Genomic DNA, 54,612 nt, shown 5'->3' with positions numbered 1-54,612 from the left:
TATGATCGACGGGCAGGCGGCCAGTACAATCAATGCGAAGCTGCGGACAATGTAGCCCGATGGCGCCCGCGAGGCTCCATGGTGAATCGCGCACGTAGCGCGGTGGGCAATGCGATCGCATCACGGTCAGACTCCGGCACGGAGCGAGGTCGGCGATGCACGTCGTGAGTCACGAAACCCTGTTCGCGGCTCGGCACATCGAACCAATCCCGACGGGCAAATGAATCGCGCATGTCTTCGAGACCGCTTCGCCAGTGCTCCTGCATCGTGTCGACGCTGAACTCGTAATCCTTGTAATGCCCCTCATAAGGCCTGTTTTTATAGATGAGGTGCACCACATTGATCGCGCTGCCATCGGCCGCTTCTTCAGCGAGACGAAAGAGCGGATCGGTCCTGCGCAGTTCGGCCGGCACGTGCGGGAGCAACTCCTTAATGAAACGCGCATGACGATCGGCGAGCATGCCGGTAATTGCCCGCGTCCGGCTCGAGTATTGGATGTCTTTGGCGCGCTCGGACACGTCGAAGAAATTCCCCGGCGCATTGCCGCATGCACTCCACAGGTCGACCTGAAACACCAGCGTGTCCTTGTGGTCCGCATCGCTCAGTACCTCGGTCAGCGGCGTGTTCGAGACCGGGCCACCGTCCCAGTAGTACTCGCCGTCGATCTCGACCGCCGGAAAACCCGGCGGTAACGCCCCCGACGCCATGAAATGCTCGGGTGCCAGGTGCATTTTCGTGTTGTCGAAGTACACCAGGTTGCCGGTCCGCACGTTCACCGCGCCCACTGAAACGCGGATGTCGCCATCGTTGATCCGAGCGAAATCGGCAAACTTCAGCAGCGTTTCCTTCAACTCGGCCGTGTTGTAGTAGCTGACCACGTTGGCGTTTTGCTTGCCGGATCCTGCCATCGGCAACGGCACGCGCGGCGAGAAAAACCCCGGTTGGCCTTCGGTCACGGCGCGCCCGGCGGCCCACAAATTGGCCCACTTGCGCGCCAGACCATGCATGCCGAACACGGGCGGCATCCACGCACCCAGACCACCGACCCAATCGAGTGGATGGCAAATCGAATTCCAGAAATCGCGCAAGGCTTGCACGCGGTTCTCCGGCGCATTGCCCGCGATGATGGCGGTGTTAAGCGCGCCAATCGAGACGCCGGAGATCCAGTTCGGTTGCACTCCGACCTCGGCCAGGCCTTCGTAGACCCCGGCCTGAGGACCGCGCGCGCGCGGTGGGCGGGTAGCGCAGTCCTGGCCATAAAGAAGAAGGACCCACGGCTTTTTACCGTGGGTCTTTGTGTTCTTTCCGGCACTACGGACCGGATACGGGCCAATCAACGACGCCCTCGAAATGGGAGCCTGGCGCGGCCTGCCTATTTCATTCATTGCGCCAGCACGCGCTTGAGTTTCTCCAGATATTGCGTCCAACGACGCTGCGCTACCCGTGTTGGAGTGAGCAATACAGGTCCGGGAGGCAAAGCGCAATTTCCAGGGGTGGTTAGGGCGCCCCCGCATCCGACGGCGCATGCAAAGGGAAGAAGCGTGAGAACGGCGTAGCTCCTGGATGGGGCACGTCCCAACGCATTCTTGACTCCCTGCAGCCACAATCGCCGCGAATGTACAGCAGGCTAAAACGATTGTGGTATGGATCTGGAATCTCATGTCCTAGCCCCCATTCAGTTGCGTCGGATTCCTCATCAATTGTGAGAAGCCCGAAACGACGCGGCCACGACATGTGACGAGTCGACGTTGCCGGACCAGAGTGTGTCGAACTGCTCCTGCACGGAAGCGACCATCGCGGGTACCGGATGCAGGAGCCGAACCAGACGTGGACGCCAGCCGAACAAAGGATCCTGTGGCGCGGGCGAAGGCAATCGCACGACTACGGCCCAAAGCGCATTCTGTGCCGAGACCATCGCACAGAGCGTGGTGAGCAAATGGGTCAGCGCGGCATCGCCTTCGCCTGCGGAGAACTCGGCCAGCCGATCCCAGAGTGCAAAGACGCCATCATGGAGCGCTGGATTGGCGGAATCCGCGAATGGATGCATGTCGTCCCCGGGAAGAATGGGCGGATCCCCGATCTTCGGCGATCCTGGCATCGCCTGACAAGGGCCTTCGTGCGGAAGGCCTGTCGAGGGGGCGCGGCGTTTGTCAGCAGGCGCGCGGCATCCTTGCGCTCAGATGCCCTGTCGAGGGGAGCGGAATGCTTAGAGCCGGGCACCGCCCGTCGCGTCGATCACCTGCCCCGTCGTCCAGCGTGCCTCATTCGATGCGAGGAAGGTGACGACGTCAGCCACATCGACAGGCTGGCCCACTCGTGAAAACACCGACATGGCCTCTGCGCCAGCACGTGCCTCCGGTACGTTGATCCACGCCGCATTCATGTCGGTCTCCGTCACACCCGGCATGACCGCATTCACCGTGATGCCGCGAGCGCCGAACTCAGGGGCCAGCGCCAGCGTCAGCGTTTCAATGGCACCTTTCGATGCGGCGTAGGCGGGATGCGTTGGAGCCGCGACACGCGTAAAGCCCGTCGAAACGTTGATAATTCGTCCATTGTCGCGGATGTGATCTGCAATAGCCTGAATCAGGAAGAATGGTGCCTTGAAGTTGATCGTCAGGACCTCGTCGAATACGGACTCACTCGTCTGAGACAGGGGGATGGCCGGTGCCACGCCAGCATTGTTGACGAGAATGTCCAGCCGCGGCTCGCCCGTGGCGGCGATCGCAGCTGCCTTGAACTGTTCCCAGAGACTGTCCGTTGCTTCCTTCCCGCGACTCAGGTCCGCTTTGATAGCGACGGCTTTCGATCCGAGAGCTTCGATTTCGCGGATGGTGGCGTTAGCCGCATCCTGATTGGCGCCGTAGTGCACGCCGACGAGCGCAGCCCCTTCTCTCGCAAAGGCCAGTGCTACAGCACGGCCGATGCCACGCGAGCCTCCAGTAATAAGGGCCACCTTGTTTGAAAGTTTTGCAGACATCGACCACTCCTTTCATGACTGAATTAGTAGTGATCGCTATAATATTAAGGTCAAAAGACCCTTGTCAACGAATTTTATAGGAATCGATATAAAAATGAGCGAACCCGCCCGGAAACGTGGCAGGCCGAGGTTGCTGGACCGCGACGTGGGACTCGATGTCGCCGCGCGGCTGTTCTGGGAGCGTGGATACGAGGGCACCTCGATCGCCGATCTGACCGAGGCCATGGGCATCCCGCCGCCGTCCCTCTACGCAACGTACGGCTCGAAGGAGGACCTTTACAGACAGGCGCTCGACCGTGTCAGCGAGCGCGAAAACAAGGCAGCGCTGGAAGCGCTAGGCGGAAAGCTGCCGGCGCGCGATGCGATAGCGTTCTATCTGCACGACGCTGCGGAACGCTTTACCGACCCGGGAAGGCCGCGCGGCTGCATGGTTTCGACTGCCGTTCTCCAACATGCCGAAAAGAGCGAGTCTGTCGCCCAGCTGGTCTCCGCGCGACGGGAGCTTGGGCTGCAGACCCTCAAGGCACGCTTCGACCGTGCCGTCGCCGAGGGCGAGCTTGCCCCGGATACCGACACCGAAGCGCTCGCACGCTTTTATGGCGCAGTGGTGCAAGGCATGTCGGCGCAAGCCTGTGATGGGGCATGCAGGGATACACTGAAGCGGCTGGCTGATATTGCGATGTCTGCATGGCCTTCGCGTGCAGTTCATCGCCAGAACGCGGTTTCGTGAGAGAACCCGCTTTCACCAAACACGATCCAGCGCACTTATCGGTGTGCCATTCGTGATTTCCTTTGCCGTCTTCCCACGCTCGACCCGGACGATTGCCGGTAGCCACACACTATTCTTCGCGGCCGTCACTTCCGCGAGAATCGATACCGCGATTTCGGGCGGCGTACGGCTGCCGATATAGATACCGGTCGGACCGCGTAACCGTGCAAGTTGTGCGTCGCTCAGATCGAATTCTCTAAGCCGCTCTCGCCGCACAGCGTTATTGCGTCGCGAGCCAAGCGCACCGACATAAAACGCGGGTGTCTTCAGCGCTTCCATCAGTGCGAGATCATCGAGTTTAGGATCGTGCGTGAGTGTAATGATTGCACTGCGTTCGTCGAGTTTCATATCCAGGACGGTATCGTCGGGCATTGTGCGCACGAGCGTCGTGCCGGGCACATCCCATGTGTGCACGTACTCTTCGCGTGGGTCGCACACCACCACCTGATAGTCGAGCCCTGTCGCAACCTGGCATAAGTAGCGCGATAGCTGTCCCGCGCCAATAACGAGCATACGGTAACGGGGCCCGTGAATCGTCGTCAGACGTGTCTCGTTGAAGTACACACCTTCAGTCGTCCTCACTGGCCCAAGTGTGACTGCACCCGTTGTCATGTCTAGCGTGCGCGCCACCAGTTCGCCGCGACTGAGCGCTTCGTGCAGGGCCGGAATACCGCTTTGCCGGGTAATCGGCTCAAGCACGAGTTGCATCGTGCCGCCGCAAGGCAACCCGAACCGACGCGCCTCCTCGGCGCTAATGCCATATTTGACCACTTCCGGCGTCCTTTGCGCGACGCCGTATCGACGCACACGGTCGATGAGATCATCTTCGATGCAGCCGCCCGAAATGGAGCCCACCACGTAACCGTCGTCGCGCAGGACAAGCATCGCCCCCTCCGGGCGAGGCGCCGAGCCCCAAGTCTTCACCACCGTCACGAGCAGCATTCGGTGGCCTGCATCAAGCCAGCGCATCGTAGCTTCCAGCACCTCGAAATCGACACTGTTCATGCTCACATTCTCCTTCGGTACGCAGTCAAGCCCCGTCATGCACATGCACCTACTGACTGCCGAACGGCGTCTTGACCGTCAGCCTGTTGGTCACGGACCTCACGCCAGGAACGCCTTGCGCGATCTCCGTCATCTCACCGATTTGTGAGGCATCAACCACCGTCCCGTCGAGCGTCACCGCGCCGCGCTTCACCACCACGCTGATGGTGCCCGCGTTGATCTCCTTGTGCCGCGCGATCGCCGCGTAGACCTTGCGGCGCAGCGCAAAATTGTCCTTCCGGCTACTCGTCTGCGTCATGCTGCCGGAGGCTTCGGTCGCTGTGCCTTTCGACACGGTGTGCACTTCGCTCTCGCTGGCCTGCGCCCAGACGTGAATGGAGGTTGATCCAACCAGTAACCCGACAGCGATTACCAGTGCTCTGCTTGTCTTCATTGAATGCTCCGCTCAGCCACGGTGGGATCAGAAGGTGTGCCGCATGCCTATCATCGCGGCGGTGCTAGAGGTGCCCTCAGGAACCGGCGCGGCATAGGCGATTGTCTGGCTCATCTTGCCCCGGTTATTGACATGGCCAACCTGCACGTAGGCGATGGTGGCCCTGGACAAGCTGTATTCAGCACCCACCGCGTATAAATCCGATTGACTGGATGCCACGTTGCGATCCTTCAGGTAATAGAAGCCCGAGGTGACCTTAAGAGCAGAAGTGAACCTGTAGCCGAGCCCTCCGGAAATCATCTCGATGTTGCCCTGACCGCTGTTCGCCGGATCCTTGCCGATGCTGTATGACGTCGATACTGACAAGTCGTGGAACGTGTACATCGCGCCGACATAGTAAAAGCGATTGTTATCGCGCCCCGTGGACGGTGCCGTGATGATCGCGCCGGTCGCTGTCGTCGTGAAGGGATTGCTGTCGTGGCCGTTGTAGTAAGCAGCCGAGAGGTTCAGGCCGTAGTTCGAATACCTGAGCACTGCCGACTCGCGCGTGCCACCCTGGAATTGACCGGCGACGCCACCCGGCGCATATTCGAGTCCCAGCGATATGCCGTGAAACTTCGGCGACTGGTAAACAATCGCGTTGGAGTCGTACAGCGCACCGATCGCTCCGTTTGTACTGGTGCCCTGCCAGCCTGCGGCCTGATTCATGCCAAGCCATGCGGTGAGGATACTGCCGAAGAATTGCGCACCCCGTACGTCGGTGTCGGCCATCGCAAATATCATTGGCACAAACTGACGGCCCGCGTCGAGCGAGCCGAAAGGACCAGAGATGCCTAACGTCGCTTGCTGGTTGAAGATTGCGCTGGAGCCCGGTGTGTCGGACAGCCCGAACTTCCCGCTGGTACTGGTGAATGCTCCCTGGAGCCTGAAGTTGACCTTGTAACCACCGCCAATGTCTTCAACGCCCTTGAGCCCCCAGAAACTGGTGAAAATCCCTGCGTCCTTGAGTTCGTACGCGTGCCCGAGATTCACCTTCGACTGGAAATTCGGCGCATTCGCGCTTTGATACAGCAATCCCGTGTCGACGGCGCCATACAGCGTCACCGACGATTGCGCGTGTGCCGCGACCGTCCACGCAGAGAGCGTCGAGGCAACGATCACTTTCGATTTCATGTTGTCTCCAATGTCATATTTTTTGGCGGATGCGTGCCACGCTTCGAACTTCCGCGTCGTCTTTTCAGCCAGTTTCCGGCCCAAAAAATACAGCGGCCAATCCCATTCCGAAAACGGTTGCGAGAGTGATTCCCACCACACGGAAGCCCAGACTTTCCGACGCAAACGACACGACCAACGGTCCAAGCGCGGTAAAGAGACGTGCCATATTCCAGGCGAAGCCTTGTCCTGTGGCGCGAACATGGAGCGGAAAAAGCTCAGTCAGGTACAGAGCGACGATCCCAAATCCGCCCATTGCGAAAAACCCGAATCCAAGCATCGCGAAATAAAACGTCCCCAGTGTTTTCGCCCCTCCAAAAAGGGCAACGACTGCAATCCAGGCGCCAGCGCAAAACACCGCGTAGACGATCCGTCTGGAAACACGCGGTATCAGACTGACGAGGAGCAGAATCGAGGCGTATCCAAGTACCGCGCCGGCGTTGGTCGCCATGAAAGCGATGCCCGTCTGTCTCGTGAATTCCGCGTTGCCGGCGGATGGAAAGAACTCTCTCAGCAATGTGGGAAAGAGGATGGAGGCGCCCCAGCCACCAATCATCATTGCCGAGGCAATGAGCGTTCCAACTATGGTTCGACGGCGCAACTGGCTTCCAAATATCTCCGATATCGAGCCCATTTTCGGACCCGCATGACGCATTGCGGCCGCACGTGACTGCTCCCAACGCGCCGATTCCGGGGTGATGAACCGTAGGCCAAGGCTCGCGACTGCCGGTGCGGCCCCCACGCCAAGCACCCAACGCCATCCAGCGCCTGAAAGCAGGATCGCAAGCGCGGAGGCCGCAACCAGCCCTGCCACATTGGCAACCTGCATCACCTGAATGGCCTTCGCCCTGTGTTTTTCCGGCCAGGTCTCCACGACTAGCGCGGCGCCGGCGGCCCACTCTCCTCCGATGCCAAAGCCCGCCAGCATCTGAAACACAAGGAGCTGATGCCAGTCCCGCGCGAAGGCACCGGCGGCCGTGAATACCGAGTAGATCAACATCGTGCCGAGCATCACTCGGGCTCGCCCAAACCGGTCTGCCACGATACCGAACAGAATCCCGCCGATGCCCCAGCAAAGCAGCTTCGCGCCGACAATGAACCCTCCGATCCGCATGACGCTGCCCTGTGAAGCCCCGAGCAGGTCGTGAAGGGCCGGAACCATGATCATGGTGAACAGGTAGAGATCCATCGCGTCGAACATCCACCCCACAAACGCGGACGCAAGCACAATCCAGGCGGCCTTGCCCACGACAGAAACACTGACGTTGCTCCCGTGGTCCGTCGACTCAAAAGGAGTCGATTTCGTTTCCATCTTCCCGTCTCCTGATTTGTACTACTTACGATTTGACAAACACTTTCCATCAATTCGATGGCATCGCGTGTCGGGCATGACAAGGCTCAGTAGAAGCTGCTGCCGTTTGCCGACCTGACCAAACTGAACAGAAACCTCAACGAAGAGAGCTATGACGAACGCGGTCTGGCAAACCACTGCCTGCACTTCGAAACCATCGTTTTCCACAACAAACCAAGCACGGAAATCTCGTTCGTTGAGCCCGCAGCGTTGTCACGGCGCGTTGCCGCGACGGGTTCTCTTTCTCCAGTGGATGTTGAAGCGAACGCGTCTGTGTCGACCAAGGGCACCCCTGTTTCAGCCTGCCGGTCCGCAAGTTTCTCCAGCAAATTAGCCGCGAATTGACGGACCATCTGTTCCGAAACGGCGTTGATGATTCCAACTCCGCGGCCATACTGCGCCACCTGCCCCGCCATCTGCACGCTGGTGCGAACGTCAACCTGAGTGCCGGCGGCTTCACTGAGGCGCGCTAGAGAGAACGTGGTCACCGTATTGGCCGATCCCCGGTTTTTGGTCTCCTGCCATGTAGCTTCGACGCTCGCCGTATACGCGTCTGCCACCGGGGCGCTCAATTTGACGGTACCGGCGAATTCCATCGCGATTGGACCCAGCTTGACGCGAATCAGCCCCTTGTACGAATCTTTGCCGAGTGTGTCCGTGAGCGTCGCACCGGGAAAGCAGGACACCACCAGCGGGACGTCGAGTAGTGCGTTCCAGGCGTTCTCGATAGTCGAGTCGACTGCAAAGCGATTTACGATTTCCATACTTCCCCACCTTCATCCGTGTATTTCTCGAACAGGTCTAATAAAACTTCCGCGTACGCGTCGGGCGTATCAACACATGCGAGGTGCGCGGCAGCGCCCAGCGTTCGCTCCTTCGCGCCCGGGATTCCCTGTGCCAACTTCGCCGATACGGCTCTGGGTATGCTCATGTCGAGTTCGGCGTTCAACACGAGCGTCGGCACCTCGATGTTGCGCAAAAGACCGGACACGTCATCCGTGGAAATGGCGCGCAATATTTCCAGGTAATCCGTTGAAGCCATCGCCGCAATCTGCTGGGCAAGTCGCTCCCGCTTCGGATACGCGGTGTTCCTGTGGAGGGTCTGCTCCACGTACATGCGCGCAAAGAGATGCATAGGCAGTTTTTTCAACATCCCTTCGGCTGCGGCGAGCCGCTTTTCCATCGCGGGTCCTGAAACGCCTGCGTAAGCGCTCGACAAGACCATGACAGCAACGCGTCGACCCAACTTCGCGGCAACGCGTACCGCAGTCAGTCCCCCCATCGAGATGCCCACCAGGCCAAAACAATCGAGACCAATGGCCTCCGCCACTGCGACGACGTCGTTGGCGACTGCGTCCGCATTCCACACGCTTCGCTTCGTCGAGTCGCCGTGACCTCGGGCATCTATCGCCACGACTCTATATTTCGCGGTGAGTGCGGGCAGAATATCGTCCCACAGCGCGCTCGATGTGCCGAGACTATGGAGCAAAACGACCGCAGGCCCGCTACCGATGTCGATATAGGCAATGCGCTCGCCGTCGACGCTCAGAAACCGCTTGTCGTGGGACGGCACGAACGGCGCTGTCACGTCGAGGCGAGCCGCAATCGATTCCGCCAGAACGTCGGCGGCAAGCGTGGCAAGCTTGGGCGAATGCGGACCGGCCGATTCGCGCAGGAAGGTCTTGACTCCACGTAATGCCTGCGGAGCCCGGCTGTTCATGAAAGCAATGAACTCGTCCTGCGCCTTGTCCAGTTCCCAGGGAGCGACTATGTCGCCGATAAGCCCATACTCCAGAGCGGTCGTCGCGTCGATGGGCCGGCCCGTCAAAACCAGACGCGAAATCGCCTTCACATGGACACGCGCGACGAGCACGGACATCAGCAGTGCGGGCGCAAACTGCTTCTCCAGTTCGTTGGCTTCGAACTGGCTACGCACGTCGGCGACTGCATAGTCGCACGCTGCAACGATTGCGCAACCCATACCTGAAGCGAGCCCTTTGACGAAACAGGCAACCGGTACCGCACTCGAACGGATTGCCTCATAGAGTGCGAGAATGGGCGCCGCCCCCCGTTCCTTGATTGCGGGGCGGGGATCTTCCATTGGGGAAAGTGCCGGCGGTGGCGATGCGGCCCGGCCTGTGCAGAAGTTCTCGCCCTCCCCGGACAACACGATTGCCACGGTGCTCTCGGGAGGATCGCTGATCACCTCGGTGAGCGCTCGCATCATTGCGTCATCCAGCTCGTTCCTGCCGTCAGCGCTGTTCAGGGCGATATGCAGAACATGACCCTTCATCTTCAGCAGAAGCTTTTCATGCATTCCGATCTCCACGTTCATCGCGATTTCACGCCGGGTGATGGCATGCCCGGTACAAACTGCCGAACGACTCCCTGGTTCTGAAGTGTCCTCAGTTCTTCGATACCCAGGCCGATGTACTCTCCAAGCACGTCGTTCGTATGCTCCCCCAGATGGGGTGGGTAACTCGCACCGACAGGCCCCGAGGTATCAAGCTTGATTGGGTTGCCGGGCACGCGCACATGTGATCCCGCTCGACTGCGAAGCTCGACGAGCATGTCTCTGTGCGCGACCTGAGAGGCGTTCAGTGCTTTATCCACCGTCTTGACCAGAGCGGCCGGAATCGAGGCCGAATTCAGCGAATCGAGCCAACTCTGCGCTGGTTCGGACCGGAAGCGCGCCTCCAGTGTTTCCCATAGCGCCACCTTGTTTGCCAGGCGTTCGGCCGGATCCTTGAATCTCGGGTCGTGGACGAGGTGTGGCAAACCGACTGCCTTGCACAGGTCCGCCCACATACGTTCGGTGTTGGCGGTCACGACCAGTGAAACGCCGTCGCCACATTCGAACGCGCGGTAAGTCGGTATCGAATCGTGGCCTCGTCCCTGTGGTTCCGGCACTTCGCCCGACAGCAGGTAATAGGCGCCTTGATAACAAAGCATCGCGATTTGCGCATCGAGCATCGATACATCAACGAACCGTCCTTCGCCGGTAGTTTGGCGCTCGACCAGCGCAGCCAGTATGCCCATTACGCCATACATGCCGGCCGCAAGGTCGCCGATCGGAATGCCAGCGCGAACGGGCGCCCGCCCGGGCTCTCCGGTCAGACTCATGCCCCCCGACATCGCCTGCACGATCATGTCGTAAGCGGGAAGATCCCTGTCCGGGCCGGTCTGTCCGAAGCCGCTGATACTGCAATAGACGAGTCGCGGATTGCGCTCGCGAAGCTCCGCTTGACCGAGTCCGAGCCGTTCCATTACACCCGGGCGATTGTTTTCTACAAGGACATCTGAATGCGCCGCCAGCTCCCGAACGAGTTCCGCTCCCCTCTCCGTCTTGAGGTCAATGACAACACTCTTCTTGTTGCGATTGACCGCGAGATAGTAGGCGCTGTCCCCCTCTACGAAATGGGGAGGCACGCCGCGTGAAAGTTCGCCCGCCGGCGGCTCGATCTTGATGATCTCAGCACCGAGGTCACCGAGGATTTGCGTTCCAAAAGGTCCCGACAGGAACTGCGTGAGGTCCAGAACCCTCACACCGCTCAGCGGACCAGTTTTTCCAGAGTCCATTTCGTTATCCTGCAAGTTCTTCGTTCGAGGTGTGTCGGGGGGCGACGTCGCTGTAGGCGCCGGCGGCATGCAGACGATCAAAGATCATTTCAGGCAGCACGGGGGTTTCGTCAAAACGGATAGACCAATGGCTCAGCGCATCCTCAATGGCACTGACGATCGCCGCGGATGCAGGAATCGTCCCGCTCTCCCCGGCGCCTTTGACGCCAAGAGGGTTGTTCGGCGAGGGGGAAACGAGATGCGCCATCGCGATGCGGGATGGCATGTCGAGCGCGCCTGGCAGCAGAAACTCGGCGAAATTCGTCGCGAGCGGCTGGGCATTCTCGTCGTAGGCGTGGCGCTCGAGCAGCGTATTGCCGATCCCATGGGAAATCGCGCCAATCACTTGCCCCTCGACGAGCATCGGATTGATCACGTTCCCGCAATCGTGCGCAACGCCATAACACAGGACCTTCACGTAGCCAGTCCCGATATCCACCTCGACTTCCGCGAACGCCGTTCCGTTGGCGTAGACACTGGCTTTCGGGGAGAAATAATGCGTGACGGTCATGCCTGCATCCAGCCCGTCAGGAAGCGTGAACCCAGGTATCCCATAAGACATTTGAGCGATTTTCCCGAGCGGCAACGCCCTTTCTGGCTGACCTCGCACGCGTACGACGCCACGCGCGATCTCGATCTGATCCAGCGGAACGCGAAGGGCGTTCGCAGCCAGCGCCCTGATTTTTCCGGCGAGCTTGCCGCATGCGATATGAACGGCATTTCCGGCGTTGACGGTGATCCGGCTCGCGAATGTCCCGATGCCCATTGCAAGCTTGGCCGTATCGCCGACGACTACCGTTATGGCATCCATCCCGACACCGAGCTGATCGGCCGCTATCTGGGCAAAGATGGTTTTCATTCCTTGCCCCTGCGCGCCGGCGCCACCGACGTCCAGATGTATGCGTCCGTCGTTTTGCAGCGTGACTTCCGCCCCTTCATAAGGACCGAGACCGCAACCTTCGACGTAGTTGGCAAAGCCGATCCCGAGATACCGTTGCTGCGTGCGCGCGTCCTCCTGACGGGCGCGAAACGCGTCCAGACCGGCAAGCTCGACCGCCTTTTCCTGAGTCTCCGGATAGTCTCCGGAGTCATACACCATCTGCGAACCGTCGCGGAATATCAGGCCGGTTTTGTACGGCAGCTGTTCCGGCTGCACGAAATTGCGGCGTCGAATTTCCAGGCGGGTGAGGCCGATCTGGTCGGCTGCCGCATCGAGCATCCGCTCCATCGCGAATACCGCTTTAGGCCGTCCCGCGCCACGCACCGGCGTGGTCGGCACCATGTTCGTGCACGCGACTTTCAGCTTCACGTCGAATGCCGGGACGACATACGGACCCAGCGACGAGGTCACCGCGATGATCGGCACGACAATGCCCCACGGCACGTACGCACCGTTATCGTGGACCACGGAGCCGCGCACGCCGAGGATCTTTCCGTCCTTGTCGAGCGCCATCTCGAGATCCCACAGTTGATCGCGCTCCTGGGTAATGCACAGGAAGTGCTCGCGCCGATCTTCGGTCCACTTGACCGGCACACCTAGCCTGAGTGCCGCGGAGGCCACGACGAACTCTTCCGGATAGGCGATACCCTTGGGACCGAACGCCCCTCCGACGTCCGGCATGATGACGCGGATCTTCGCTTCGTCGTAGCGGAGCGCTTGCGCGAGAAGACGTCTTTCGAGGTGCGGCGCCTGGCCTGAATTCCAGACGGTCAGGTCCCCGGTGCCGCCATCGAGCCGCGCGAGGGTCGCGCGGCACTCCATCGGGTGCGCAGTTCCACGATGATGGAATGTCTCGCGCTTGACCACGTGCGCTGCGCTCGCAAAAGCCGAGTCGACTTCGCCGAACGCAAACGGCATGTCGAGCAGGACGTTTGTCGGAACGTCACTGTGAGCCCGCGGCGCATCCGGGTCGAATATCTTCCTGATGTCGCCGGCAACAGGCAGTACCTCGTAATCGATCTGCACCAGGTTAGCGGCGTCTTCCGCGATGTACCGGCTTTCGGCAAGGACAACTGCAACCGCCTCGCCGACGTAGCACACCTCGTCCGCAGCCAGCGGCGACCACATGCGCGGCTCATTGAGCATGTGAGTGGGGGCGAGGACAGGCAACGGCCGCCGAAGCGCTTCATCCAGGTCGGCGGATGTCCAGACATGCTGTACGCCCGGTACAGCCTTTGCTGCTTGCGTATCGACGTGCCTGATGCGGGCGTGCGCGTGCGACGATCGCACGAAACAGCAATGCAACGTTCCAGCAAGGTGGATATCGTCGACGAATTGCCCCTCGCCCTTGAGCAGCGCGGGGTCTTCCGTACGCTTGACCGGCTTGCCGACATATCGCGCGCCTACGGCCGAATCTCGGGGGGGATCGCTGTTTTTTGAGTGTGCGATAACCAGTCCGAAAACGGGATCAGGCTCGCCGCGCATTCGGGCGGCCGCGAGCAGCGCCGCTTCGACAATGGCCTGATAGCCTGTGCAGCGACAGATGTTCCCGCTGATCGCATCGCGGACTTCCGCCTCGGACGGGTCGGGGTTGGCCTCCAGAAACTCCGTGAGCGTGGTCAACATGCCTGGGGTGCAGTATCCGCACTGCAACGCATGGCGATCCTGAAACGCCTGCTGCAGGATGCCGAGCGAGCCGTCAGTATTCGTCAGCCCCTCTACGGTTGTGACCTTCCGCCCGTCGACCTGACCACAAAGCAGAAGGCATGAGCGCATGGACCGTCCATCCACCAGTACCGTGCATGCCCCGCAAACACCATGCTCACAGCCATAATGCGTGCCTGTCTTGCCGAGCTCGTGACGAAGAAAATCGCCGAGCGTCACTCTGGGGTCGATGTCGCAGGTCATTGCCTGTCCGTTCAGTCCGAAGGCAATCCTTCGCTGTTCTACGAATTCGATTCTCTGATCCATGATTCCCTCAGCTTGCGTTCAATGCGCGAGCGAACGCGCGCCCAAGCGCACGCTCGGTCACGGTGCACGCGAGGCGTTTCCGATATGCGCCACTGGCACTCGTGTCGCCAATGGCATCAATCCAGCTTGCTCTGCTGGCTGCTACCTTTGCGAGACCGTCGCTGGGCTGCAGCCCCTGGAGGACGTCGTCAAGCTGCAGACGACAAGGTTTGCCGCCCATCCCGCACAGGACGACATCAGCACGGCCGATAGCGCGATTTGCGTCGACGGACACCATGGCCGCGGCGCCGACGATTGCGAAGTCCCCATGCCTGCGCGCGAATTCCTCGAACGCATATCCGTGCGGCTCGTTCCAGATGCGAAGGCGAATTTGCGTCACCATTTCGTCCGATTCGATCGAAGTCGTCATGAAGCCGCACGCGAACTCATGAAATGGGATACGCCGCTCTCCGCGGGGTCCCACAGCGACGATGGTCGCATTGAAGATTTCGGCGAGTGCGGGCTGCTCCGAGGCCGGGTCGAGGTTGCAAACGCTTCCGACAAAAGTGCCCCGATTTCGCGTCTGAATATGGCCGACCAATCGATACGCCTCGACCATCAGCGGTGCGTATTGATGAATCAGAGGAGAGTGCTCGATATCCCGCTGGCGAACCAGTGCGCCGATGCAGACCTCGCCGCCTTCCAACGCTATCTCGTTGAGGCCGGGTATCGCGTTCAAGTCGATCAGATGGTCCACATACGCGTAACGCATGGCCAGCATCGGCATCAGCGTCTGCCCGCCAGCGATGAGGCGTGCGTTGTCCAGCGTGGCAAGCAGCTCGACAGCACGCGCCACGCTTTCCGGGCGGTGCCAGGTAAAGGGTGCTGATTTCACTTCTCACCTTCCAAGAATGTGTATTGCGCAGGCACCGTGATCGAAGCCGTAGGTACCTCCGCCGGTGATGTGCGCCAGCCCGATTCGCGGACCGCGCGACTTGTCTTTCGCTACCTGCCGTGCGCCGCAGCGACCCTGCAACTGACGGGTTATTTCGACGATCTGCGCGATTCCTGACGCGCCAAGCGGATGGCCCCTGCAGAGCAGACCGCCGGACGGGTTGAACGGAATCCGCCCGTTCAGCGACGTTTGACCTTCTCTGATCAAACCCGCCCCCTCTCCGTGGCGGGCAAAACCCAGTGCTTCGTAGTACAGCAATTCGGCAATGGTGAAGGCGTCGTGACACTCGACGAGATCGATGTCGGAAGGGCCGATGCCGCAGGATTCGTAGGTTTCGTTCGCACAACGCATCGTGACCTCGGGAGTCGTCATATCCCTGCCTCCCTGCATGTAACGGCCCGACGTCAGATGGGACGCAAGAATCGTCACGGCGCCTTGCCGATTCGCAATGGCAAGGCCGGAGGCCGCAAGTACCACCGCCGATGCGCCGTCGCCCAGCGGGCAGCACTGATGCAACGTCAGCGGCGAGGCCACCTGTCGGCTGCCGAGCACCTCATCCACCGAAATGGTGCTGCGGATCTGTGCATAGGGGTTGAGCGCACCATTCGCCCTGGCCTTGACCGCGATCTGCGCGAGATCGCGAGGCGATAAATCGAATTCGTGCATGTATCGCTGTGCGCGCATTGCGTACAGCGCCGGCATCGTCAATCCGTTCGCCGCCTCGACATCCTCATCGCCCAGGTCAAGCGGGCCGCCCCCGAGACGAGTCAATTGCTCTGCTCCGACCACGACGGCACAATCCACCGCCCCCGCGGCAATCGCGAGCCAGGCGTGCCGAAATGCGCTCGCTGACGACGAGCAGGCATTTTCGAAATTCGCCGCTTCGATGCCGGTCAGCCCCGTCTCCCGTGCGATACGTTGGGCGGCCAATGGACCACCGGATACCGTTCCGCAATACATGGCGCCGATGCGCGATCGATCGATTCCAGCTTCGTCAAGTGCTTCGATGACCGCTGGCGCGGCGAGTTGTGGAAGACTCACTTCCGGGAAACGCCCAAAGCGAACCATGCCTGTGCCAACGACGCTCACGCTCCTCAAACCGTTCGTCACGCTCATGAACTTGCCTGCCCGGAAACTTCGCCGGGCGCGGCAAAGAAGTAGATGAACTGGCTCGCTCGTTTGTTTGCTGGTTTCACTCGCAATTCGAGTTGCTGCCCCGTCTGGACAGCGCCAACCTCCATTTCGATGCGCCCGAAAACCCTCAGGCCGTCACTAAAGTCCACATAACCGACGGTATAGGGCGTGTCGACGCCCCTTGGTCCCATATGCACCACGCTGTGGCAGTAGAGGGTGCCGATTGCCGGCAACGGCAACGCAACGAAGTCACGACCGCCGCAGTGCGGGCACACGGTGAGTACCGGATAGATTGGCGCTTCGCAACCGGAGCACTTCGCCCCGAGTAATGACCAGCCCTTCCCGCCTCTAACAACCGAGGCTGTGCCTAATCGTCTGAAACCGTTCACGCTGGCTCCCATTTCTGTTTGAGCTTCATGGTGTAGTGTGTATTACACTATAGTATTAAGCGGCAGCGAGAAAGGTAGGGAAAACCCGGCACTGCCGATGCGTCCGATTCCGAAAGACGTTCCGCAGTCTCGCTTGCTGGCGATTTTTGCCAACGGGGGGCAGAATGCCTTCCAGACCGATAGTTTTGGAGCTCGTGAGTGGAAATAGCGAAGGCAGGAAGAAAGAAGCCCATCTCGCGGGGAGAGGCTTCCTCGAAGGACGGCGTAGAGGGATATCAGCAGCGCGTTAGCAGGGAAAAGCGCGCGCTGATCCTGGAGGTTGCGATCGCAACGTTCCTGGAAAGCGGATACGACGCGGCCACGATGGATTCCATTGGCGATCGCGCGACAGTGTCATACGCGACCCTGTACAAACATTTTCCCAGCAAGGAAACGCTATTCGTCGAAGCGGTGGACCATTTGATCCATCAGCTATTCTCAAGCTGGAAAGATCACGTCGTGCCCGACGATGTCGAACCCGGCCTGCGCGAAATTGGACGCGCATTCTGCGAACTCGTTTCGGATCCGCGTTTGATTTCCGCGATGCGCCTGATCATTGGGCAAGTGCGAAACTTTCCCGCCGTGGGCGCCCGCTTTCAACTTGCTAAGCATTTATTCAGCGATATTACGGACGCCTGGTTGCAAAGGCGCGTTGACGAAGGCGAGATGCGTGTTGCCGACGTACAGCTCGCACGCGCAGAGTTCATTGGCATGCTGGGCGAAACCGTTTTTTATCCTCGCCTGATGCAAACCGATTACGCCCTATCCGACGATCACGTAGAACGCATCGTCGAGAGCGCCGTTTGCACTTTCCTGGCGCGATATCGCGTGCAATGAATCGCATCGCAGCGATCGCGCCGCGTCCCTCCCGCTGCGGGGTCTACCAGACAACAATCGCAGCCGCAACTGCGACGAGATCGACATGAGCGACTCCAATGACATTCGCTTCCTGCTGACCATACAGGAAGCGGGCAGCCTCATTGCGGCAGCGAGAAAGCTTGGGCTTTCGCCGCCAGCGGTCACGCAGCGGTTGCAGCAGATCGAAAGAAAACTCGATCTCCGTCTCGTCGACCGCACCGCTCGCCGCTTACGGTTCACGGAAGAGGGAATGCTGCTGTGTCAACGCGGCGCGCGCCTGGTGACACAGTTCGACACGCTGTTCGAGGATTTGCGCGCACGCCGCGGCGGGCTCGTCGGCACCGTGAGGGTTCGCGCGCCACTAGGTTTCGGGCGGCGCTATCTCGCTTCCGTCGTATCCGGCTTCCAGCAAGGCAACCCCGACGTCGACATCGAGTTGACGCTCACCGATCAACCATTGATTGAGTCGGCCGACCGCTATGACATCGTGGTTCACATCGGCGAGCTGCCTGCGTCCAATATGATCGGCTACGCGATTGCGCCGAATGCACGTTTCGTGTGTGCATCCCCCGCGTTTCTGAAGCGCTTTCCGAAGCCGGAAACCCCTGACGACCTGGCGCAACTGCCATGTATCGTGCTGCGAGAGAACAACGAAGATGCATCGCTCTGGCGGTTCCGCAAGGGCCGCACGGCGCGCAGCATCCGCGTGTCGTCGAAGTTGAGCTGTAACGATGGCGAGGTGATACGCCAATGGGCGTGTGAGGGCCGCGGCGTCATTCTCCGCTCGGAATGGGACGTTGCCGGCGATATCGCGAAGGGAAACCTCGTGCGACTGCTCCCTGCATGGAAGACGCACGACGCCGATGTGATCGCGCTCACCAACAATCGCGCCGGCTTGCCCACCCGCACCCGGCAATTCATGCAATATCTGCAGGCACAGTTTCGGCCACAGCCGCCGTGGCGAAGCCAGACGACGCCTCGAAAGACATTCAATCTTTCTGAATGATTGATTTCGTCTGACTGAATTCCCGGCGCCTGGTCGACCTCTATACTTGATGCCATGAACGAACCGCATGGAGGCCTCGCTCATGAGCAATCCATCTGTACCGACCGGCTATCCGAAGGCGGTCCTCTTCGATCTCCTGACTGCACTGCTCGACTCGTGGACGCTCTGGAACCGTTGCGCAGGCTCGGAACAGGCGGGGCGTGCGTGGCGCGCCGAGTATTTGCGTCTAACCTACGGGTGCGGGCGCTATGTCGCTTACGAACAGCTGGTAAAGGAATCCGCGGCGCACGTGGGCTTGCCCGAATCCGCCGCACTCGCGCTTGAGGCAGACTGGCTTCAGCTGACCCCGTGGAGCGGTGCTGTCGAGGCGTTGCAACAACTTCAATCGCATTGCCAGATCGCCATCGTAACCAACTGCTCGATACGACTTGGCCGCCAGGCGGCAGGAATCATTCCCGTCAAATGGGATGCGGTGATCACCGCCGAAGAAGCCGGAACCTACAAACCCGACCCGACGCCCTATCGCCTGGCGCTCGACGTGCTCGGCGTGACGCCTTCGGAGGCCGTCTTCGTCGCCGGATCGAGCTACGACATGTTCGGCACCGCCTCGGTCGGCTTGCGGACTTATTGGCACAACAGGGTTGCCCTGCCATTGGTAGAAGGTGCGCCGCCTCCTGAAATCGAGGCGCCGACACTGGAAGCACTTGTGCCCTGGTGTAGCCGGTTTGACGCTTCGACGCACAACAACCTGCCCGTCTGAAATCATGAAACTTGATGAACTCGATACCCCTGCGGCGCTGGTCGATATCCCGCGGATGAACAGGAATATTGCGCGCATGCAGTCGCGCATGAACGCGCTCGGCGTGAGGTTTCGCCCGCACGTGAAAACGACCAAATGTCTGGAGGTCGTGCGGGCGCAATTGGCGGCCGGCGCGAACGGCATCACGGTATCGACGCTGAAAGAAGCGGAAGCGTTCTTTGCGGCTGGCGTGACCGATATTCTCTATGCGGTCAGTATCGCGCCGTCGAAGCTGCCAAGAGCGATGGCGCTCAGACAACGGGGCTGCGATCTGAAGCTGGTGGTGGATAACACGCGCGCAGCGGTGGAGGTTGCGAAGTTTTGCGCCGGACGGCAGGAAGCCTTCGAAGTCTGGATCGAGGTGGATACAGATGGGCATCGCTCAGGGATCGCACCGGAGCAGGATGCGTTGCTGGAGGTCGGGCGCATCCTGCACGACAGCGGCGTCAAGCTTGGCGGCGTGATGACGCACGCGGGATCCAGCTACGAGCTTCACACGCCTGACGCGCTGTCTGCGCTCGCCGAGCAGGAACGCTCGGGCTGTGTTCGCGCAGCGCTACGGCTGCGTGACGCGGGCCTCCCTTGTGACGCGGTGAGCGTCGGTTCGACACCCACCGCGTTGTCCGCCGGGAAACTCGATGGCGTATCCGAGGTGCGCGCGGGTGTTTACGTCTTTTTTGATCTCGTGATGCGCAACATCGGCGTATGCTCAGCCGATGACATCGCTTTGAGCGTGCTCACGACGGTCATCGGCCATCAGCCGGAAAAAGACTGGGTGATTGTGGACGCAGGCTGGATGGCGATGAGCCGCGACCGCGGGACGTCGCGGCAGACGGAAGATTTCGGATATGGTCTGCCCTGCAGCCTCGATGGCACGCCTTTGACCGACTGGGTTTTGAGCGGCGCAAACCAGGAGCACGGCATTCTGTCGCCCGCTCATGAGATTCAGCAAACAACGAGCCTGGCGACACGCTTTCCGATCGGAACGAAGCTGCGTATCCTGCCCAATCATGCCTGCGCGACGGGTACGCAGTTCCCGGAGTATCACGCGCTATCCGCAGATGGCGATACAACCGTATGGAGCCGCTTTCATGGCTGGTAACGAATCGGGCACGCGATTGCCGCGCACGGAAAACCCGGTGAACCTGCGTCCCCCGGGGGGCCACTATAGTCACGTGGCGATCGCAAACGGACTGGTATTCGTGTCCGGTCAGTTGCCGATCGACGCGCAGGGCCAAAAGCTGACGGACGCGTCGTTCGAGGTGCAGGCAGAGCAGGTGCTGGCGAATCTCAAGGTCGCGCTAGAAGGCGCAGGCAGCAGCATCGCGCAATTGGTACAGGTTCGCGTCTATCTCGACGATATCGAGCATTGGCCGAGTTTCAATCAGATCTACGCGGATTGGGCGGGCGAGACGCGGCCGGCACGCACAATTGTGCCGACGGGGCCGCTCCACTTCGGCTTCAAGATCGAGATCGAAGCGACGGCAGTGCTGTAGGTTGCTTGTGGTTGCTTGTGCTCATGGCACGGAATCGCGGGAGCCGGCCGGGAAGCTGGCCTCCGGGCGCGAGTGTGACTAACTGGGCAGGCTCGATCGGGTGGCCGGTATGTGAAGGCGGATTCAACCGGCCACTCGGCCCGGAGCATGACCGGTTCCCCATGCGGCGGTTCTTCGAGACACCCAGTTGGGCACCAGGCGGCCGCTTCAGCATGGCTGCCTGGCCGTTCCCGGTCAGTAGCGTTTTTTCGGCGGCAACGACCGTTTGACCAGCTTGCGCACGCGTGCCACTGCAGCAGCCTTTTTGCGCTTGCGTTCTGTGGTAGGTTTTTCATAGGCTGTCCGGGCACGAAGCTCCTGAATCAACCCCGTGCGCTCGATCGCGCGACGAAAACGGCGTAATGCAACGTCCACGGGCTCGTCGGGTTTCAGAATTACGGTAGTCATTTTTTTCCCTGGTTGAGATCCGTCAGCAATGGCGAATAGTGATGAAGATGGGCACGCAGCGTCGTGGTACAGACAAGAATCTACGCCAGCCGACGCTCGCGTATCGCGCCATCAACGACGGCGAAATGCGGTTCTTGGCGATGCGGGACCGCTGCGCTCATCTTTATGTCGAAAATTGATACGTCCTTTCGTCAGGTCGTACACCGAAAGTTCCAGCGTTACCCGATCGCCAGCAAGGATGCGAATGTGGTTCTTGCGAATACGACCGGACGCGTACGCCCCTACCACCACGCCATTGTCGAGCGTGACGCGGTAGCGGCTGTCTGGCAGCACTTCTTCAACGATACCGTCGAGTTCCAGCAGTTCTTCTTTGGCCATTCAAGGTTCCTGATCGATTGGCGGGACGTGGGCCCGGATGCCGCCGTGAGGAAGAAGTCGCGAGCGTTGATCGACGCGCGCTCGCGCGGTAGTGGGAAGCATGAAGATTGCTGGGCAGCCCCTGCGTCCAGGAGGTCATGGACACCGCCTTGTCGGACGGCGAATCAGGTACGCAGGGGATGGGGCAGACGCGGCGGCTCGCAATACCGATGCGAGCCGGGGCGTGCAGTCCAGCGAGCACGGTATCGCCGGCCTCACTGGACTATCAATCAAAGGAAAGTTCGCGACTAATCAACTCGCGTCTTTTAATGCTGTGCGAAGCGAACTAACCCTGCATTGTAACCGAAGGTCGCCATTTGCCCTGCCACTTTCGGCGGGGCCAGAAGGAGGGGACGGTGTCAGCCGTGGGTGCCGACGATACGCGGTTCGGGATAATGCGTGATGTTTGGGCACGTGTTGTTGCACCCGCCCTGGCGCTCAGATGAGTTGGGGGTTGCGAACTGTGGCGTCGTTTTTAACCGCGCATATCGATCCAGTCGCGTGCCCACAGGGTCGAGTGCTGCAATGCCTGCTCTTCACTCTTGAAGTACTCGAGCGAATAGAACCAGTAGCGGCCTTCGTCTCGCGCGCTATCGATGCGTTCGAGCAGCAGGTTGGATGAGAAGCTTCCGTCAGGCAAACGATGTGCCGAGGATTCGACGGCATAGCCGTTGTATTGTTGCATTTGTTTGTTTTGCATTTTAATTTTAATCATAGTTGAGTGCGCTCGTGCCGTGCGAAAAGTGCACGGGTGCGCCGATTCAAAGCGATTCGAGCCGAATACTGACGCAGTCGAAGAGCGAAAAATGGCGTTGAGGCCAGAGGGGAGAATGAGGTGCAACGAGGCGTATGGCGCCTGGCAAGCTGCTCAATAAACAGATGCCAATCAGGAGTGATCGCGCCAACTGAGGGAGACTAAACTCCGCGAGGGTGTCGCTGCAACCCGGCATCCATCGGGATGCCGGGCCCTTCAACTTTACAGCGGCTTGATGTTAGCCGCTTGCAGCCCCTTCGGGCCTTGCTTCGTTTCGAAGCTCACCTTCTGATTTTCAGCCAGCGTCTTGAAGCCATCGCTCCTGATTTCGGAGAAGTGAGCGAACAGGTCGTCGCCGCCCTTGTCCGGGGTGATGAAGCCGAAGCCTTTGCTGTCGTTGAACCACTTAACGGTGCCGGTTTCCATGAAGAATCCTTGAGGAAAAAATAGGAAGATTTGCTCTATTAAAGAGTGCGTGAAGCTTCAAGGAGGGAAAGGACACGAATACCGCTGAGGAGCGAGCAATTGATGAACAGCAATCGAACTTCTTGAACTTCGTGCAGCAGAGTACCCGCCGGGTGGATTGGCGTCAAGACTTATCTTGTAACTGCTTCACCACGCGCCCGTTCTGCAGGCTAAGCGATGCGGGGGTGCCCGGCTGCGCCCCCTTGCCAGCCATGGCGTACAGGTTGGACAGAGGTGGCGGGCCGGCACTGCATGAAAATGCCACCACCGCGTTCGCTTGATCGAATCCGCGGCCCTCTGGCAAAACCCGGCCGCCATAGACATTCAGGTTTGGCGATAGCGGTCGTTAATCAACGGCAGGTGCGATCGAGCCGAGCCGTTTTCCCTTTCTGCCCGCCACATCATTCGGTCCGATTGAACGAATCACGTAGAAAGCCTGATGAAAGCAATCGTTAACGCTCGCCATCGCACAGAGTCGAGCCCTGTTCTAATTCGCCCGACCGCGGAAGACGACTGGCAAACCTTGAAGACGGTCTTCCTGGCCGCGCTGCTTGACAGCCCAACGGCATTCGGCCTGAGTTACGCCACCGCGGCCGCGTATAGCGAGCAGCAATGGCGCAAATGTGCTTCAGGTCAGACGCAACCGCAATATCTGGTAGCCATAGTGCAAGGGCAAGCAGTCGGTCTTATCGGCGACGCGATAAGCCGCTCGCGCGAATACAACCTGATTGCCATGTGGGTTCACTCGAAGTGCCGAGGCTTGGGAATTGCAGGTCGCCTGGTCAACGCAATCCAGGCGCGTGCGATCGAACGCGGACAGCAAAGAGTCGTGTTGAGAGTCTCGCCAGACAACACCTGCGCTGTAGGTCTCTATCGCCGACATGGCTTCCAGTTCTTGCCCGAACGAGAAGCGCTAGCCAATCAGCCCGGCATCAACGTGCAGAAAATGGAATGGAAGAGCGGTGGCTGACTGCCAGTGCGACTTCCCTTGCGAACGGCCGGTATCCGGGTCGCCAAATCTTGCTCATGGATCGACATGACGTAGTCGTATCCGAAGCGCAGCCGGTCGTATGGGACGAACGCCTGTCCGTTCTTTTCACCACAGGTGAGTTCGTGCCCGACCACATCGGGCAGTCGTCGGCCAGCATGAGACATTCGACGGCCACGGCCAGACTGGCAACCGTTGCCAGCATATGGGGCGGCCGAACGTTAGCTCGAGCCATCGGCCACTATTGCCGCGTGAGCATGAGGTTCAGGTTCTGAACCGCAGCCCCGGATGCGCCTTTGCCAAGATTATCGAAAACCGCGGACAGCAGGACGTGCTCGTGTTCGACGTCATGAAATACGCTTAAGTGCATGTCGTTCGTACCATTCAGCACTTGTGGATCCAGGTGTTTTAAGGCGCTCGATTCGTGCAGCGGCAAGACGCGTACGTGAGTTGCCTCGGCATAGTGGCGTGCGAGGCATGCGTGTAACGTGGCGCCATCCACGCCGGGCGCCAGCAGCCGCAGCGCCAGCGGCACCGTCAGCACGATGCCCTGACGGAACGCTCCGTACGCAGGGACGAAAATGGGACGCTGCGCAAGCGAGGCGTGTTGCTGGATCTCCGGCGTGTGCTTGTGCGCGAGTTCCAGGCCATAGACCTGGTATGAAGGCGCGTTGCCGGCTCCCGGCCCCTCGTGTTCCTCCACGCCGGCACGCCCGCGTCCGGAGTAGCCGGATACCGCATGAATGCTGATCGGGTAATTGCCCGGTATGAGCCCGGCCTGCACCAACGGACGCAGCAGGCCAACTGCACCGGTCGGATAGCAACCAGGATTGGTGACCCGACGTGCGTTTGCAATTCGCTCAGCCTGCCCCGGCGTCATTTCCGGAAAACCGTAGGTCCAGTCCCGCTGTATGCGGTGGGCGGAGCTTGCGTCGATAACCCGGACGGCAGGATTGGCAATGGCGCCCACTGCCTCGCGCGCGGCGGCATCCGGCAAACAGAGGATGGCGATGTCGCAGGCGTTGATGGCTTCTGCGCGACGCCGCGAATCTTTGCGCTCAGCAGCGGCAAGTGTGAACACTCTGATGTCCATCCGGTTGCGCAGCCGGTCGTGGATTTGCAGCCCGGTGGTGCCTTGGTCGCCGTCGATGAAAACTACGGGAGAGCTCATACGTGGATGACTCCGCTGACTGTGGGTTGTAACAGGTAAAAACGAGCCCCTATGTTGCGCGGACGGCTAGAATAGAGAAAGTTGAATTTCATAACGCAAACATTCAGTTTTTCTGAATCTGGACGCCGTCATGCGAGAGATCAGCCTGGACCGCTTGCGCACTCTGGTCGCCGTTACCGACCGTGGTTCATTTGCCGATGCGGCGCGTGCCCTGCACCTGGCGCCGCCAACGGTCAGCCTGCACATCGCCGAACTCGAAGACCGCATTGGGGCTCCCCTCCTGTCACGCAAGCGCGGACATGTGGGGCCGACGTCTATCGGCGAGGTGCTGGTGGAGCGCGCGCGCCGACTGCTGGCCGACGCGGAGCAGGCGTTAGACGATGTTCAACGCCAGGTTGAGGGGCTCGAAGGGCGTGCGCGTCTCGGCGCGTCCACGGGCGTGATCGCACACCTGCTGCCGCAAGCGCTCGAGGTCCTGCGCGAGCACCATCCCGCCATCGACATTCAGATTGCAGTGCTGACTTCGCAAGAAACCCTGTCCCGGCTGCTGGATGGAACGCTGGATGTCGGGCTGGTCGCGCTGCCTCAGCCCCCGGTGGCCGGGCTCGTGATAAAGCCTTGGCGCCGCGACCCTGTGATGGCCTTTTTGCCGGCGCATTGGCGGTGTCCGGCCCGCGTTACCCCTGAATGGCTCGCCGCCCAACCTCTCATTCTCAATGACGCGACCACGCGTCTCTCGCGTCTGACTGCGGAGTGGTTCGCAACCGGTGGGCAGCATCCTGCGCCGCGCATTCAGCTCAACTACAACGACGCGATCAAGAGTCTGGTAGCGGCAGGTTACGGCGCAGCGCTGTTGCCCCACGAGGCCACTACGCCATTACCCGATAAGCGCATTGTCATGCGTGCGCTGCGTCCAGCGTTGTGGCGACGGCTCGGTATTGCACATCGTGCGGGGTACGTCGAGCGTTCCGCGCAACACGTACTTGATGTGTTGTGGGATTTGCGATTGGCGTAGGCGTTGCCAATTGCCGCTCCCTGGCAGTCCGGCGAATTCAAACGCCCATAGGGGCTCTCCCTGCGCGGCTACTGATCGTGTGCGAGCGCTTCGAGACGAGCGTTACCCGCGTCTTTCGCCGCGCGCTCCGTGGCGAAGGGTTCTTCGGCTACGAGCGAGCGCCGCACTTCGCGCGCATCGAAGTCGACGAGCGAGATAACCCACACCCATCCGCCGATCTGTTCTGCCGTCTGCACGAATGCACGCACGTTGCCTTTGTCCTTGGTGTTCATTTGACCTCCTCGATAGAAAACCACCGCTGGCGTCGCCCGCGCAGCGCAACGAGGGCGCATCGGTTACGCGCTCGGCGGTGAATTGTGCAAGCACTACATAAATCGCCATCACGGTTCCCAGTTACGAGGCAAAGTTCGGGAGACGCGCGTGGGGTACGGCCCTGCTGCCCCTGCCCCGCAACAACTTTCGGGGCAAATTCCGCCGTCTCGGCACTAGAATTCAAGCATGGTTGCATTCCCGAAGGAGGCTGCCATGACTCAGTCAATGATCAGTTTTTGGGTTGGCCTTGTAGTCCTCGTTGTCGTTGCCATGGCCCTGTCCCGTCGCTACAGGCGCGAACACCCGGCAGAGAGCCTGAACCAGTGGCTCGACACGCACCATATGAGCTGGATGCATCGCAAGCACTAGCTGGCGGCTCGGGCTGACACCGAAGAGCGCTCCCATTTCCTGCACTAGAATGGGTTATCGCCCGGATTCTCGTTAGAGGAATACCATGCCGACTTACCAGTACAGGTGCGAGAAATGCGGTGAGATGTTCGAGCATGCCGAGCATCTTGCTGAACATGAATCCGCTCATCCGCCTTGCCCCAAGTGTGGCAGCGAGAAGGTTCAGCACATTCCCACACCATTTGTGGCGAAAACATCCAGAAAGTCCTGAGATCTGTTCGGTTGCTCAGGTCTGCTCCGGATGCTCCCTGTCACGATGATGGTCCGCGGCGAGGAACATATACATCGCGGGCACGACGAACAGTGTGAACAGCGTGCCGATCGACATCCCCGTGAAGATCACGAGTCCCATCGCGTTGCGGCCGGCCGCACCCGCACCCGATGCGATCACGAGCGGCACGACGCCCAGCACCATCGCCGCCGTCGTCATCAGGATCGGCCGCAAGCGCACGCCAGCCGCTTCTTCGAGTGCTTCGCGCTTGCCGCGCCCCATGCGTTGCAGTTCATTCGCGAACTGCACGATCAGAATGCCGTGCTTGCTGACGAGGCCCATCAGCGTAACGAGGCCCACTTGCGTGTAAATGTTGAGCGTCGTGAGTCCCACGTTGATGAAGATCAGCGCGCCGAACAGCGCCATCGGCACCGACACGAGAATCACGACCGGATCGCGAAAGCTCTCGAACTGAGCGGCGAGCGCGAGAAACACGATGATCGTCGCCAACAGCAGCGTGGTCACGAAGCCGCCAGACTCCTGCACGAACTGTCGCGACAAACCCGAATAATCGGCCGTGTATCCCGCCGGTGCGACGTCGGTGGTGGCCTTGCGCAGGAAGTCGAGCACTTCGCCCTGCGAGATGCCCGGCGCGAGCACGCCGGAAATCGTGGCCGAATTAAGCTGCTGGAAGTGATTGATCGACTCAGGCACGACGTTGCGTTTCAGATGCGTGACCGTCGATGCGGGAATCACACTGCCATTGGGCGTGCGCAGGTAATAATCGAGCACTTGCGACGGGTTCAGCCGGTCCGTTTGCAGCACCTGCGGAATCACCTTGTACGAGCGGCCAGCAATCGAAAAGTAGTTGACGAAGTTCCCGCCGAGCGCCGCGCCCAGCGTCTGCCCGACATCGCTTTGCGTCAGGCCGAGCGAAGCGACTTTGTCGCGGTCCACGAGCAACACGCTTTCCGGCTTGTCGATCTTCAGATCGCTGTCGACGAAGAAGAACATGCCGCTTTCGCGCGCCTTTTGCAGCACGGCTTGCGACACTTCGTTGAGGTTCTCGAACGGCTCCGTCGTGCTGATGACGAATTGCACGGGCAGTCCTTGCGCGCCCGGCAGGGGCGGAAACTGAAATGCGGCGACACGCGCGCCCGCGATGCCGTTCCACTTCTGCTGCAACTCCTGCTGTAATTGCGTCGCGCCCTTCTTGCGCTTGTCCCACGTCTTGAAGAGCACGCCACCGATGCCCTGGTTCAGCGTCGGCACGCCCGTGAGCTGGAACATCTGCGCGTATTCCGGCAACTGCTTCGAGATTTCGAAGACCTGATCCGCGTAGGTCTGCATCTGCTGGATCGTCGCGTTCGGCGGCCCCAGGACCTGGGACAGAACGATGCCCTGGTCCTCCTGAGGCGCAAGCTCCGATTGCGACGTCATGAAGAGATAGACGGTGCCGCACAGGAGCAGCGCGCCCATCACGACGAACACGTGCCACGTGTCGAGCAACGCATGCAACAGACGCCGGTAGCCGTGATGCACACGTTCGAACTGCCGGTCGACGAAGCGTGCGAAGCGGCCCGACTGCTGGTCCATGCGGAAAAAGCGCGAGCACATCATCGGCGAAAGCGTCAGCGCGATCACGCCCGACACGGTGACGGCGCCCGCCAGCGTGAACGCGAACTCGGTGAAAAGCGCGCCGGTCAGTCCGCCCTGAAAGCCGATCGGCACGTACACGGCGATCAGCACGACCGTCATCGCGAGAATCGGGCCGCCGAGTTCGCGCGCCGCGATCAGTGCGGCGTCGAAAGGCTGCCTGCCCTCCTCTTTCATATGCCGGTCGACGTTCTCGACCACGATGATCGCATCGTCGACGACGAGGCCGATGGCGAGCACGAGCGCAAGCAGTGTCAGCAGATTGATCGAATAGCCGAGCACCTGCATCACGAAGAACGTGCCGATCAGCGAGAGCGGCATCGCGATCACGGGCACGATCACTGCGCGCAGACTGCCAAGGAAAAGGAAGATCACGACAGTCACGATCAGCAGCGCCTCGACGAGCGTCTTCACCACTTCTGCGATCGCCGTGTTGATGAAGTCGGTCGCGTCGTAGACGATGTCGCCCGTCATGCCCGTCGGGAACTGCTTCTGCAGATCCGGGAAGATCGTTTTCACGCGCTTCGCGACATCGAGCACGTTCGCATCGGGCGCCACCTTGATGCCGATGAACACCGATCGCTTGCCGCTGAACGCGACGTTGAAGTCGTAATTGTCCGCGCCGAGCACGACGTTCGCGACGTCTTCGAGGCGCACGATCGCGCCGTTCTTCTGCGTGACGACGAGTTTCTTGAAGTCCTCGACGGAATGCAGGTCGGTGCCCGCATTCAGGTCGACGCTGATCATCTGGCCTTTGGTCGTGCCGAGCGTCGCCAGATAGTTGTTGTTGCCGAGCGCCGTGAAGACGTCGGCGGCCGTCACGTTGTGTGCGGCGAGCCTGCCCGAGTCGAGCCATGCGCGCAGCGCGAACTGACGGCCGCCGAGAACTTCCGCCGTCTGCACGCCCTGGACCGAATCGAGCTTCGGCTTCACGACACGCAGCAGATAATCCGTGACGTTGTTGCTCGGCAGCACGTCGCTGTAAAAACCCATGTACATCGCGTCGGTGGTTTGACCCACTTGCACGGTCAGCACGGGCTGTTGCGCCTGCGGCGGCAACTGGTTGCGCACCGATGCGATCTGCGTGTTGATCTCTGTGAGCGCGCGATTGGAGTCGTAATTGAGCCGCAGCGTCGCGGTGATCGTCGAGACGCCCGTGGTGCTCGTCGACGACATGTAGTCGATACCTTGTGCCTGTGCGATCGCGGCTTCGAGCGGCTGCGTGATGAATCCGGCCATCGTGTCGGCGCTCGCGCCATAGTACGCGGTGGTGATCGTCACCACGCCGTTTTCGGTTTGCGGATACTCGCTGACCTTCAGCGCCGCCAGCGAGCGCAAGCCGAGCACGAGTATCAGCAGACTCACCACCGATGCGAGGACCGGCCGTTCAATGAAGATGTCGGTGAATTTCATCGCGCGCTCTTCTATTGTTCCTGGGGCGTCGGGTTCGGGCTGTTCGCAGGCAGCACGCGGTTGTCGATCACGAGGGGCGTGCCGTTTTTCAGCTTCAACTGGCCGCTCGTCACGACCTGCGCGCCTTCGCTGATGCCCTTGAGAATCGCGACCTGGTCGCCGCGCGTCGGCCCCGGCGTGACGAACACCTGTTGCGCGACGGGCATGATCTTGCCTTGTGCATTCTTTTGTTCGCCGGGCTTCACGACGAACAGAGTCGCGCCATACGGGTTGTAGGTGATCGCCGTTTGCGGCAAGGTCAGATAGCGCTGCGCTCCGCCCGCATCGATCTTCACGTTCGCATACATGCCGGGCAGCAGCTTGCGCTCGCGATTGTCGACGGTCGCCTCGATCTGGACGTTGCGCGTGGTGCTGTCCACGCGCGGATTGATCGAGCGGATCTTGCCGTCGAACGTGCGGTTGCCGAACGCATCCGTATCGACGACGATGGTCTGGCCAACCTGCAATTGGCCGAGCTGCTGCTGCGGCAGAAAGAAGTCGGCGTAGATCGGGTCGATGGCTTGCAGCGTGACGATGGCGTCACCCGGATTGAGGTACTGGCCGGGGTTGACCGTCGTGATACCGACGCGTCCCGCGAACGGTGCGCGAATCGTCTTCTTTACGACGAGGGCGGCCTGTTGATCGACCTGGGCTCGTTTACTCTTGAGGTCGGCGGCGTCGGCATCGAGCTGCGCCCTCGCAATCGCCTGAATGTCGAACTGCGCCTTGTCGCGCTTGTAGACCGTTTGCGCAAGGTCCGCCGCTGCTTGCAGCGACGCGAGCTGCGCGCGGTCCGAATCGTCGTTCAGGCGCACGAGCACCTGGCCTGTCTTCACCTCCTGGCCCGAGTTGAACGCGATCTCGCGCACGAGCCCGGCCACTTCCGTCGTCACGTCGACGCCGCGCACCGCGCGCAGGCTGCCCACTGCGGCAAGCTGCGGCTGCCATGTCTGATAGCTTGCGATAGCGGCCGTGACGGTGGCGGCCGGCGCGGCGTTGCTCGCCATGAACTTCCGGATCATGTGCGCCCTGAACAGATTGAAGCCGACCAGCGCGCCGAGCAGCATGCCCACGCAGATCAGCATGATGATCATCCGCTTTGCCATCGGTCTTTTCGTCGTCATCGTCATGTCCTGGCAGGGGCGGCCATTGCACAAGGATTCATTTCGGCGTAGCCGGCGTGGGCTGGTCTGCCTGGCTCGTCGCCGTGTCGTTCCACCAGCCGCCGCCGAGCGCCTGAAACAGCGCCGCCGTGTCCGCATAGCGCGCGGCCTGCGCCTGCGCGAGATTCACGACGGTCTGCTGGTATTGACGCTGTGCATCGAGCAGCGCCAGATAGCTGACGCCGCCGATGTGAAACTGGCCGCGCGTCAGGTCGAGCGAATCGCTGGCAGCACGCCATGCTTGCGTCTGCGCGCTCAGGCCGGTTGCATCGTGCTCTAGCGCCCGTAACGTATCAGCGACGTTCTGGAATGCGAGCAGCACCGTTTGACGGTATTGCGCGTTGGCCTCGTCGAATGCGGCTTCTGCCGCGCGCTTTTGCGCGCTCAACTGGCCGCCGTGAAAGATCGGCTGCGTGATGCCTGCGCCGATGCTCCAGATCATGTCGGCGTACTTGAGAAGGCCTGCGGGTGTCAGCGCCTGCGGGCCGTAACTCGCGGAGAGCGTGAGCTGCGGATACATGTTCGCCGTCGCCACGCCGACCTGGGCGCTCGCCTGATGCAGCGTGGCGTCGGCGGCGAGAATGTCGGGGCGCTGCCGCACGAGCGAAGACGGCACGCTGACGGGCAACGTTTGCGGCAGCGTGAACATCGACATCCTGAACTCGGGCACGTCCGTATCGCTCGGCGGCTTGCCCGCGAGGACCGCGAGCTGGTGACGCGTCTGGTCGAGCGACTGGTGCAACGGCGGCAATGTCGCGCGCGTCTGCGCCACCAGCGTTTCCTGCGCAAGTACCGCTGGGCGGCTCACGCCGCCCAGCTCGAGCTGCTGGCGCATGATGCGGAGCTGTGCGTCTTCGTCGTCGGCGATGCGCGCGGTCGCTTCGATCTGCTCCCGCAGCGAGGCTTCCTTGATGGCCGCCGTCACGATGTTCGCGGACAACGCGAGATACGCAGCCTGCAGCTGAAAGCCCTGGTAATCGACCTGCGAGCGCAACGATTCGAGCTCGCGCCTTCCGCCTCCGAACACATCGAGGTTGTACGACACGCTCACCGATGCGTTATAGAGGTTCAGCAGTTCCGTGAGCTGCGGCTCGCCGAACGTGACGCCGTTGAACTTCTCGCGCGTCGCATTGGCCTTCGCATCGACGGACGGATAGAGCGTGGTGCCCATTTGCGCACGAAGATTCTCGCCGGCCTGCCTGAGCGCCGCCTGCGCCGCGGCAACGTTGGGACTGTTGTCAAGCGCTTCGCGGATCAGCGCGTCGAGCGGCTCGCAATGAAAGAGCGTCCACCACTGGGCGGGAATGTCCTGGCCGGCCACGAACTGTTGCGGGACACCCGATGCGCCCGGCGCCGAGGCGGTTTGATCGGGTAGCGGCGTGGATGTGTAAGTGCCGGTAGCGGGCGGCGCGGGCGTATGGTAATCCGGGCCGACCATGCAGCCGGACAAGGCGATCAGGACAGTGACCCATGCAGCACGCGGAACCGTCTCGCAGGCTGCATGGCGGCGAGACGCACTGCGCGAATGCCAGTGCGAGCGGCTGCGACTGAAACCGTGGTTGACGTCATCGATCATCGATCCACCTTGTTTCACTGCGCGGAATACGAACGAAACGGCAGAGGCAGAGTTTGAAATCATGCCACAACATGTTCACGCGACCCGCGAACGGACTTCCCGGGGGCCCGCGCCTCACCGCAGGTGCCAGCCGAATGGCGGAGTCCCGAAGCTTTCGGATGACCGAAAGGGTTCCGAAAGCGGACTGATATCTCCCGATGCCAGGTGCTGTTTGTGGTTGCCGCCGGTGGCGGTGTTCTGATCAACCTGGACTAACATGGGAAGTGGCGGCCTCTGCCCAGGACGCTGGTGGTGGTGCATGGGCTGCGTCACGGACCCGTGGAGGTCGACATGAGTGGTGAGGCATCGAACGAAAGCGGTCCCGATCTGGCACGAGGCGTGCCCATCGAATCTCTCGGCGAAGCTGGCCTGATGTCAGGACACGTCGGTGATGACGCGGTGCTGATTGCACGGCTCGGTGCTGAATTCTTCGCTATCGACGCTGCCTGTACTCACTACCACGGCCCGCTCGCCGAAGGGTTGATCGTCGGGGACACGGTACGGTGCCCATGGCATCACGCGTGCTTCAGCCTGCGCACGGGGGAAGCGCTGCGGGCTCCTGCGCTCAGCCCTGTCGCGTGCTGGTCTACGGAGATCCGGGGCGACAAGGTTGTCGTACTGCACAAAAAAGCGCTGCCCGCGGGTTCCGTGACCTCGCCGGCCGGAGCGCCACAGAAGATCGTGATCGTCGGCGCAGGGGCTGCAGGTTTCGCTGCTGCCGAGCGTCTGCGGCGCCTCGGCTACGCGGGCAGCCTCACGATGCTGAGCGACGACGAGGCGCCGCCGGTGGACCGGCCCAACCTCTCCAAAGACTATCTGGCCGGCAGCGCGCCCGAGGAGTGGATGCCGCTTCGGGATGATGCCTTTTACGCAGATCAGCGCATCGATCTGCGGCTCAACGCCGGCGTCGTGCGTCTTCACGTCGCCGCGCAGGAAGTGGAACTCGCGGATGGGGGCAAGGTCCCCTACGACCGCCTGCTTTTGGCCACGGGAGCCGAAGCGGTTCGCTTGCCTATCCCCGGCATGGATTTGCCGCATGTGCATACCCTTCGCACATTGGCCGACTGCCGCGCGATCATCGCTCGCGCAGCGAACTCGCGGCGCGCGGTTGTCATCGGAGCTAGCTTCATCGGACTGGAAGTGGCGGCGTCGTTGCGCGCGCGTGGACTCGAAGTCCACGTCGTGGCGCCGGAGCAGCGTCCGATGGAGCGTGTGCTGGGGCCCCAGATGGGTGAATTTGTGCAGCGGTTGCATGAAGAACACGGCGTCGTCTTCCACCTCGGGAACACCGCCAGCGCGATCGATACGCAGCAGGTATCGCTCAAAGCAGGCGGCAACCTGGAGGCCGATCTGGTGGTGGTCGGCGTCGGCGTGCGGCCGCGACTGGCACTGGCCGAGCAAGCCGGCCTCGCAATCGACCGCGGCGTAGTGGTCGACGCCTGCCTGCAGACCAGCGCGCCTGGCGTCTTCGCTGCCGGCGACATCGCTCGCTGGCCCGATCCGCACAGTGGCACGGCGATTCGCGTGGAGCACTGGGTCGTCGCGCAGCGCCAGGGACAAACGGCGGCGATGAACCTGATTGGCGGACATGAGAAGTTCGACGCCGTGCCATTCTTCTGGAGCCAGCACTACGATGTCCCGATCAACTATCTCGGGCACGCGGACAGCTGGGACGAGATTTCGGTTGACGGCGATATTGCAGGACGCGACTGTTTCCTGCGCTACAAGCGAGACGGACGGGTCGTCGCCGTAGCCTCTATTTATCGCGATACAGAGAGTCTGCGGGCAGAAGTCGAAATGGAACGCGACTTGCGTTGACGCCGGAACGAATCGCAAACGGTTTCCTTGCCAGTCTGCGATCGTTCGCAGTGGCCTGCCGTGAATTTATGCACCAGTCACTGCCCGGTCAGACTCCTAAGGATCTTCCGAACGATGCGTTCGTGCCGCGCGAGCGCCGCTTCGAGCGTGCTGGCGCCATAGCTCTCGTTGTCGTCGCGCACTTCCATTCCGGCGATTCGCGTCACGAACAGCGCGGGTTCCCCACCCCCCGCGTCGGCCACACCGCGAAAGCGCGTCGTGACTGTCACGCCGGACTCTTCGAGCAACGTACGGCGAAAGATCAATTCGTTCTCCGCCATCCAGCGAGACCACTCGCTGCGGTCGAACACCTCGACAGGCCTGTTCTTCGCATCGAGGACATAGAAGCGTTCACCCCTGGGCGGGACGGAGCGGGATCTCATCTATTGGTCAGGCGCGCGCAGGAAGCCGATCGCCTCCCGCCACCAGCTATCGTCGACATGGCCAATCCAGTCGTTATGCTCAGCCGCCTCCACGATCTTCAGCTGTTTCGGACCGGGCAGCGCGCTGTGTAGCGCTTCGCCGAAGCGCGCCGGGACGATGCTGTCGCGTTCGGCCACCACGACGAGAACGGGTTGGCCGAACGCCGCCAGGTGGGTCACGCTGTCGTATCGGTCATGCATCAGCCACTTCACGGGCGCCCATGGGTAGTGGAAGGCGGCGACGTGCTCGAGCTTATCCCATGGCGTAATGAGCATCAGGCCGGCGACCTTGTCGCGCTCGCGCGAGCCGGCCGCTGCGGCCACGCCCGCTCCGAGCGACTCCCCGACAAGCAGCAAAGGGGCGCCGTAGAGACGATGCGCAAGCCCGATGGTCTCTTGCGCATCGACGATCAGACATGCTTCGTTTGGCGAGCCTTCGCGTGGCCCATAGCCCGGATATTCGGCGAGAATCACGCGCAGTCCCAGCCGGTTGAGCGCTGAGGCATAGAAGGACCGGTGCCCTACGTGCCCCGCATTGCCATGAAAGACAATGGCCGTGCCGCGCACGGTTCCGGGCGGTTCGCCAACGAGGCCTCGGAACGCCTCCGTAGTCGGCCAGGTCACAAGTCGTTCGGAGACGACGTCCTCGATTGCAACCTTCTCAGGAAAGTAGAGAAAACGTTCCTGCAACATGGCAACGCCTTCCAAAAGGACCGATCCGCGAAGGCTAAACGTAGCGCCATTCCTCCTGGGCATCCCGGCGACGTTCATCGCCTCGAACGGCTTCTACATTCCGCAGTTCACGGCTTTGGAATCTTCCGATGCGAGACGATACCGCCTCCATTCATCGTGCGTTTCCAGGCTTCATCGGCATGTTGCTGCGCGGATTTCAAGGTGCGCGCGGTCCGTTGCCCTGCTTTGGGCATTGGCGTAAACGCGGAAGCCAAGCCAGACAATGCACGGCGGACCGTCCTCGTGACCATGGTGTGCTCCGCGTAGACATCGGATTAATCAGTCTAACCTTTCCCCCCGGGGCTTGCGAGACTGTACGTTTAACCAGCCATGGCGATGCCGCCAGTCGGGTGGGGAACGCCGCCTCCAGGATCGCCTCGCGAACCTCTGTTTGCGAGGATCGGGTGGTTCTCTCGCCCAGTGATGGGGCGACATCCGCACCGACACTGCGTATCGAGGCCCGATGCGGTTTCATGGCATCATCGTGCGGACCTTCACACAACCTGAGGAGCGACGCAATGGCGACTTATATTGTCTTCACGAAGGAAAGCACGCAGGATCAGAGTGAACTCGACATCTACCAAAGCAAGGTGGGCGAGACCTTCAAGGGTCATCCGGTCAAGATTCTCGCGGCCTACGGACCTCAACAGGTTCTTGAGGGCGAAGCGCCAGAGGGCGTCGTGATAGTGGAGTTTCCGTCGACTGCGGCCGCACGTGCGTGGTACGACAGCCCGGCGTATCAGGAAGTCGCGCAGCACCGGTTCAAGGGTGCGCGCTATCGCGCGGTTCTTGTCGAAGGCGTGTGACAAAAGGCACGACGTTCGGCCCGCGGAGCCGGGCTTTGACCTATGACTCACGCGGCACGACTGCGCGTCTGTGTGCCTTGCAGCATGCGGCAGTGCATTTCAGGCGCTACGCGACATGGATTCCCACACTGGAAATTTCACCTGGGGTACTCATGACAAACAAAGTCTTGCTGATTCCCACGCCGACGGCGGCAATTCGTGCGTCGGGATTGACGCACATTGATTTCGCCGATGGTTATTCCGGTCTGGCGGATCGAACCTACGTCGACGCCGAACAAGCAGCGCGCGCCGTGTTCGCCGATCCGCCACACATGGTCCGATGTCTGATGGCCTTGCGTAACGAAATCGTGGCGCCGTTCGGACTAAAGGCAGGTATTGACTTTAGCGATCGCGGGCTGGGGAAAATCGACGTGTTTCCGATTATCTCAAGTACGGGCACTGAAGTCGTCGTTGGTGGTAACGACAAGCATCTGGATTTTAGGATCTGGATAAGCATTCAACCGAGTCCGAAGGGATCGGAAGTGACGATCTCAACGTTGGTTAAAATCAACAATCTCCTTGGACGAGTCTACTTGTTCGTCATCATGCCATTTCATAAGCGCCTGTCTCGCTCGATGCTGCAACGGGCGGTCAATTGACGCGACAACGTGTCTCCGAACGCCATGCAGGTCAAGCGCAAAGCGTAGCCCGAGCTAGCGTCCAGACGCTCATTGACCGCATTGCGCCTCTAGCCCGGCGAGCACTTCAGCCGCATTCTGATCGGGGGGAAACACCGGATAGAAAACGTGTTCAATCACGCCGTCGTTAATGACCCTCGTCAAGCGCTTCAACAACGTCATGCCCATAGCCGTGAACGTCGGAAGGGAAAGCGCCTTCGTCAACATGAGATGCTCGTCCGACAATAGCGGATACGGGAGATGCAGACGCTCAACGGCGCCTCTTTGATACGGCGTATCCTGCGTTGACAGTCCGAAGATATAGCTTTTGCCCTCCCGTCGTCTATACGGGCCGGCATGGTTGACCAGTCAATGTCCATCGGATCTTTCATGTTTAGCTCTCTCGGTGAGCCGACGAAAAGGGCTTGCATAGCTAGCGAGCGTGCCGCCAGTTGCTGGACTCGTTGACGAATGTCTTATGTGACTCTCCTGTTTCAGTTGCAATCACTTTTCACTCGATTCGCAACGGCCGCTTTCGGGCACGACGACTGCCAGGTTAGGGGCAGCTTATGCGTGCTGTATAAGCTGCGTACCGAGACGCGTGAGACGCAGTGCGGCAAATTGAGTGTCCTGTCGCCCCGTGGGGCCCATGTGAATGGCGCGCTCGAAGGCGTGGACCGCCGGATCATGGTGCCTTTGTGCGGGCCAAACGTCGGCGCCCCGGGGGCACGATGCACCATCCGGATTCGCGGCACCCGCCCGGGTGCGGCCCGTGAGATGATGTGCCACCGTCAACAAGAGATATGGGATGACAACATTCGACGAGGCAACAACGGCGGCGATCGCCGCGTTTGCCCAACTGGATTTCTACACGGCAGTGCAGGCGATGCGCGCCGAGGCCGACTACGACCGCGAACGGGACCAGTGGATCTCGCGCTACATCGACGAGCACGGCGGCGGCGCGGACGATGCGGCATACGACGCCTTGCACGCTCAGGCCCAGGCAACCCCGGAATACGCGCAGTTTGTCGATGCCGTTCGCAGGGAGATCCTGGGATACTTCGGCGTGGCCGACAATCAACTGGACTGGGTGGTCCTGCTGCGCAATGACGACAGCGATGAGCTTTGGGCGGAGGTCAACCGGCGGCGGAGCGCGCTGGGAACCGGTGAGGTGTGCGGAGATCTCTGATCGTCGGACTTGTCATTTTCTAGTATTCGTTAATTAATCGAGCCAATGACTCGGCCTCTCGGGCAACGGCTTCGTCTGCTGATACGCCGTCACCTATCCATAGCTGGACGGTATCGGCGAACGCTGTTTTTGCCGCGCCGCACAACTGAGCGATGCGAATTCTATAAACACCGTCGAAGCTAAACACTTCCAGCCGCCCTTCATACTCACGCGCATAGAATTTCATCGCCAGCTCCTTGTGCCGCCGCCGTGCGTTTCTTCACTGCTCCGGGTATCGCCGCCGCGCCAGGCGTGCTGCCTACCGGCGGTACGAGCACAACCAGCCGCGCTCACCCATCATGCGCTCAATCGGCTGGCGATCGCAACGGTCGTCGCGACGACGTTGCATGCAGGTCCGCTTTGGGTTCGCTTACCGCGAGACACACTCGGTCGCAGGCGGCCAACAACGGTCAATGATCTACACCGTTGCACGGACATTTGAACGCTGGATTTCCAGCGATATATAGACCTTCGAAAACCAACTAAATCTGCTTTCTATCCACGGTTTCCGAACGTTGGAATCGCCACTTTTAGCACGGGCGCACTGGCGGCGGTGCCGCCGGCTATTGCGGCCAAAGAAGACGAGAAAGTCGTGCAATCCGGTGTGGACAAGTTCTTCAACACCGATCTTGAAACGGCGCTGAAGGCCAAGGGCATTCAAACCGTGATCGTAACCGGCACGATGGCACACGGCGCAGTTGTTGCACACCGCAAGCGAGGCGGCGCTGCGCGGCTTCAAGGTCGTGGTCCCGACCGATGGCATGTCGAGCAAGGACCCGTTCGGTGAGTTCTCGGCTGCGTGGGTTCTCGCCAACGCGCCGGGCAGCGTGTCCAGAAACGTTACGCTGACCCGCTCGAGCATGATCAAGTTTCCGCAGTAGGCGATCCTTCATCGGCAAGCGTTGCCTGCACGAGGCGTAGGAGTGTCGTGGGTTGCTGATACGTCTCAGCGGGCTGCCGAACGTTCGGCGCGACAAGCCAGATCTCGATCGTTGCGTTGCCACCGTTGACCGACGAGCATTGCGGGGCTGTTTTTTTATATTCGCCGCGCATTGTTCCGATTTATTTTTCGAAAACGACAGGCTGATTTCTGATAGAAAGGTATACGTAAGGATTGAGCGAAGCCGCCGCCCTGAAAGGAGCCTCGACCCATGAATCTTCCGAAACGTATGCTCGTTGCCAATGTCGCCTGGGCGCAGGAAATCGCCCGGCGCGATCCACATTTCTTCAGCACGCTTGCCACAGGGCAAAAACCCCAGGTGCTCTGGATCGGCTGCTCCGACAGCCGCGTACCCGCCGAAAGCGTCACGCACTGCGCGCCCGGAGATTTGTTCGTTCACCGCAATATCGCGAACCTTTTCCATCCCGACGATGACAACAACATGAGCGTGCTCGAATACGCCGTGCATGTGCTGCGGGTCGTGCACATCATCGTTTGCGGACACTACGGATGCGGCGGCGTACGCGCCTCGCTGCTACCGCCCGCCGAAGCCCTGCCCCACGTGAACCGTCGCATCAAGCCGCTTTGCGCGCTCGCGCAAACGCATCGCTCGACGCTCGCGCGCCTGCCGTCGGAAGAGGCGCGCATCAACCGCCTTGCCGAACTGAACGTGATCGAGCAGGTGCGCCTGCTGCGCGAACATCCGCTCGTGCGCGACGGCGCACCTGTGCCGCTCGTGCACGGCTGGATCTTTTCGCTGAACGACGGCCAGCTGCGCGAACTCGCGTCGGGCTACGACGTTGAAACTGCGAAGGCAAGCGTGGCGGCCTGAGCAAATCCATTCCGCATTGCGCAAGCCCGGCACGCTCGAGGCGCAGGCCTCAAGTCGCGCCAAGGCCGCTGCCGCCGAGTTCTCCACCCTTCTCTTCTACCCGCTTCCATCATGACTTCGAGAGCTTCCCTGTCCGCGCTTGCGCGTGACCTCGCCGCAGGCACTGTCGTCTTTCTCGTCGCCCTGCCGCTGTGCCTCGGCATTGCAAGGGCATCCGGCGCGGAGCCGTTGGCCGGCCTGGTTTCCGGCATTGTCGGCGGCATCGTCGTCGCCGCGCTCAGCGGCTCGCGCCTGAGCGTAAGCGGCCCCGCCGCTGGACTCGTCGTGATCGTCGTGGATGGCATTGCGCGCCTTGGCAGTTTCTCTGCATTCCTGATTGCTGTGCTGCTGTCGGGTGTGCTGCAGTTCGGTTTCGGCATGCTCAAGGCCGGGCGCCTGGCCTCGTATGTGCCCACACCCGTCATCAAGGGCATGCTCGCCGCAATCGGCCTGCTGCTGGTCATCAAGCAGGTTCCGCTCGCGCTCGGACTGACTTCGGGCAACGAGACCGGGTCTCTGACTCACGCGCTCGAGTCGATTTCGCCCATCGTATGCGCGGTCACCGCGATCTCGCTTGCCATTCTTGCGGGTTGGGAAACGCGCGCATTGCGACGCTTCCCGCTAGTGCGGCTCGTACCCGCGCCGCTCGTCGTAGTGCTTGCGGGCGTGGGCGCGACGCTGGTTTGTGGCTCGCCCGGCACGACGTTCGCTTTGCCGGTCGAACAACGCGTGGCACTGCCTGCCATCGAATCATTCGCGGCCCTCGGCGACGCCCTCCAGTTCGGTGAATTCGAGCTTAGCTTCGCGCGCCTTGCCGCCCCGGAGATCTGGATCGTCGCCCTGACGCTCGCCGTCGTTGCAAGTCTCGAGACGCTGCTGAGCCTCGAAGCTGTCGAGCAGATCGACCCGCAGCGGCGCGCCGCGCCGCCCAACCGTGAACTCAAGGCGCAAGGGGTCGGCAATATCGTCGCCGGCGCCATCGGCGGACTGCCCATCACTTCGGTCATCGTGCGCAGTTCCGCGAACGTGCACGCCGGAGCGCAAAGCCGGCTCTCCGCGATCGTCCACGGCGTGCTGCTGCTCGTCAGCGTGTTTGCGCTCACCGACGTGATCAACATGATTCCACTCGCGAGTCTTGCCGCCATTCTCATTCATACCGGCCTCAAGCTCGCCAAACCTTCCTTGTTCATCGCGCTCGCGAAACAGGGCACGGCGCCGTTCGCGCCATTCATCGTTACGATCGCCAGCGTGCTCGCCACCGACCTGCTCACCGGGATCATGCTCGGCGTGCTGTGCAGCGCCGGACTCGCACTGTGGGCGAATCTGCATCGGCCGATCGCGCTCGCGCGGCACGACGATCATTTCCTGGTCTCCTTTCGCAAGGACGTGTCATTTCTAGGTAAGGTGCCGCTCAAGCAAATGCTCGCCCATATCCCGGATCGCGCGACGGTGATCGTCGACACCTCGCGTGCCGATTACATCGATCACGACGTGTGTGAACTGCTCGATCGATTCATTGCCGATGCGCCGCTGCGATCGATCGCGGTGGAAGTCCGGCATGCCGCAGCCGTGCTACCGCCTGCAACTCGCTCAGGCGCCTGAGCGCTCGCCCAGCGATGACGATCAGGCTTTACTGAAAGCGTCCAAAGTGCGCGCAGAATAGACCAGTGCTGCTCCGGCATTCAGGTTGATGGCAACGCCGAGCGCTTCCGACAGTTCCTCCACCGTTGCGCCCGCTTTCTTCGCCTCACTCGCGTGGAACGCAATGCAGCCGTCGCAGCGCGTGGTCACGGCCACGGCAAGAGAGATCAGTTCGCGTGTCTTCGCGTCGAGATGGTATGTCTTCTCCCCTGCCTGGCCTAGTGACGCGATGCCTTTCATGGTTTCCGGGGCAAGTTAGGAGAATTTGCGCAACCGAAGCGTCTGTTGCTCGCGATACTCGTTCCAGTCGTTCATGTTTTTCCTCTGTTACGAAAGTTGATTGAGGGGGTGACTACTACTGATGGTTCGACCTTCGTGAAAGCCAACGGCATGGTGGCGTTGACGGACGCACTCGCAGCCGAACTGGATGAAAATTCAATCATCGCTGGCGAGGCAGTGCGTGGTCTCCGGCTTGGCGCACATCGGGCCGAGCATCTAGCGCGGGACAGCACCGGATGCGCCGTCAAAGCGGACACGTGCGGCATGGATGTCGGGATAACGACGATCAGCCCAATCGATGAGGGCCGCCATCGGCTCCAACAGGGATTGGCCTAGTGGGGCCAGACGATATTCGACGCTTGGCGGGCTGGTGGGAAAAACGTGGCGGCTGATGAGTCCGTCGCGCTCCAGATCGCGGAGTGTCTGGGTAAGCATGCGCTTGGAAATGTCCGGGATGGCCCGGTGAAGCTCACTGAAGCGCTGCGATCGCGTCGCGAGCTCCATGATCATGAGCATGCTCCATTTGTCGCCGATGCGGTCGAGGACGTCGCGAATCGCGCAGTGTGCGGCCTGGGCGTCGCCCAATTGACGTTGATATCGGCTGAATCTCTCGATCGCATTCTGAGCGGTGCTCATTCGGGTTCCCTTTAACTCTTCTGGTAACAAAAAACTGCCTCCTTCCGGCGTGAGGCATCGGTCTCTATGATAGACCTGCCCTCAAACAAAGACTGTTCCTCGGGGAGCTCGGATATCAAACCCTGTTCCCGCCTGCCTTCTGTACCAGACTCCGGCGGACATCCGGGCCAGCGCGTGGTGGAGTCGCAGGTGGAAGCCGAAGATTCCAGGTTCACCGCATCCATCGGCAGCCGCAGGAATGTTGGCGTTTAAGGGCAATGCCAATTTTCAGGAGAAACACATGTTTTTGGAAATGGGAATTACAGGACGCGTAGGCGGCGCGACGGCCCAACATCTGTTGGCGCAAGGCAGGAAGGTACGGGCGCTGGTCCGCAATCGCGAGAAGGCGACGAAATGGGCGGATCAAGGTGTGGAACTCGTCGACGGCGACTGGAATGATGCAGCCGCCGTAGAGAAAGCGCTCGAAGGGGTCGAAGGTGCATTTGTCATGCTGCCGGCAGTCTGGGCACCCTCGCCTGATTTCAGGGAAGCAAAGAGCGTGATCGCGAACTATGTCGAGGCGCTGACCAGGGCCGCGCCACCGCGGGTGGTTGTGCTGTCGTCGATGGGTGCGAACAGAACCAGCGGGCTGGGAATGATCACGGCCCTGTCGCTTCTGGAGCAAGGACTGCGCCACCTCACGTTGCCGATCGCCTATGTGCGAGCCGGCGGGTTTTTCGAAAACTTCCTTTACGGCCTGCACGTCGCCCAGGGCGGCACGCTACCCGTCTACTACGACCCGACGAGTCGGAAGTCGACCATGATCGCGACCGACGATATCGGCGCCGAGGTGGCGACGCTCTTGGCCGGGCCGGCGTGGTCAGGGCATCGCGTCGTTGAGCTTGGCTCAATGGTCAGCGCGGATGAAGTCGCAACCCAGCTGGGTGAAGTCTTGCAGCGCGACGTCAAGGCCTTTGCCATCCCGCGGGCCGGGTGGCCTGCAGCGTTCGAACAGTTCGGCATCCCGAAGGGCCAGACCGGACCGGCCGAAGCGATGTTCGATGCCGTCAACGCGGGCTGGATGGACCTCGGCGTCGCGGGTACGGAGCACATCGCGGGCACGACGCCCCCTCGCGATGTCTTTGCGGCGGCCCACAAGGCCACTACGGCATGAACAACGGAGATCGGCCGGCTCGTCGACCCGGCGAGCCACACTGATCCTCGCCAGTGCCCTCATCAGAGAAGGTAGAAGAATGTCCAAGATTTCCTGGCGCCAGGTATTACCTTTCGTTCTTGCCGCTTTTTTCGTCGTGGGATCGCTCAGTAACATCGTCGCCCCGCGATCCATCTTTGAGGAATACCTGAAGTGGGGATATCCGCACTGGTTCCATTTCGTGACTGGTTCGCTGGAACTCATGACCGCCGTTCTGCTGGCGCGAGCACGGACGCGGCTGTGGGGCTCGGCGCTCGGCTGCACCGTGATGTTGGCTGCGCTGGCGACCGTCACAGTCCACGGCGAATTCGGACATGGGGTGGCGCCACTTGTCGTGGCGACACTATCGATTGTTGTCGGCTGCATTGCCTGGCGCAAGCGGCTCGCTACCGGTTCTTTGGCTCGGGCCTAATCCTTACGGCCTTCAAGAGCTTAAAAGCATGCTGGAAGTGCTATTACCAACCAGTTATCGGTTTCAAATCCTGGATGGGACAGGGTTGACCTGTTGAATTGAGCTTGATGGTTGGTGGGTCAACGGGCGTCCGAAGCAATTCCGAAGCGGTCATCGACGTCTTGTGCTCGCGACCGGCCCTTCGGGGTCGACTATCGCCGAGCGCGTCAGGCGGCAGTCGGCCATGTGGGGGCGCTGGTTAGTGCGACAACTCAGCCGCTCCAATGGCTCATCACCTTCGTCAACAGCCGTTCAAGCTGTTGCGTTGCCTTCAAAGCACTAATGCTGTGGTTACGCTATTAACCGCAAATGTGCGACTTCTCGGCCCGAGCATCCGATCGCCGATCTGCCTCAACGCCTTGCCGTCTTGACATCGTTGTTCGTCCGGTCAGTCAGGATGGCGCTCGCGATTACGTGAAAGAGATGATCGGCGCGTGGCGCGAATGAGGGTTGGTCGCCGAGCCAGCCGAGCGCCGACATCAGGGCGAACAGGTCGTCCCCATTCATATCGGCGCGCGCGGTTCCCTCGGCCTGAGCACGGAGCAGTAGTCGCTCGCCCGCTGAGTGCACCGCTGCGCATGAAGCATAAAGCGCGGAGTCCGGGGCCGCGTGAGCGCTCGCCATCAAGGCGACAACGCCGCTATAGCTATGAACGAATGCCACCCCTTCGCGAAACCAGGACACGAGCGCTTCGTCAGGTGGATTCGACGTTTCGAGGTCCACTGCCTTCTGCGTCAGTGCGTCCAGATTCTCGCGCAGCAACGCTTCGAACAAGGCTTCCCGAGTTGGGAAATGACGAAACAGCGTGGCCAACCCGACGTCGGCCCGGCGGGCGATATCTCGCATGGACGCATCGGCACCATGCTCGGTGACGACGTCGCGCGCGACTGCTAGCAGATGGTCGTAATTTTTTCTGGCGTCGGCCCGCATAGTTTTCTTGACAAGTGGATCAGTGATCCGTATCTTGGGAATCAGGATCTGGATCAGTGATCCACAAGATACAGCGTTTTTGTGCAAAGGGGAACCGAGACGCTGTCCGACACCACGAAAGGAGAAGTCATGGGAAAGCTAGACGGTAAGGTTGCAGTCATCACCGGTGGATCGAGCGGCATGGCGCTGGCGAGCGCCAGACGGTTCGTTGAAGAAGGCGCCTATGTTTTCATTACGGGCCGGAGGCAGGAGACGCTGGACGAAGCTGTCAAGCTGATTGGCAGGAACGTGACCGGCGTGCGCGGCGACGCAGCCAATCTCGACGACCTCGACCGCTTGTTCGATACAGTCAAGCGGGAAAAGGGCAAGATCGACGTCCTGTACGCGAGCGCCGGCTGGGGCGAAGCCGTCCCGCTGGGCGAGATTACCGAGCAGCATTACGATGCGATCTTCGACCTGAATGCACGCGGCACGCTGTTTACGGTTCAGAAGGCGTTGCCGTTGTTCAACGATGGCGGATCGATCTTCATGACCGGGTCAGTGGCTTCGGTAAAAGGTTTTCCTGGTTACAGCGTGTATGCGGCGAGCAAGGCGGCGTTGCGCTCATTCGCACGCACGTGGCTCAACGAGCTGAAGGGCAGGAATATCCGGGTGAACGTGCTGAGCCCGGGGCCCATCGCCACACCGATGCAGGACCAGGTTCTCGACGAGGAGGCGAAGCGGATGTTCGAATCCGTGATCCCGCGGGGAAAGATGGGTCGTCCTGAGGAAATTGCGACGGTCGCGCTGTTTCTTGCTTCAGACGATTCGAGCTTCGTGAATGGAGTGGAGTTGTCTGTCGACGGCGGCCTGTCGGCCATCTAAAATCTCGCCGAAAAGCGTGTAAGGGCGCTACCAACGCGGTGAAGAGGATCTGAATTGTGGAAATCACTATGGATTCCTGATCAGTAAGCGGGATTGGCTTTGGTGATTGTCCAGCGGCTATTGTCACGCCTGCTCGCGCTACCGTCACTGCAAACGACGGTGAGCGCGCCCGGCTCCGCGCATCTGCTGTGGCCCGCGTGGCGCATCGCGCGCAGCGGGCCGCCAAACGCGGGTAGCGGTCCCGCTCGCCCGGTTACCCATTGACATTGGGTCCGTGGTTGATCAAAACGTCCCCTGAAAGGAGAGTTCGTATGAGCTATTCGATTATTGGCTTTGGCGCCGTAGGCCAGGCGCTCGCCCGAGCGTTTGCAAGAAAGAGCATCGACGTGACCGTCGCCAGCCGGCGCCCTCCCGAAGCGTTGATGCAGCAGGCACGAGCGATTGGCCCCACCGTTGTCCCCACGACGCTGCAGGATGCAATCGCGTCCGACACGATCTTCCTGGCAGTTCCGTTTTGGGAACATCGCGAAGTCGCGAAGCAACTCTCGACCTGGCAGGGCAAGACGATCATCGACACGACAAATGCTTTCGGTGTTCCCGTCGCAGACCTGGAAGGTCTGCCGTCGTCCGCAGTTGTCGCCAAAGCGTTTAGCGGCGCCAGGTTCGTAAAGGGCTTTAACCATCTGCCCGCTGCCGCTCTGGCCGCAGATCCGAGCGTGAATGGCGGCAGCCGCGTCGTGTTTCTGTCGAGCGATGACGACAATGCGGTGACACCGGTCGCAGCTTTGGCCGAACAGCTCGGTTTCGCGCCGATTGCGCTAGGACCGCTCAAGGATGGTGGCTCGCTTGTCCAGGCCAGGGGGAATAGCTGGGCTCAACTGATCTTCAAGGATCTCGTCAAGTTCAAATAGCGGTGCGTCACGACAAAGTCACATCGGCCACGTGCATGGCTAAACGCGTGCCGGTGCGTCACGGCGCACCCGTTTCGGGCACTGCGATCTGCCCATTCGCATGCTCTCCGACGCCACTCTTCCATCGCTCACTGGCCGATGCTCACGGCTGCCGCGCGCATCGGAATGCAACGTAGACGTTTGCTTTCACAGAGACTCGATCAATCGGGAAGCCTCCCGATCGCCAAAGACCTGGACCCAGCCTCCCCGGGTATCCATGTACTCCCTGATTGCCACGACTTGCCCGTCCTTCACTTCGTAGACGAAGCAGTAATCGTTGGAGTAGTGACGCCCGTTGGGCAAACGGGCTGAGAGGCGATGCTCTACGAATACGACCGAATCCTCGGCAGCGATACACCGAAACACGTTGGTTCGGTCCGCAAATAAACGCGGGAAGATTCGAGTCGTTCGGCGACCGCGTGCTCATTGCCTGGAACGCGAGCCGCGAAGCCGCCCGTGTGGTTCACGACGCGCTGCCGTTCATCCTGCGAGCGGCGCACGTAACGATGGCCATGCGCGATTCCAGGAACTCGTTCTGGGTGGCGCCACGCGATCCGTACTCTCCACGATGACGCTGCCGGTACTCATGCCTCATTGACCGACCGCACGCAGCGCGACGACCTGGCGAGGCCGCACAATATCCCCGGCGCAAGAGAAAGCCGCCGGGGACAAGACGCCCTTACATCGGTGTTTTCCACGCGATGCAGCAGATCGCCCTCGCTGAGAATCCCGACAACGGCGCCGGTGTCGTCGACGACCGGAACGCCGCTCACGTGATGGTCGGTGAGCAATGTCGCGGCCTCGAAGACCGACGCGTCAGGACGCAGGTTGACGACGTCCGTGGTCATGATGTCTGAAGCTTGCATGGTTCCTCCGTTAGCGGCTAACGCCGCACTGGAACTCAATTTAGAGATCGGCTGCACAGGTGCATCGACTTAAATCAATCAAGCGGACGCTTGCGCTAGGACCTTTCGTCGCCCGATGTGAAATGCCGTTTTCGGGACTGGCGTGGACCGGGTTGGCAACCAGCGCCAATGCGTTCGATTCTCGGGCCATCCTGCACTGTCCGACCATGTCGAAGCTTCCATTGCGACGCGCAACCCGACAAGGCCGCTCAGTCCAGCGCCTTGAGGTCCGCGTCAATCTTTTCAAGCGCGTCCTGCGAGATGAGGCCATCTGTGAATTTCGCCGCCGTCGTCAGCGACATGCCGCGCGCCATGCCGATCTGCGGATACGAGGAGATGCCTGGCAGATGCTTTTCGACGATGGCTTTGGCCGCGGCGCTTTCCAGCAGGTCGCCCACTTGAGTAGGACATCAGAGTTTTTTCTCGAATCCCGTCTGTGTGGGCAGACGTCTGCAAATCAGCGCTCGCCGGGCGCTCACCCTGGCTCTGAAAGGCAGGCAACGGCGGCAAGGCTTCGAAGCGTGGGGCACGCCTGGCCTGCCAGCCTGCGATGGCTTCGGACAGGTCCGCGGTATCGAATATGGCGCTCTGAAGGAGCGCCATGTGTTGCAGCGACTCCGCGGTTCCGTGGTCGCGCGCGAAGTTCATCGCCGTCTTGCTCCCTGCCACTGCCAACGGAGATTTCGATGCAATGCTGCGCGCCACCTCCATCGCATGGTGCTGGAGCGCATCGGCGTCGGGCAGCACGGCATTGACGAGCCCCACGGCGAGCGCCCGTTCGGCGCTCAAACGCTCGCTGGTGTACGCCATCTGGCGCGCGACGCCCGCCGGAATGAGCTTGGGCAGGCGTTGCAGCACGCCCAGATCGGCCACCATGCCGATCTGCGTTTCCTGCAGGCAGAAGAATGCGTCCGCCGTGCATACGCGAATGTCGCAAGCAACGGCAAGGTCGAGCCCGCCTCCGATGCACCCGCCCTGCACGGCGCAGATGACGGGGATACGTGCCTTGTCGAGCACGTCGAAGCAGTCCATCAGACCTGCCAGGACGCGCTGAAAACCGAGGCGCTTGCGTGGACTGCTAGTGTCGAAGTCGTTCGAAATGTTGGCGAACACCTCGAAATCCATGCCGGCCGAAAAGTGCTTGCCCGTCGAACTGATGACGAGCACGCGGACTTCGCCACTCGTATCGAGCGTCTGCACGATTTCGCGCAGGCCCGCATAAAACGCAAGATCCATCACATTGAGCCGGTCGGGACGGTTCAATTGAAGATGCGCGATGCCTGCTTCGGTACTGAGGCGAAAGTATTGATCGTTCATGGGGTGCTCGACGAAAGGACGATTCTGATGGGAGCAGCCGTGTCAATGCTTCCGGACATTCACGCCGAGTCCCTCAATCCGGTTCAGGCGGTTACGACCCAGCTTTATACGCCGGGAGAAGATGAGCCAGACGTGCGCCCATCTCCGCACCCAGCACCTGCAGTGCGTTGAATGGCCGGATCATCACTTCGAATTCGACGATGCGACCCGCCTCGTCGAAACGGATCATGTCGATGCCTTTGAGCTGCTTGTCCTGCACGGTCGCGCTGAACTCGAGCACGACGTTCAGGCCGTCGGCGCTGCTGAACTGCCGATGGTAGGTAAAGTCCCCGAAAATGGTGATCACCGTACGCAGCGCCATCAGCAATGCGGGCGCGGGACCGTAGGGCTTGAACGCCATCGGCGAGCGAAATACGGCCTCTGGATGCACGATGGATTCCAGCCGGCTGAGATCCTTGCTGTCCACGAGCTCATGCCAGATCGCGAGGGACCGCGCGACAGCGGGAGGCAGGTTGAGTATGGCGTCGTTCATTTCAGGTCCGTTTTCAGGTCGAGAGAAAACGCAGCGCGCTCACAACGAGGCGGCAAGCGTGGTGCCCTCGTGGATGGCCCGTTTGGCGTCGAGTTCGGCGGCCTCGGCGGCACCGCCGATCACGTGGACCTTGCGGCCGGCGGCCAGCAACTGGTCGGCCAGCTCGCGCAGCGGCTCCTGTCCCGCGCAGACCACGACGTTGTCGACGGCGAGGGTTTGCGGCACACCGTCGATGCTCACGTGCAACCCATCGTCGTCGACGCGCTGGTATTCCACCGAGGAGGACATGCCAACACCGCGCGCCTTCAAGGCCGTTCGGTGAATCCACCCCGTGGTCTTGCCGAGGTTTTCGCCAACCTTCGAGCGCCTGCGTTGCAGCAGATGCACGCTGCGAGTCGCCGGACCCACCGCTGCCCGACGCAATCCGCCGCGTTCGGCATAGGCCGTGTCCACGCCCCATTCGGCGAAGAATTTTTGCGGATCGAGGCTCGCGGACTCGCCCTCATGCACGAGGTACTCGGCCACGTCGAAGCCGATTCCGCCAGCCCCCACAATGGCGACGTCAGATCCCACCGGCTTGCCGTCGCGCAACACGTCCAGATAGCCCAGCACCTTGGCATGGCTGGCCCCTTCGATGCGCAGCTCGCGCGGCAGAACGCCGGTCGCCACGACCACCTCATCGAAGCCCTCCTGCATCAGCGCTTCGGCGCTCGCGCGCGTGCCGAGGCGAAGCTCGACGCCCGTCAATTCGATCTGGCGGCGGAAGTAGCGCAGCGTTTCATTGAACTCTTCCTTGCCCGGTACCTTTTTGGCGATATTGAACTGGCCGCCGATCTCGGTGCCGGCCTCGAAGAGCGTAACGGCATGCCCGCGGCTGGCCGCAGTCACCGCGCAGGCGAGACCTGCCGGCCCCGCGCCCACGATCGCCACGCGCTTTGGCTGTGAGGCAGGCCGGATGACGATTTCCGTCTCGTGGCAGGCCCGCGGATTGACGAGGCAGGACGTGACCTTGCCTGCGAACGTATGGTCGAGACAAGCCTGATTGCAGCCGATGCAGGTATTGATCTCGTCGGCGCGACCCTCGCGGGCCTTGCGCACGAATTCGGCATCGGCGAGGAACGGACGGGCCATCGAGACCATGTCGCACGCGCTGTCGGCGAGCAACTGTTCGGCGAGCTCGGGCGTGTTGATGCGATTGGTGGCAACGAGCGGCACCGAGACCTTACCCATCAGTTGCTGCGTGACCCAGGCCCAGGCGCCGCGCGGCACCTTGGTGGCGATGGTGGGAATCCGCGCCTCGTGCCAGCCGATGCCCGTATTGATGATGGTGGCACCCGCCTGCTCGACGGCCTGTGCGAGCTGGATGACCTCCTTCAGTGTCGAGCCGCCCTCGACCAGATCGAGCATCGAAAGCCGGTAGATGATGATGAAGTCGCGGCCGACGCGTTCCCGCACGCGGCGCACGATCTCCACCGCAAAACGTATGCGGTTCTCGTAACTGCCGCCCCAGCGGTCAGTGCGATGATTGGTGCGCATCGCAATGAACTCGTTGATGAGGTAGCCCTCGGAGCCCATGATTTCCACGCCGTCGTACCCTGCATAGTGTGCAAGGGCTGCGCAGCGGACGAAATCGTCGATGGTTTCCTCAACCTCGTCGTCACTCAACTCGTGAGGGGTGAACGGATTGATGGGGGCTTGCAGCGCACTGGGCGCGACCAGCATCGGCTGATACGAGTAGCGGCCGAAATGCAGGATCTGCATGGCGATCTTGCCGCCTTCCGCGTGGACGGCGCGCGTAATCGTACGGTGCCGCCCGGCTTCCTCTTCCGTGGTCAACATCGCGCCGCCATGCATGGGGCGCGCGCGTTCGTTCGGCGCTATGCCGCCGGTCACGATCAACCCAACTTCGCCACGCGCGCGCTCCGCATAGAACGCGGCCATGCGCTCGAAGCCATTCGGCGCTTCCTCCAGACCGACGTGCATGGAGCCCATCAGCACGCGGTTCTTCAAGGTCGTGAAGCCCAGATCGAGCGGGCGCAAAAGGTAGGGATAGCGATTTGTCATGTTCATGCAACTGGTTGTATGACGGCGAAGTCGATGATGCAACCAGTTGCATAGAGAATCAAGCGAATGCGAGGATTTCGAAAACCTCCTCTACAACGTCTCTTTGATCAAACGTGACTCTCGCACTCCTAGCGCGCTGCGATCCCCTGGGCTCCAGGCGGTACGCCGGTCACTGAACCAATCGGTTCGAGCGTGCCGTCGGGCATCACGCGAAACCCGGTTACGGCGCCGTTGCCCTCCCGCACATAGAGGAATTTGCTGCGACTGCTGAGCGCCATGTCGAGCGGAGCGCTGAGCGCACCTGCAGCGGGATTGAGAAGGTTTATCTTCCCGTCCGCGGCAATGCGCAGACTGCTGATCGTGCCGCTACCGGCATTGGCGGTATAGGCAAAACGTCCGTCGCCGGTTGTGACGAGCCAGCAAGGAGCGGACTGGCCCAGCGGGATCGCCGCGCTGATTGATTCAAGATGTTTGCCGTCTTCTACTTCGTATGAGGAAACCGAACCAGACCCGGCTTCAGAGACGATTGCATAACCGCGTGTCGTGATGGAAAACCCGAACGGTGTAACGCCGTTTGAGGCATGCGGGGTCGGTGTCGAAGCGTAGCCGGTAAAGCCGACGGAATACGTGTCAATGAGTTGCGTGCCCTTTTCGGTCACCAGCAATTCGTTGCCTTCCGGTGCGAACCTGACTTGCGCCGGCTGGGCAGAGGTTCCGCCGGCAAGTGGTCGCTGCGAGCCGGGTAAAGCAACGAGGCGCTTGCCGAACGCGTCGACAAAATAGCCACTAATGTTCGGCGTGCCGCCGGCGTTGAGCACATAAGCGATGAGCCCCTTGACCGTCACGCTGACGGGCATCTGACCGCCCGATGGCTTTCTGTCGAGCAACGTTAGTTTGCTGCCGTCGATTGCAAAAAGCGAAACATCATTGCTGCCGGCATTCACCGCAAGCAGAAAGCCCGAGTCCAACGTCAGTGCGCCCTGCGAGCCTAGCGGATCGGCGCCCGTGCCCGCTCCTTTTCCGCCGGTTTGATAGGTGGCCGCGTAGGTCAGTGTTCCATTTGTGGCTCGAGCATAGACAAGCACCGAGTTTCCGGAAGGCTGGTTCGACATGACGTAGACCGCCCCGGGCGGATCGACCTCGGAAGCGGCTTGCGCAAAGCTGCTTGAAGCGAATCCCAGCGCTGCGGCGAACGCGATGGTCCGCAATGGAAACGATGAAACGTACGTGACAAATGACATGACGAACTCCTTGCCTAGTAGACACGACTTCGTTAAGGGAACTGCCACTGCACTGCACACTCGTTCTTCTCTCGTAGCACCGGTTGCGAATATGGAAAGCACACCTTATTAATGACGGCGGGCGCCTGGGAACGTCGGCCCTTGCGGCTCAATGCGTGCCGTTGGTGACTCGTGCCGCGCCGATGATTGCACCATCCGTCGACTGGATCAGTATTGCCGCCTGTTCACCGGCCGGCGGCGCAGGCTCGAGCTTCAACGCAGCGCCGGTCCATTCGCCGACGGCCTGTATCGAGCGAACGATATTTGACTCCCTGAGCGTACGCCCCGTGTTTTCGCCTCGCCCGACCTCGGTCACGTGCCCGGTGTCATAGCCAACCAGCAAGATCTGACCATGGCCGGTGCCGCGCCCCACCATGACTGATAACGTCCCGCCGTGGCGCACACCACTAACCTCCACCCCCGCCTCGTCCGCTTTCTGCGCGATCGCGATTGCCGCCTCAGCGGCACGTCGATTCGAACCCACCAGTCCCTTCTGGCCGTCGATCACCATTTGCGGGGTGTAGGCGCTCTCACCAAACCGGGCGCTGTACTCGGCCTGGCGCTGCGTGGCGGCTTCCAGCGAGTAAGGGTCGCGCCAGCCCAGGCCGTCCCAGTACGTCACGTGAAACGCGAGGGGAAGCACCTCCTGACGGTCATGCGATAGCTCAGACAGATAGGCATCCGCGGGAGGACACGAGGAGCACCCTTCCGAGGTGAACAGCTCGACAACGACAGGCCTGGCCGACGCCACGACGGGTGCGGCCAGAAAAAAGAGCGCAATAGCAACGAGCCGAACGGGCATGATCGGTCTCCAGGACGACAGGACTGCCTCTTAATTCGTTCGGTTACGCATGCCGGTTACAGCCGGAAGGAATATATTTCGTCGGGCCTCGCACGCACTTACGGATTGACGTCGTGGGCAGCACCTGGATCGAGAAAACGGGGAAGCGATGCAATGGCAGGCTTTGGCAGCGGCACGCTGTAGAGGAAGCCCTGGGCAATCTCGCAGCCATGCGCATCGAGAAAGGCGGCCTGCTCTATTGTCTCGACG

General features: G+C 61.0%; 58 protein-coding genes and 1 pseudogene (1 of these 59 running past the window's edge). 21 read left to right on the top strand and 38 right to left on the bottom strand.

Annotated elements, in window-relative coordinates; translation table 11 throughout:
• Positions 1 to 29: 29 nt before the first annotated feature.
• From M3A49_RS07155 to M3A49_RS07145, 3 genes are all read right to left on the bottom strand, one after another.
• Positions 30 to 1,337: a patatin-like phospholipase family protein gene (locus tag M3A49_RS07155; RefSeq protein WP_266228062.1), complete on the bottom strand. Its 1,308-nt coding sequence runs from the start codon at positions 1,335 to 1,337 to the stop codon at positions 30 to 32.
• A gap of 359 nt (positions 1,338 to 1,696) precedes the next feature.
• The gene (locus tag M3A49_RS07150) at positions 1,697 to 2,047 is read right to left on the bottom strand and encodes a hypothetical protein (protein WP_266228061.1); all 351 of its coding nucleotides are present in this window, start codon (positions 2,045 to 2,047) and stop codon (positions 1,697 to 1,699) included.
• A gap of 159 nt (positions 2,048 to 2,206) precedes the next feature.
• Positions 2,207 to 2,980, bottom strand: a complete 774-nt coding sequence (locus tag M3A49_RS07145; protein ID WP_266228060.1) for an SDR family oxidoreductase — start codon at positions 2,978 to 2,980, stop codon at positions 2,207 to 2,209.
• 94 nt (positions 2,981 to 3,074) lie between these two features.
• On the opposite strand from M3A49_RS07145, the gene M3A49_RS07140 reads away from it, so the two are divergent.
• Entirely contained in the window at positions 3,075 to 3,710 is a 636-nt protein-coding gene (locus M3A49_RS07140; protein ID WP_266228059.1) for a TetR/AcrR family transcriptional regulator, read from the top strand.
• A gap of 12 nt (positions 3,711 to 3,722) precedes the next feature.
• On the opposite strand, the gene M3A49_RS07135 is transcribed toward M3A49_RS07140, so the two are convergent.
• From M3A49_RS07135 to M3A49_RS07085, 11 genes are all read right to left on the bottom strand, one after another.
• Complete coding sequence (locus tag M3A49_RS07135) at positions 3,723 to 4,754, bottom strand: XdhC family protein (protein ID WP_266228058.1); 1,032 nt, start codon at positions 4,752 to 4,754, stop codon at positions 3,723 to 3,725.
• A gap of 49 nt (positions 4,755 to 4,803) precedes the next feature.
• Complete coding sequence (locus M3A49_RS07130) at positions 4,804 to 5,187, bottom strand: BON domain-containing protein (RefSeq protein ID WP_266228057.1); 384 nt, start codon at positions 5,185 to 5,187, stop codon at positions 4,804 to 4,806.
• Positions 5,188 to 5,214: 27 nt separating this feature from the next.
• Positions 5,215 to 6,360, bottom strand: a complete 1,146-nt coding sequence (locus tag M3A49_RS07125; protein ID WP_266228056.1) for a porin — start codon at positions 6,358 to 6,360, stop codon at positions 5,215 to 5,217.
• Between the two features lie 64 nt (positions 6,361 to 6,424).
• Complete coding sequence (locus tag M3A49_RS07120) at positions 6,425 to 7,711, bottom strand: MFS transporter (RefSeq protein WP_266228055.1); 1,287 nt, start codon at positions 7,709 to 7,711, stop codon at positions 6,425 to 6,427.
• 149 nt (positions 7,712 to 7,860) lie between these two features.
• Entirely contained in the window at positions 7,861 to 8,514 is a 654-nt protein-coding gene (locus tag M3A49_RS07115; RefSeq protein ID WP_266228054.1) for an SRPBCC family protein, read from the bottom strand.
• Positions 8,502 to 10,067, bottom strand: a complete 1,566-nt coding sequence (locus M3A49_RS07110) for an alpha/beta fold hydrolase (RefSeq protein WP_266228053.1) — start codon at positions 10,065 to 10,067, stop codon at positions 8,502 to 8,504. The genes M3A49_RS07115 and M3A49_RS07110 overlap by 13 nt, the downstream gene beginning before the upstream one ends.
• Positions 10,068 to 10,081: 14 nt before the next feature.
• Positions 10,082 to 11,329, bottom strand: a complete 1,248-nt coding sequence (locus M3A49_RS07105) for a CaiB/BaiF CoA transferase family protein (RefSeq protein ID WP_266228052.1) — start codon at positions 11,327 to 11,329, stop codon at positions 10,082 to 10,084.
• 4 nt (positions 11,330 to 11,333) lie between these two features.
• Complete coding sequence (locus tag M3A49_RS07100) at positions 11,334 to 14,279, bottom strand: molybdopterin-dependent oxidoreductase (protein ID WP_266228050.1); 2,946 nt, start codon at positions 14,277 to 14,279, stop codon at positions 11,334 to 11,336.
• 7 nt (positions 14,280 to 14,286) lie between these two features.
• Positions 14,287 to 15,153, bottom strand: coding sequence for an FAD binding domain-containing protein (locus M3A49_RS07095; protein ID WP_254354497.1), 867 nt, complete (start codon positions 15,151 to 15,153; stop codon positions 14,287 to 14,289).
• Positions 15,154 to 15,156: 3 nt separating this feature from the next.
• Complete coding sequence (locus tag M3A49_RS07090; RefSeq protein WP_254354602.1) at positions 15,157 to 16,416, bottom strand: thiolase family protein; 1,260 nt, start codon at positions 16,414 to 16,416, stop codon at positions 15,157 to 15,159.
• Complete coding sequence (locus M3A49_RS07085; RefSeq protein ID WP_254354498.1) at positions 16,326 to 16,736, bottom strand: Zn-ribbon domain-containing OB-fold protein; 411 nt, start codon at positions 16,734 to 16,736, stop codon at positions 16,326 to 16,328. Before M3A49_RS07085 ends, M3A49_RS07090 begins: the two co-directional genes overlap by 91 nt.
• 198 nt (positions 16,737 to 16,934) lie before the next feature.
• Between M3A49_RS07085 and M3A49_RS07080 the strand changes: the two genes are divergently transcribed.
• The 5 genes from M3A49_RS07080 (at position 16,935) to M3A49_RS07060 (ending at position 20,934) form a co-directional block, all read left to right on the top strand.
• The gene (locus M3A49_RS07080) at positions 16,935 to 17,612 is read left to right on the top strand and encodes a TetR/AcrR family transcriptional regulator (protein ID WP_266228049.1); all 678 of its coding nucleotides are present in this window, start codon (positions 16,935 to 16,937) and stop codon (positions 17,610 to 17,612) included.
• A gap of 85 nt (positions 17,613 to 17,697) precedes the next feature.
• On the top strand, positions 17,698 to 18,639 hold the full coding sequence (locus M3A49_RS07075) for a LysR family transcriptional regulator (protein ID WP_266228048.1): 942 nt from the start codon (positions 17,698 to 17,700) through the stop codon (positions 18,637 to 18,639).
• A gap of 82 nt (positions 18,640 to 18,721) precedes the next feature.
• The gene (locus M3A49_RS07070; protein ID WP_266228046.1) at positions 18,722 to 19,399 is read left to right on the top strand and encodes an HAD-IA family hydrolase; all 678 of its coding nucleotides are present in this window, start codon (positions 18,722 to 18,724) and stop codon (positions 19,397 to 19,399) included.
• Positions 19,400 to 19,403: 4 nt separating this feature from the next.
• Positions 19,404 to 20,540 (top strand): DSD1 family PLP-dependent enzyme, encoded by a 1,137-nt coding sequence (locus M3A49_RS07065; protein ID WP_266228044.1) that lies wholly within the window; start codon positions 19,404 to 19,406, stop codon positions 20,538 to 20,540.
• Entirely contained in the window at positions 20,530 to 20,934 is a 405-nt protein-coding gene (locus M3A49_RS07060; protein WP_254354503.1) for a RidA family protein, read from the top strand. Before M3A49_RS07065 ends, M3A49_RS07060 begins: the two co-directional genes overlap by 11 nt.
• A gap of 234 nt (positions 20,935 to 21,168) precedes the next feature.
• Here M3A49_RS07060 and rpsU read toward each other — a convergent pair whose 3' ends face one another.
• From rpsU to M3A49_RS07040, 4 genes are all read right to left on the bottom strand, one after another.
• Entirely contained in the window at positions 21,169 to 21,381 is a 213-nt protein-coding gene (gene rpsU / locus M3A49_RS07055) for a 30S ribosomal protein S21 (protein WP_081772083.1), read from the bottom strand.
• A 111-nt stretch (positions 21,382 to 21,492) separates the two neighbouring features.
• Positions 21,493 to 21,759: a translation initiation factor IF-1 gene (infA, locus tag M3A49_RS07050; RefSeq protein WP_081772082.1), complete on the bottom strand. Its 267-nt coding sequence runs from the start codon at positions 21,757 to 21,759 to the stop codon at positions 21,493 to 21,495.
• Between the two features lie 514 nt (positions 21,760 to 22,273).
• Positions 22,274 to 22,498 (bottom strand): hypothetical protein, encoded by a 225-nt coding sequence (locus M3A49_RS07045; protein WP_254354504.1) that lies wholly within the window; start codon positions 22,496 to 22,498, stop codon positions 22,274 to 22,276.
• Positions 22,499 to 22,774: 276 nt separating this feature from the next.
• On the bottom strand, positions 22,775 to 22,978 hold the full coding sequence (locus M3A49_RS07040) for a cold-shock protein (protein ID WP_028208954.1): 204 nt from the start codon (positions 22,976 to 22,978) through the stop codon (positions 22,775 to 22,777).
• 478 nt (positions 22,979 to 23,456) lie between these two features.
• Between M3A49_RS07040 and M3A49_RS07035 the strand changes: the two genes are divergently transcribed.
• Positions 23,457 to 23,987, top strand: coding sequence for a GNAT family N-acetyltransferase (locus M3A49_RS07035; protein ID WP_266228043.1), 531 nt, complete (start codon positions 23,457 to 23,459; stop codon positions 23,985 to 23,987).
• A 259-nt stretch (positions 23,988 to 24,246) separates the two neighbouring features.
• Here the strand turns inward: M3A49_RS07035 and argC are convergent, their stop codons facing one another.
• A complete protein-coding gene (argC, locus tag M3A49_RS07030; RefSeq protein ID WP_266228042.1) occupies positions 24,247 to 25,176 on the bottom strand; it encodes an N-acetyl-gamma-glutamyl-phosphate reductase in 930 nt (309 codons plus the stop codon).
• Between the two features lie 130 nt (positions 25,177 to 25,306).
• Between argC and M3A49_RS07025 the strand changes: the two genes are divergently transcribed.
• Positions 25,307 to 26,191 (top strand): LysR family transcriptional regulator, encoded by an 885-nt coding sequence (locus M3A49_RS07025; protein ID WP_266228041.1) that lies wholly within the window; start codon positions 25,307 to 25,309, stop codon positions 26,189 to 26,191.
• Between the two features lie 68 nt (positions 26,192 to 26,259).
• Here M3A49_RS07025 and M3A49_RS07020 read toward each other — a convergent pair whose 3' ends face one another.
• Complete coding sequence (locus M3A49_RS07020) at positions 26,260 to 26,463, bottom strand: hypothetical protein (RefSeq protein WP_233888910.1); 204 nt, start codon at positions 26,461 to 26,463, stop codon at positions 26,260 to 26,262.
• Between the two features lie 494 nt (positions 26,464 to 26,957).
• On the opposite strand from M3A49_RS07020, the gene M3A49_RS07015 reads away from it, so the two are divergent.
• The gene (locus tag M3A49_RS07015; protein ID WP_028208948.1) at positions 26,958 to 27,122 is read left to right on the top strand and encodes an FmdB family zinc ribbon protein; all 165 of its coding nucleotides are present in this window, start codon (positions 26,958 to 26,960) and stop codon (positions 27,120 to 27,122) included.
• 15 nt (positions 27,123 to 27,137) lie between these two features.
• Here M3A49_RS07015 and M3A49_RS07010 read toward each other — a convergent pair whose 3' ends face one another.
• The 3 genes from M3A49_RS07010 to M3A49_RS07000 are packed head-to-tail and all read right to left on the bottom strand — an operon-like array spanning position 27,138 to position 32,969.
• The gene (locus tag M3A49_RS07010) at positions 27,138 to 30,191 is read right to left on the bottom strand and encodes an efflux RND transporter permease subunit (RefSeq protein WP_254354508.1); all 3,054 of its coding nucleotides are present in this window, start codon (positions 30,189 to 30,191) and stop codon (positions 27,138 to 27,140) included.
• A gap of 11 nt (positions 30,192 to 30,202) precedes the next feature.
• Complete coding sequence (locus M3A49_RS07005) at positions 30,203 to 31,354, bottom strand: efflux RND transporter periplasmic adaptor subunit (protein ID WP_266228039.1); 1,152 nt, start codon at positions 31,352 to 31,354, stop codon at positions 30,203 to 30,205.
• A gap of 37 nt (positions 31,355 to 31,391) precedes the next feature.
• Positions 31,392 to 32,969 (bottom strand): efflux transporter outer membrane subunit, encoded by a 1,578-nt coding sequence (locus tag M3A49_RS07000; RefSeq protein ID WP_266228038.1) that lies wholly within the window; start codon positions 32,967 to 32,969, stop codon positions 31,392 to 31,394.
• Positions 32,970 to 33,299: 330 nt separating this feature from the next.
• Here M3A49_RS07000 and M3A49_RS06995 point away from each other — a divergent pair, with 330 nt between their 5' ends.
• Positions 33,300 to 34,826, top strand: coding sequence for an FAD-dependent oxidoreductase (locus M3A49_RS06995; protein ID WP_266228037.1), 1,527 nt, complete (start codon positions 33,300 to 33,302; stop codon positions 34,824 to 34,826).
• A 77-nt stretch (positions 34,827 to 34,903) separates the two neighbouring features.
• On the opposite strand, the gene M3A49_RS06990 is transcribed toward M3A49_RS06995, so the two are convergent.
• Together M3A49_RS06990 and M3A49_RS06985 are read right to left on the bottom strand one after the other, a co-directional pair.
• A complete protein-coding gene (locus tag M3A49_RS06990) occupies positions 34,904 to 35,248 on the bottom strand; it encodes a hypothetical protein (protein ID WP_254354511.1) in 345 nt (114 codons plus the stop codon).
• A complete protein-coding gene (locus M3A49_RS06985; protein WP_266228036.1) occupies positions 35,249 to 35,980 on the bottom strand; it encodes an alpha/beta hydrolase in 732 nt (243 codons plus the stop codon).
• 557 nt (positions 35,981 to 36,537) lie between these two features.
• On the opposite strand from M3A49_RS06985, the gene M3A49_RS06980 reads away from it, so the two are divergent.
• Positions 36,538 to 36,825: a DUF1330 domain-containing protein gene (locus M3A49_RS06980; RefSeq protein WP_254354512.1), complete on the top strand. Its 288-nt coding sequence runs from the start codon at positions 36,538 to 36,540 to the stop codon at positions 36,823 to 36,825.
• A gap of 35 nt (positions 36,826 to 36,860) precedes the next feature.
• Positions 36,861 to 37,463 (top strand): DUF2867 domain-containing protein, encoded by a 603-nt coding sequence (locus M3A49_RS06975; RefSeq protein ID WP_254354513.1) that lies wholly within the window; start codon positions 36,861 to 36,863, stop codon positions 37,461 to 37,463.
• A 69-nt stretch (positions 37,464 to 37,532) separates the two neighbouring features.
• Here the strand turns inward: M3A49_RS06975 and M3A49_RS06970 are convergent, their stop codons facing one another.
• On the bottom strand, positions 37,533 to 37,793 hold the full coding sequence (locus tag M3A49_RS06970) for a redoxin family protein (protein ID WP_323183113.1): 261 nt from the start codon (positions 37,791 to 37,793) through the stop codon (positions 37,533 to 37,535).
• 496 nt (positions 37,794 to 38,289) lie between these two features.
• On the opposite strand from M3A49_RS06970, the gene M3A49_RS06965 reads away from it, so the two are divergent.
• Positions 38,290 to 38,670, top strand: a complete 381-nt coding sequence (locus M3A49_RS06965) for an ATP-dependent protease (protein ID WP_266228035.1) — start codon at positions 38,290 to 38,292, stop codon at positions 38,668 to 38,670.
• Between the two features lie 19 nt (positions 38,671 to 38,689).
• Here the strand turns inward: M3A49_RS06965 and M3A49_RS06960 are convergent, their stop codons facing one another.
• Complete coding sequence (locus M3A49_RS06960; protein ID WP_028204535.1) at positions 38,690 to 38,896, bottom strand: hypothetical protein; 207 nt, start codon at positions 38,894 to 38,896, stop codon at positions 38,690 to 38,692.
• Between the two features lie 366 nt (positions 38,897 to 39,262).
• On the opposite strand from M3A49_RS06960, the gene M3A49_RS42625 reads away from it, so the two are divergent.
• From M3A49_RS42625 to M3A49_RS06945, 3 genes are all read left to right on the top strand, one after another.
• The gene (locus tag M3A49_RS42625; RefSeq protein ID WP_416338926.1) at positions 39,263 to 39,496 is read left to right on the top strand and encodes an isochorismatase family protein; all 234 of its coding nucleotides are present in this window, start codon (positions 39,263 to 39,265) and stop codon (positions 39,494 to 39,496) included.
• Positions 39,497 to 39,860: 364 nt separating this feature from the next.
• Entirely contained in the window at positions 39,861 to 40,481 is a 621-nt protein-coding gene (locus M3A49_RS06950; protein ID WP_266228033.1) for a carbonic anhydrase, read from the top strand.
• 111 nt (positions 40,482 to 40,592) lie between these two features.
• Entirely contained in the window at positions 40,593 to 42,122 is a 1,530-nt protein-coding gene (locus M3A49_RS06945; RefSeq protein ID WP_266228032.1) for a SulP family inorganic anion transporter, read from the top strand.
• Positions 42,123 to 42,143: 21 nt separating this feature from the next.
• Here M3A49_RS06945 and M3A49_RS06940 read toward each other — a convergent pair whose 3' ends face one another.
• Both M3A49_RS06940 and M3A49_RS06935 read right to left on the bottom strand, forming a co-directional pair.
• Entirely contained in the window at positions 42,144 to 42,401 is a 258-nt protein-coding gene (locus M3A49_RS06940) for a carboxymuconolactone decarboxylase family protein (RefSeq protein ID WP_416338925.1), read from the bottom strand.
• Positions 42,402 to 42,656: 255 nt separating this feature from the next.
• Complete coding sequence (locus tag M3A49_RS06935) at positions 42,657 to 43,076, bottom strand: winged helix-turn-helix transcriptional regulator (RefSeq protein ID WP_254354518.1); 420 nt, start codon at positions 43,074 to 43,076, stop codon at positions 42,657 to 42,659.
• A 280-nt stretch (positions 43,077 to 43,356) separates the two neighbouring features.
• On the opposite strand from M3A49_RS06935, the gene M3A49_RS06930 reads away from it, so the two are divergent.
• Positions 43,357 to 44,229 carry an NmrA family NAD(P)-binding protein gene (locus M3A49_RS06930; protein WP_266228031.1) on the top strand — a complete coding sequence of 291 codons (873 nt, stop codon included), beginning with the start codon at positions 43,357 to 43,359 and terminating at the stop codon, positions 44,227 to 44,229.
• A gap of 79 nt (positions 44,230 to 44,308) precedes the next feature.
• Positions 44,309 to 44,680, top strand: a complete 372-nt coding sequence (locus M3A49_RS06925) for a DoxX family protein (protein ID WP_254354520.1) — start codon at positions 44,309 to 44,311, stop codon at positions 44,678 to 44,680.
• 390 nt (positions 44,681 to 45,070) lie between these two features.
• Here M3A49_RS06925 and M3A49_RS06920 read toward each other — a convergent pair whose 3' ends face one another.
• Complete coding sequence (locus tag M3A49_RS06920; protein WP_266228030.1) at positions 45,071 to 45,649, bottom strand: TetR/AcrR family transcriptional regulator; 579 nt, start codon at positions 45,647 to 45,649, stop codon at positions 45,071 to 45,073.
• A gap of 129 nt (positions 45,650 to 45,778) precedes the next feature.
• Here M3A49_RS06920 and M3A49_RS06915 point away from each other — a divergent pair, with 129 nt between their 5' ends.
• Positions 45,779 to 46,513, top strand: coding sequence for an SDR family NAD(P)-dependent oxidoreductase (locus tag M3A49_RS06915; RefSeq protein ID WP_266228029.1), 735 nt, complete (start codon positions 45,779 to 45,781; stop codon positions 46,511 to 46,513).
• A gap of 311 nt (positions 46,514 to 46,824) precedes the next feature.
• Positions 46,825 to 47,424, top strand: coding sequence for an NADPH-dependent F420 reductase (locus M3A49_RS06910; RefSeq protein WP_254354523.1), 600 nt, complete (start codon positions 46,825 to 46,827; stop codon positions 47,422 to 47,424).
• A gap of 186 nt (positions 47,425 to 47,610) precedes the next feature.
• On the opposite strand, the gene M3A49_RS42620 is transcribed toward M3A49_RS06910, so the two are convergent.
• A complete protein-coding gene (locus tag M3A49_RS42620; RefSeq protein WP_416338924.1) occupies positions 47,611 to 47,829 on the bottom strand; it encodes a nuclear transport factor 2 family protein in 219 nt (72 codons plus the stop codon).
• Between the two features lie 20 nt (positions 47,830 to 47,849).
• On the opposite strand from M3A49_RS42620, the pseudogene M3A49_RS06905 reads away from it, so the two are divergent.
• Positions 47,850 to 48,061 (top strand): annotated as a pseudogene (locus M3A49_RS06905) (hypothetical protein); the annotation flags it as partial.
• On the opposite strand, the gene M3A49_RS06900 reads toward M3A49_RS06905, so the two are convergent.
• From M3A49_RS06900 to M3A49_RS06870, 7 genes are all read right to left on the bottom strand, one after another.
• Positions 48,048 to 48,329 (bottom strand): CBS domain-containing protein, encoded by a 282-nt coding sequence (locus M3A49_RS06900; protein WP_266228028.1) that lies wholly within the window; start codon positions 48,327 to 48,329, stop codon positions 48,048 to 48,050. The pseudogene M3A49_RS06905 and the gene M3A49_RS06900 overlap by 14 nt on opposite strands.
• Positions 48,330 to 48,611: 282 nt before the next feature.
• Positions 48,612 to 49,685, bottom strand: a complete 1,074-nt coding sequence (locus tag M3A49_RS06895) for an enoyl-CoA hydratase-related protein (RefSeq protein ID WP_266228027.1) — start codon at positions 49,683 to 49,685, stop codon at positions 48,612 to 48,614.
• A gap of 91 nt (positions 49,686 to 49,776) precedes the next feature.
• A complete protein-coding gene (locus M3A49_RS06890) occupies positions 49,777 to 50,217 on the bottom strand; it encodes a nuclear transport factor 2 family protein (RefSeq protein ID WP_254354525.1) in 441 nt (146 codons plus the stop codon).
• A gap of 39 nt (positions 50,218 to 50,256) precedes the next feature.
• Positions 50,257 to 52,281: an NADPH-dependent 2,4-dienoyl-CoA reductase gene (locus tag M3A49_RS06885; RefSeq protein ID WP_266228078.1), complete on the bottom strand. Its 2,025-nt coding sequence runs from the start codon at positions 52,279 to 52,281 to the stop codon at positions 50,257 to 50,259.
• Positions 52,282 to 52,409: 128 nt separating this feature from the next.
• Positions 52,410 to 53,522 carry a lactonase family protein gene (locus M3A49_RS06880; RefSeq protein WP_266228026.1) on the bottom strand — a complete coding sequence of 371 codons (1,113 nt, stop codon included), beginning with the start codon at positions 53,520 to 53,522 and terminating at the stop codon, positions 52,410 to 52,412.
• Between the two features lie 148 nt (positions 53,523 to 53,670).
• Positions 53,671 to 54,363 carry a DUF1223 domain-containing protein gene (locus M3A49_RS06875; RefSeq protein WP_266228025.1) on the bottom strand — a complete coding sequence of 231 codons (693 nt, stop codon included), beginning with the start codon at positions 54,361 to 54,363 and terminating at the stop codon, positions 53,671 to 53,673.
• A gap of 98 nt (positions 54,364 to 54,461) precedes the next feature.
• Positions 54,462 to 54,612: the final stretch of an EAL and GGDEF domain-containing protein gene (locus tag M3A49_RS06870; protein WP_266228024.1), read on the bottom strand. 2,747 nt of this gene lie beyond the right edge of the window; 151 of the gene's 2,898 nt are visible here — the last part of the coding sequence; its start codon lies off the right edge, out of view; it ends in the stop codon at positions 54,462 to 54,464.

Origin of the sequence: Paraburkholderia sp. CNPSo 3076 (assembly GCF_026343935.1) — a bacterium.
In the GTDB taxonomy this organism is placed as follows: domain Bacteria; phylum Pseudomonadota; class Gammaproteobacteria; order Burkholderiales; family Burkholderiaceae; genus Paraburkholderia; species Paraburkholderia nodosa.
Note: the sequence above shows the minus strand (reverse complement) of the source record. Positions and strands in the feature narration are given on the sequence as shown.

What these genes read in the sequence shown, in the direction of transcription:
- M3A49_RS06990 (WP_254354511.1), bottom strand. Translation starts at nt 35,248, where the DNA reads ATGAGATCCCGCTCCGTCCCGCCCAGGGGTGAACGCTTCTATGTCCTC.
- M3A49_RS06950 (WP_266228033.1), top strand. Translation starts at nt 39,861, where the DNA reads ATGAATCTTCCGAAACGTATGCTCGTTGCCAATGTCGCCTGGGCGCAG.
- infA (WP_081772082.1), bottom strand. Translation starts at nt 21,759, where the DNA reads ATGGCCAAAGAAGAACTGCTGGAACTCGACGGTATCGTTGAAGAAGTG.
- M3A49_RS07145 (WP_266228060.1), bottom strand. Translation starts at nt 2,980, where the DNA reads ATGTCTGCAAAACTTTCAAACAAGGTGGCCCTTATTACTGGAGGCTCG.
- argC (WP_266228042.1), bottom strand. Translation starts at nt 25,176, where the DNA reads ATGAGCTCTCCCGTAGTTTTCATCGACGGCGACCAAGGCACCACCGGG.
- M3A49_RS06880 (WP_266228026.1), bottom strand. Translation starts at nt 53,522, where the DNA reads ATGTCATTTGTCACGTACGTTTCATCGTTTCCATTGCGGACCATCGCG.
- M3A49_RS06910 (WP_254354523.1), top strand. Translation starts at nt 46,825, where the DNA reads ATGAGCTATTCGATTATTGGCTTTGGCGCCGTAGGCCAGGCGCTCGCC.
- M3A49_RS06980 (WP_254354512.1), top strand. Translation starts at nt 36,538, where the DNA reads ATGGCGACTTATATTGTCTTCACGAAGGAAAGCACGCAGGATCAGAGT.
- M3A49_RS06875 (WP_266228025.1), bottom strand. Translation starts at nt 54,363, where the DNA reads ATGCCCGTTCGGCTCGTTGCTATTGCGCTCTTTTTTCTGGCCGCACCC.
- M3A49_RS07020 (WP_233888910.1), bottom strand. Translation starts at nt 26,463, where the DNA reads ATGAACACCAAGGACAAAGGCAACGTGCGTGCATTCGTGCAGACGGCA.
- M3A49_RS06940 (WP_416338925.1), bottom strand. Translation starts at nt 42,401, where the DNA reads ATGAAAGGCATCGCGTCACTAGGCCAGGCAGGGGAGAAGACATACCAT.
- M3A49_RS06920 (WP_266228030.1), bottom strand. Translation starts at nt 45,649, where the DNA reads ATGCGGGCCGACGCCAGAAAAAATTACGACCATCTGCTAGCAGTCGCG.
- M3A49_RS07130 (WP_266228057.1), bottom strand. Translation starts at nt 5,187, where the DNA reads ATGAAGACAAGCAGAGCACTGGTAATCGCTGTCGGGTTACTGGTTGGA.
- M3A49_RS07125 (WP_266228056.1), bottom strand. Translation starts at nt 6,360, where the DNA reads ATGAAATCGAAAGTGATCGTTGCCTCGACGCTCTCTGCGTGGACGGTC.
- M3A49_RS06925 (WP_254354520.1), top strand. Translation starts at nt 44,309, where the DNA reads ATGTCCAAGATTTCCTGGCGCCAGGTATTACCTTTCGTTCTTGCCGCT.
- M3A49_RS07005 (WP_266228039.1), bottom strand. Translation starts at nt 31,354, where the DNA reads ATGACGACGAAAAGACCGATGGCAAAGCGGATGATCATCATGCTGATC.
- M3A49_RS07150 (WP_266228061.1), bottom strand. Translation starts at nt 2,047, where the DNA reads ATGCATCCATTCGCGGATTCCGCCAATCCAGCGCTCCATGATGGCGTC.
- rpsU (WP_081772083.1), bottom strand. Translation starts at nt 21,381, where the DNA reads ATGACTACCGTAATTCTGAAACCCGACGAGCCCGTGGACGTTGCATTA.
- M3A49_RS07120 (WP_266228055.1), bottom strand. Translation starts at nt 7,711, where the DNA reads ATGGAAACGAAATCGACTCCTTTTGAGTCGACGGACCACGGGAGCAAC.
- M3A49_RS06900 (WP_266228028.1), bottom strand. Translation starts at nt 48,329, where the DNA reads ATGCAAGCTTCAGACATCATGACCACGGACGTCGTCAACCTGCGTCCT.
- M3A49_RS06965 (WP_266228035.1), top strand. Translation starts at nt 38,290, where the DNA reads ATGACAACATTCGACGAGGCAACAACGGCGGCGATCGCCGCGTTTGCC.
- M3A49_RS06885 (WP_266228078.1), bottom strand. Translation starts at nt 52,281, where the DNA reads ATGACAAATCGCTATCCCTACCTTTTGCGCCCGCTCGATCTGGGCTTC.
- M3A49_RS07000 (WP_266228038.1), bottom strand. Translation starts at nt 32,969, where the DNA reads ATGATCGATGACGTCAACCACGGTTTCAGTCGCAGCCGCTCGCACTGG.
- M3A49_RS06995 (WP_266228037.1), top strand. Translation starts at nt 33,300, where the DNA reads ATGAGTGGTGAGGCATCGAACGAAAGCGGTCCCGATCTGGCACGAGGC.
- M3A49_RS07135 (WP_266228058.1), bottom strand. Translation starts at nt 4,754, where the DNA reads ATGAACAGTGTCGATTTCGAGGTGCTGGAAGCTACGATGCGCTGGCTT.
- M3A49_RS06985 (WP_266228036.1), bottom strand. Translation starts at nt 35,980, where the DNA reads ATGTTGCAGGAACGTTTTCTCTACTTTCCTGAGAAGGTTGCAATCGAG.
- M3A49_RS07140 (WP_266228059.1), top strand. Translation starts at nt 3,075, where the DNA reads ATGAGCGAACCCGCCCGGAAACGTGGCAGGCCGAGGTTGCTGGACCGC.
- M3A49_RS07100 (WP_266228050.1), bottom strand. Translation starts at nt 14,279, where the DNA reads ATGGATCAGAGAATCGAATTCGTAGAACAGCGAAGGATTGCCTTCGGA.
- M3A49_RS07015 (WP_028208948.1), top strand. Translation starts at nt 26,958, where the DNA reads ATGCCGACTTACCAGTACAGGTGCGAGAAATGCGGTGAGATGTTCGAG.
- M3A49_RS07115 (WP_266228054.1), bottom strand. Translation starts at nt 8,514, where the DNA reads ATGGAAATCGTAAATCGCTTTGCAGTCGACTCGACTATCGAGAACGCC.
- M3A49_RS07035 (WP_266228043.1), top strand. Translation starts at nt 23,457, where the DNA reads ATGAAAGCAATCGTTAACGCTCGCCATCGCACAGAGTCGAGCCCTGTT.
- M3A49_RS07060 (WP_254354503.1), top strand. Translation starts at nt 20,530, where the DNA reads ATGGCTGGTAACGAATCGGGCACGCGATTGCCGCGCACGGAAAACCCG.
- M3A49_RS07065 (WP_266228044.1), top strand. Translation starts at nt 19,404, where the DNA reads ATGAAACTTGATGAACTCGATACCCCTGCGGCGCTGGTCGATATCCCG.
- M3A49_RS07040 (WP_028208954.1), bottom strand. Translation starts at nt 22,978, where the DNA reads ATGGAAACCGGCACCGTTAAGTGGTTCAACGACAGCAAAGGCTTCGGC.
- M3A49_RS07010 (WP_254354508.1), bottom strand. Translation starts at nt 30,191, where the DNA reads ATGAAATTCACCGACATCTTCATTGAACGGCCGGTCCTCGCATCGGTG.
- M3A49_RS06895 (WP_266228027.1), bottom strand. Translation starts at nt 49,685, where the DNA reads ATGAACGATCAATACTTTCGCCTCAGTACCGAAGCAGGCATCGCGCAT.
- M3A49_RS06935 (WP_254354518.1), bottom strand. Translation starts at nt 43,076, where the DNA reads ATGAGCACCGCTCAGAATGCGATCGAGAGATTCAGCCGATATCAACGT.
- M3A49_RS07025 (WP_266228041.1), top strand. Translation starts at nt 25,307, where the DNA reads ATGCGAGAGATCAGCCTGGACCGCTTGCGCACTCTGGTCGCCGTTACC.
- M3A49_RS06930 (WP_266228031.1), top strand. Translation starts at nt 43,357, where the DNA reads ATGTTTTTGGAAATGGGAATTACAGGACGCGTAGGCGGCGCGACGGCC.
- M3A49_RS06915 (WP_266228029.1), top strand. Translation starts at nt 45,779, where the DNA reads ATGGGAAAGCTAGACGGTAAGGTTGCAGTCATCACCGGTGGATCGAGC.
- M3A49_RS06945 (WP_266228032.1), top strand. Translation starts at nt 40,593, where the DNA reads ATGACTTCGAGAGCTTCCCTGTCCGCGCTTGCGCGTGACCTCGCCGCA.
- M3A49_RS07070 (WP_266228046.1), top strand. Translation starts at nt 18,722, where the DNA reads ATGAGCAATCCATCTGTACCGACCGGCTATCCGAAGGCGGTCCTCTTC.
- M3A49_RS07075 (WP_266228048.1), top strand. Translation starts at nt 17,698, where the DNA reads ATGAGCGACTCCAATGACATTCGCTTCCTGCTGACCATACAGGAAGCG.
- M3A49_RS07045 (WP_254354504.1), bottom strand. Translation starts at nt 22,498, where the DNA reads ATGCAAAACAAACAAATGCAACAATACAACGGCTATGCCGTCGAATCC.
- M3A49_RS06960 (WP_028204535.1), bottom strand. Translation starts at nt 38,896, where the DNA reads ATGAAATTCTATGCGCGTGAGTATGAAGGGCGGCTGGAAGTGTTTAGC.
- M3A49_RS07110 (WP_266228053.1), bottom strand. Translation starts at nt 10,067, where the DNA reads ATGCATGAAAAGCTTCTGCTGAAGATGAAGGGTCATGTTCTGCATATC.
- M3A49_RS07105 (WP_266228052.1), bottom strand. Translation starts at nt 11,329, where the DNA reads ATGGACTCTGGAAAAACTGGTCCGCTGAGCGGTGTGAGGGTTCTGGAC.
- M3A49_RS06890 (WP_254354525.1), bottom strand. Translation starts at nt 50,217, where the DNA reads ATGAACGACGCCATACTCAACCTGCCTCCCGCTGTCGCGCGGTCCCTC.